A 44,627-nucleotide genomic window follows, 5' to 3' on the forward strand; every position below is an offset into this window, starting at 1 on the left:
CCACGGCGTGCCCTGCTCGCCCTACCGGACGGTGGCCGAGGCGCTGGCCGACCCGCAGATCGCGCATCGCGAGGCGATGGCCGAGGTGCGTGATGCCGGCGGCAGCTTCAAGGTGCTGAACCCGCCATTTCGCCTGTCGGCGGCCGACACCCGCGCCGGGGCCCACTCGCCGGCCCTGGGCGAGCACACCGCGCAGGTGTTGCGCGAGGCCGGGCTGGACGAGGCCAGCCTCGCAGCGCTCAAGGCAAGGAGCTGAGCGACCTCATGCCGCCCGGGCCGCCCGGGCGACCTGTCAGCGTTTCGTCAAGCGCAATCGGCATGATCCGCCCCGGGGCCGTCCGACCCTGTCCCTTTTTCGCACCTCGCCTCGCGCCGCATGGCCCGTCCCCGCCCTCGCCCGTCCCTGTCCGCCCTGCTGCTCGGTTCGGTCATCGCGGCGCTGCCCTTCCCCGGCCACGGGGCCACCGACAGGCCGCTGCTCATCGCGGCTGACGGCGGGCTGAGCCTGCATGCGGCACTCGATGCGCTCGAATCGGCCAACCCCGCGGTGCGGGCGGCGCGGCTGGCGCAGCAGGCGGCGCGGGCCGAACTCGCGCGGGTGAATGTGCGCCCCAATCCCACCGTGCAGGCCCAGGTCTCCAACACCGAGGCCCGCCGGTATCCCTATGCGGGCACCGACCGGCTGTTGCGCGTGGAGCAGCTGATCGAGCGCGGCAGCAAGCGCGAGCTGCGCACCGCCACTGCCGAGGCTGTCGAGCAGGCCACTGGCCTGGACCTCGCCGATGCGCTGCGCCGACAGCGGGTCGAACTCGTCATCGCCTATCTCGAGCTCGCGGCCGCGCAGCGCCTGGCCGATCTGGCCACCGGGAATCTCGCCGATTACCGCCGGCTGCTCGAGGCCACCGAGCGTCGGGTCGCGGCAGGCGATCTCGCGCCGGTGGATGCCACCCGCCTGAGGGTCGAGGCCGAACGCGCCGCCAACGAGGAGCGCGCGGCACAGAACGCCCGTGCCCAGGCCCGGCTCGGCGTGGCGGTGCTGCTCGGCGCCGAGGCCCAGGCGGCACGCTTGCGGGCGATCGACCCCCTGGACGGGCGCGAGCCCATGGCGCGTCTTGCCGACGAGGCCCGCGTCACGCTCGAGCGCGGGCTCGACGCGGCGATCGGCCGCCGGCCCGACCTGCGCGCGGCAGAGCGTCGCCTGAGCGCCGCCCGCCAGGCATGGGCGCTGGCCGCCAGCCTGCGCACCCGCGATGTCATGCTCGGCGTGCAGGCAGACCGGGCGCCGGGCTTCGGCGGCACGGTATTCGGGATTTCGGCCACGGTCCCCCTGTTCGTCAACAACGACTTCAGCGGTGAGATCGCACGCGCGCAGGCCGATGTCGACGCCGCGCAGGCCGCGCTCGAGCGCACCCGTGCAGCAGCCCTCGCCGAGGCACTGCGGGCCCATGAACAGCTGCAGTCGGCAGTCCAGCGCAGCCTGCGGCTGCTCGATCAGACCCTGCCAGCGGCCCAGCGGGTGGCCGATGCGCTCGAGATCGCCTACCAGCAGGGCGCGGCCAGCCTCACCGATCTCTTCGACGCGCGCCGCCAGCGCAGCGCGGTGCAGGCCGAGAGCATCCGCGCCCAGGCCGATGTCGGCCAGGCGCATGCCGCCTGGCGGGCCGCGATCGACGGCGAGGCTGACGCCGCGCCCCCGGGGAAGCCATGAAGAAGAAGACGCCCGTGATGCTGCTCACCGCGGCCGCGCTGGTGGCGCTGGGCTACGGTCTGGCGCAGTTCACCCGCCTGCCGGCAAGCCAGCCCGGGCCCGAGGCGGCGCGCCCGTCGACGGCCAAGGCAGACCCGGGCGGCAAGACACTGCCGCGCCCCGGCACCGTGGCCGCGGGTGGCGCCGACCCGATCTCCCCCGACACCGTGCACTTCGACACCGGGGCCGCGCAGCTCGCCTCGATCCGGGTCGAGGAGGCCCGGCTCGCCACCGTCCCGCTGGCCGAGCCGCTCAATGCCCGGCTCGCCTACGACGAGAACCGCACCGCCCGGCTCTCGGTCCCGATCAGCGGACGGGTGCTCGCCATCCGCCGCCAGGCGGGCGACGCCGTACGTGCCGGCGAGGAACTGCTCAGTGTCGACTCCCCGGAACTCGCTGCGGCGTTGGCCGATGTCCGCAAGGCCCGCAGCGACGACCAGCGCCGGCGGCTGGCCTTCGAGCGCTCACAGCGCCTGGCCGAGGCCGGGGTGCTCGCCCGTCGCGAGCTCGAGAATGCGCAGGCCGAATTCGAGGCTGCCCGCGCCGAGACCGAGCGCGCCGAGCGGCGCCTGCGCAACCTGGCGCCGGCTGGCGCCGACAACCCCGCCTACTCGCTGCGCGCGCCGCTGTCGGGGGTGGTCGCCGAACGGCGGGTCAACCCCGGTCAGGAAGTCCGGCCCGACCAGGCCGAGCCGCTCTTCGTGGTCAGCGATCTGGCCCACCTCTGGGTGCTGATCGACCTGCCCGAGCGCGACCTGCGGCTGGTGAAGCCCGGGCAGCGTGCACTGGTCAAGGTCGATGCCTGGCCCGACGAGCGTTTCGCGGCCACGATCGAGCGCGTGGGTGCGGTGGTCGATCCGGCCACGCGGCGGGTGCAGGTGCGGGCCACCCTCGAGAACCCCGATCACCGCCTGCGGCCCGAGATGTACTCGCAGGTGATCCTGGCTTCGGCCGATGCCGGTCAGGCGGTGCGCCTGCCCAACAACGCGCTGGTCACCCAGGGCCTCTACAGCTATGTGTTCATCGAGAATCCCCCGGGCTTCTTCACCCGCCGCAAGGTGAAGCTCGGCGTGCAGGACCGCACCCACGCCTTCATCATCGACGGGGTGGAGGCGGGCGAGATGGTGGTCACCACCGGCGCGCTGCTGCTCAACTCCGAGCTGACCACCCTGGTGAAGTGACCCGGTCGCCGGCATGCTCGATCGCCTGATCACCTTCGCGCTGCAGCAGCGGGTCTTCGTGCTGGTGCTCACCGGCGTGCTGGTGGCCGCCGGCTGGGTGGCCATGAACAACCTGCCCATCGAGGCCTTCCCCGATGTGCAGGATGTGCAGGTGCAGGTGGTCACGCAGCTGCCGGGCCTCGCGCCCGAGGAGGTCGAGCGCAGCGTGACCCTGCCCATCGAGCGCGAGATGAGCGGCGTGCCCCGCCAGACGCAGCTGCGCTCGGTCTCGATCACCGGCCTGTCCATCGTCACCCTCACCTTCGCCGAGGGCACCGACGACTATTTCGCCCGCCAGCAGGTGCTCGAGAAGCTTGGCAACCTGACCCTGCCGCCCGGCGTGCAGCCGCAGCTCGCGCCCCTGTCCACCGCCGTGGGCGAGGTGTATCGCTACGTGCTCGAAGCGCCGGCCGGCATGCCGCTGAACGAGATCCGTGCCATCCAGGACTGGGTGGTCAAGCCGGCGCTGCGGATCGTGCCCGGCATCGCCGATGTCATCAGCTTCGGCGGCACGGTCAAGGAATACCAGGTGCGGGTCGACCCCTATGCGCTCAAGCGCTACGGGGTCACCCTGAAGCAGGTGTCCGAGGCGCTGGCGCGCAACAGCGCCAATGCCGGCGGCGGGCTCATGCGGCGCGGCGACGAGTCGCTGGTGATCCGCGGCATCGGCCTGTACCGCAGCGTCGACGACATCGCCCGCACCATCGTCGACTCGCCCGGCGGCAGGCCGATCTTCGTGAGTGATGTCGGCACCGTGGCCGCCGGCGATCGCACCCGCTCGGGCATCGTCGCCTTCAACGAGCGCGACGATGTCGTGCAGGGCATCGCGGTCATGATCAAGGGCCAGAACGCCTCCAAGGTGGTGGCCCGGCTGCGCGAGCGCGTCGACGAGGTCAACGCCAAGCTGCCGCCCGGGGTGCGCATCCTGCCCACCTACCAGCGCACCGACCTGATCGAGCACACCGTGCTCACCGTCATCGAGAACCTGGCGGTGGGGGCGGCGCTGGTGATCGCCATCCTGATGGTCTTTCTGCGCAGCTGGCAGGCGGCGCTGATCGTGGCCACGGTGATCCCGCTGTCGCTGCTGTTCGCGTTCATCCTGATGGACCTGCGCGGCGTGTCGGCCAACCTGATCTCGCTGGGCGCGGTCGACTTCGGAATCATCATCGACAGCGCGGTGGTGCTGGTCGAGGCGCTCATGGTGCGCCTGGCGCTCGCGCGCAAGGACCTGAATCCCTCGCACGACGGGTACGGCTGGCGCATCCACGAGCTCAAGAGCACCGCGGTGGCGCTCGCCCACCCCATCCTGTTCTCGAAGGCGATCATCATCACCGCCTTCCTGCCGATCTTCACCTTCCAGCGGGTCGAAGGAAAGATCTTCACGCCGGTCACCTACACCCTCACCTTCGCGCTGCTCGGCGCGATCCTGCTGACGCTCACGCTGGTGCCGGCGCTGCTGGCCATGGTGCTGCGCCATCATGACCTCGCCGAGCGCCACAGTCCCTGGATCGAGGCCATGCAGAACGGTTACCGGCGGGCCCTGCTGGCGGCCGGACGCGCGCGGGTGGCCGTGCTGGGCGGCTCGCTCGCCGTGCTGGCGGTGGCACTGGCCTCGGCGCCGATGCTCGGCAGCGAATTCCTGCCCAAGCTCGATGAAGGCAACATCTGGCTCACCATCACCATGCCGCCGGCCACCTCGCTCACCAAGACCAAGGAGGTCGAGCGCGAGGTGCGGCGCATCCTGCGCGAGTACCCCGAGGTGCGCATGGTGGTCACCCAGGTGGGCCGACCCGACGACGGCACCGATCCCAAGGGGCCGAACAACCTCGAGATCCTGGCCGACCTCAAGCCCCGGGGCGAATGGCGCTTCCCCACCAAGGATGCGCTGGTGGTCGACATGTCGCGCAAGATCCAGACCATTCCCGGCGTGCCCACCAACTTCTCGCAGGTCATCCAGGACAATGTCGAGGAGGCGCTCTCGGGGGCCAAGGGCGAGATCGTGGTCAAGGTCTTCGGACCCGACCTCGAGATCCTGCAGGGGCGCGCCGACAAGATCGTGTCGGTGCTCGAGAAGATCCGTGGCGCCACCGATGTCGCAGCCTTCCGCATCAGCGGTCAGACCGAGCTCACCATCACCATCGACCGGCAGCGGCTTTCCCGGCTGGGGCTCGATGTCGCCGATGTCAACCAGATGATCGAGACAGCGCTGGCCGGGCAGGCGGTCAATGTCTTCTATGAGGGCGATCGGCGCTTCGATGTCACGCTGCGCCTGCAACGCTCCTTCCGCGACGCCTTCGACGACATCGCGCATCTTCAGATCCCGCTGCCGGCAACGACCGGCACCGCCGGCGGGCTCACGCCCACGGTCGCGCTTGGCGATGTCGCCCTGATCGAGGTCCGCCAGGGCGCCAACCGGATCGCCCGCGAGGCCGGCGGGCGCAGCGTGGCCGTCAAGGTCAACCTGATCGGCCGCGACCAGGGCAGCTTCGTCACCGAAGCCCAGAAGGCGGTCGCCGAGCAGGTGCCGCTGCCGGCGGGCTACCGCCTCACCTGGGGCGGCCAGTTCGAGAACCAGCAGCGGGCCATGGCGCGGCTGAAGGTGGTGGTGCCGCTGTCGGTGCTCATGATCTTCTCGCTGCTGTTCTGGGCCTTCCGGTCGATGACCCACTCGCTGCTGGTGCTGGCCATGGTGCCGTTCACCCTGGTGGGCGGCATCGCGGGGCTGGCGATCGCAGGGCTGCACCTGTCGGTGTCGGCCGCGGTGGGCTTCATCGCGGTGGCCGGCATCTCGGTGCAGAACGGAGTGATCATGGTCGAGCAGATCATGGAATACCTGCGCCGCGGCATGAGCAGTGCCGAGGCGATCACCGAGGGGGCGGTGATGCGCTTGCGCCCCATCGTCATGACCGCGCTGATGGCCGGCCTGGGGCTGCTGCCGGCGGCGCTGTCGCACGGCATCGGCTCCGAAACGCAGCGCCCGTTCGCGGTGGTGATCGTGGGCGGCATGGTGAGCGGCACGCTGTTCACCCTGGTGCTGCTGCCGCTGCTCTACCGCTTCATCAGCCGCGACCCCGACTGAACGCGGCAGGCCGCGACCCCGACCGAGCGCGGCAGGCCGCGCGGGGCGAGCCTGCTGCGACGCTCGCCCCGGCCACGCGCCCGCAGACAGGCGCTGCAGCGCCACCGGTCTCAGAGGCCGGCGAGCACCCTGCGCAGCTTGCCGGCGATCTCGTCGATATGATGACGCTCGGCCACGAAGGGCGGCGCAATGATCAGCGCATCGCCGGTGCTCTTCAGGTTCAGGCCGGCGTCATACAGGCGCTTCTGCGCCTCGTGCCCCCGGGCGCCTGGCGCGGCATCGGGCGCGACATCGATCGCGGCCATCATGCCCACGCCGCGGATGTCGGTGATCACCGGCAGATCGCGCAGCGAGAAGATCGCATCGAGGAAGTACGGTGTCATTGCCGCCGCACGCTCGATCAGCTGCTCGTCGCGGAAGATGTCCATCATGGCCAGACCCGCAGCGCAGGCAGCCGGATGCGCCGAATAGGTGTAGCCATGGAAGAACTCCACACCGGTGGCCGGGCCGGCCTCGGTGATCGCGTCATAGACCGACTGGCGAGCGGCCACCGCGCCCATGGGCTGCGCGCCGTTGGTGATCGCCTTGGCCATGGTCATGATGTCGGGCGTCACACCGAAGGCCTGGGCGCCGAAGTTCGCGCCCATGCGGCCCCAGCCGGTGATCACCTCGTCGAAGACCAGCAGGATGCCGTGCGCGTCGCAGATCGCGCGCAGGCGATCGAGATAGCCGCGCGGCGGCGGCAGGCAGCCGAAGGAGCCGGCCGTGGGCTCGACGAAGACCGCGGCGATGTTCTCGCCGCCGTAGAGCTGGCAGAAGCGCTGAAGGTCGTCGGCGAGGTCGGCGCCGTGCTCGGGCTGGCCTTTCACGAACCGGTTCTCGGGCAGCGCGGTGTGCCGCATGTGGTAGACCCCGGCCAGTCCGGTGCCGAAGGCGCGCCGGTTGTTGGCCATGCCGGCCAGCGACACCCCGCCCATGTTGACCCCGTGGTAGGCGCGCTCGCGGCTGATGAAGAGCTGGCGCTGGGGCTGACCGCGCACGCGGTGGACCATCAGGGCCATCTTCATGGCGGTGTCCACCGCCTCGGAGCCCGAGTTCACGAAGAACACCCGATTGAGACCCGGCGGGGTGTACTGGGTGACCCGCTCGGCGAGCTCGAAGGACTTGGGGTGGGCGCGCAGGAAGGGCGCAACGAAATCGAGGGTGCTCATCTGCTCGAAGACCGCACGGGCGATCTCCGGCCGGCAATGGCCGGCGGCCACGCAGAACAGGCCCGACGAGGCATCGATCACCTCCCGGCCCTCCGGCGTGTAGCAGTACATGCCCTGGGCCCGAACGAACATGCGCGGTTCGCGCTTGAACTCCTTGTTGGGCGAGAAGGGCATCCAGAAGTGCTCGCGGCTGTCCGGCAGCAGGGCGTGATCGGCCGCGGCGATCAGGGGGTCGGTGTGTCCCATGGAGGTTCCGATCGAGAGTTGGATGGGGCGCGAACGGGCCGCCGCGCACGACGGCATGAGCATAGCGCGATCGAGGATGTCCGGATCCGCCCGGTCGCGGCTTGCCCGATCGGACCCGCAGCCACCACACTGGCGCGCCACGCCCTGCAACCCCCTTCCTGTGACGACCCGCCCTTGCGCCCCCGCCGGTGACGACCGGTACTGCCAACCCTCCCCGTGACGACAGTTCCTGCCACCCCCTCCCCGTGACGCCTGCTCCCTGGACCGCGCTGTGGGTCACCCTTGCCGTGCAGACCCTGGCCGCGGTCGCGCTCACCACGCCCTCGGTGATGGCCCCCGCGGTCGGCCCGCAGATCGGGGTGGGCGCCCAGCATGTCGGCTGGCTGATCAGCCTTGCCTACCTCGCGGCCATGGTCACCGGCCTGGGTGGAGGCTCGCTGTCGCAGCGCCACGGACCGGTGCGCATCAGCCAGGTTGCACTCACCGCCTCGGCGCTGGGCCTCGCGCTGATGGCCATCGGCCACCCCGCCGCCCTGCTGATCGGCGCGGCCGTGCTCGGCGTGGGCTATGGTCTGCCCAATCCCACCGCGGCCGAGATCCTGAGCCGGCACGCACCGGCGGCGCGGCGCGGCCTGTTCTTCTCGATCAAGCAGACCGGCGTGCCGCTGGGCGTGGCCTTCACCGGCATGGTCGTTCCGGTGCTGCTCGGAGCCGGATCCTGGATGCAGACGCTGCTGGTGCTCGCGGCCGGGCTGGCAGTCGTGATGATGCTGATCGGGCGCGTGCGCTGTGTGCTGGAGCCGGGTGCCGCGCTCCTCGGAATGGCGGTGACCTCGCCCGCAACGGCCGCGGCCCCGCCGACCCACACCACCGCCAGCGGGACCGACCCGACGCCACCCGCGGGTCTGCGGCAGCGGCTGCTCGAACCGCTGCGCGAGGTCCTCGGCTTTGCGCCCACCCGACGGCTGGCGATCGCCTCGCTGGTGTTCGCGTTCACCCAGGTGAGCTTCCTGACCTTCCTGGTGTCGCTGCTCAAGCTCGAGCACGGCTACAGCCTGTCGCTGGCGGCCAGTCTGCTGGCCGCCTCGCAGGCTGCCAGCGTGGCCGGGCGCATCGGCTGGGGACATGTGGCTGACCGCTGGGTCGACCCCGCACGGCTGCTCGGGGCCCTGGGCGTGGCCATGGGGGTGGCCGTGACCCTGGTGGGTCTGGCGCCAGCCGACGCTCCACCGGCCGCCATGCTCGCGCTGACGCTGGCCTGTGCAGTCACGGCGGTGGCCTGGAACGGGGTGTTCTTTGCCGATCTGGTACGACTGGTACCCCCGGAGCGGGTGGCGCGCAGCACGGGAGCCACCCAGTTCCTGACCTTCATGGGGGGCGTTGGCGGCTCGGCCGCGTTTGCCGCTCTGGTCAGCCTGACCGGCAGCTATGCCGTGGTGTTCACCGCGCTGGGGGTGCTGCCGGCGCTGACCGGCGTGGTGCTGCTGGTCAGCGCGCGGCGCCCCGGCCCGGCGCAGGAGCCGCGCCGGGACTGAGGGTGCTCAGCGGGTGTTGAGCGCCCGCCAGACCCGCTCGGCGGTGAGCGGCATCTGCACCGGGTGGGCGCGGGTATCGACGCCGGCTCGCGCGAGGGCATCAACCACCGCGTTGACCACGGCCGGCGTGGCGCCGATGGTGCCGAGTTCGCCCACGCCCTTCACGCCCAGCGGGTTGTTCTTGCAGGGCGTGGACTCGTCCATCTCGGTGAGGAAGGGAACCCGCAGATCGGCTCGCGGCAGGGTGTAGTCGAGGAAGCTGCCGCTGAGCATCTGGCCGCTCTCGGGGTCGTAGACCAGGTGCTCGCACAGTGCCTGCCCGATGCCCTGGAGGGCGCCGCCGTCGAGCTGACCACGGACGATGGTGGGATTGACCACCCGCCCGACATCGTTCACCGAGGCATAGGCAGCCACCTCGGTCTCGCCCGTGTCGGGGTCGATCTCGACCTCGCAGATGTGGCAGCCGTTGGGCCAGGTGGGACCGGACACGGCCACCGAGCTGTCGATGACGATCTTCTGCTCCGGCTGGCGCGCGGCCAGCTCGAACAGCCCGATCTGGCGGTCGGTGCCCACCACGCGGAAGGCGGCCTGCTGGTATTCCAGGTCGGGCTCGCCCACCTCGAGCGCCTCGGCGGCCAGCGACCGGGCGCGCTCGATGGTGCGCTCCGAGGCGACGGTGACCGCGGTGCCGCCGGTGAACAGCGAGCGCGAACCCGCACTGCCGAAGCCATTGGCGAGATCGGTGTCACCCTGGATGACGCGGATGCGATCGAGCGGCACGCCGAAGATGTCGACCGCGAGCTGCGAATAGGTGGTGGCCAGGCCCTGGCCCATGGCCTGGGTGGCGGAGATCAGCTCGATGATGCCGTCGGGGCGCACATTGACCGTGACCCGCTCCTCGAGGGCGTTGCCGCCGGTCCACTCCAGGAAGGTGGCGATGCCGCGGCCCCGCACCCGACCGCGGGCACGGGACTGCGCGGCGCGGGCCTCGAAGCCCGCCCAGTCGGCGAGCGCCAGCCCCTGGTCGAGCACCTTCTCGAACTGACCGGTGTCGTAGGTCTGGCCCATGGGGTTGGTGTAGGGCATCTGCTCGGGCCGGATCATGTTGCGCCGACGCAGCTCGGCGCCATCGATGCCGAGCTGGCGGGCCGCAGCGTCCATCAGGCGCTCGATGATGTAGATGGACTCCGGCCGGCCGGCACCGCGGTAGGCGCCGGTGGGTGCCGTGTTGGTGAGCACCGCCTTGAAATGGAAATCGATGGTCTGGATGTCGTAGATGCTGCTCAGCACCCAGGGGCCGATCAGCAGCTGGATGGCCACGCCGGTGGGGGTGGCGAAAGCGCCGACATTGGCGAGGTTGTGCACCCGGAAGGCCTGCACGCGGCCGTTGGCATCGAGGGCGAGCTGGGCGCGGGTGTGGATGTCACGACCGTGGATGGCCGAGAGGAACTCCTCGGAACGGTCGGCCGTCCAGAGCACCGGGCAGGCCAGCTGACGCGCGCAGAAGGCCACGACCGCGTCTTCGGGATACAGGCCGGTCTTCATGCCGAAGCCGCCGCCGACATCGCCGACCACCACGCGGATCTTGTCCTGCGGCATGCCCAGCACGGTGTCGGCAAGCAGGTTGCGCACGCCCGTGGGCATCTGGCTGCTCATGCGGATGGTGAGCCGGCCGCTGGCGGGGTCGTGGCTGGCGAGCACGGTGCGCGGCTCGATGGAGGCCGGCGCAAGCCGCTGGTTGACCAGCGGATCGAGCGTGACCACGTGGGCCGCCGCGGCAAAGGCCGCCTCGGTGGCTGCCGCGTTGCCGTAGCGGGCCTCGGCAGCAATGTTGCCGACCGCTTCGTGCCAGAGCTGGGGGGCGCCCTCGGCGACCGCGTCGGTGAGGGCGGTGACCGCAGGCAGTTCCTCGACCTCGAACTGGATGGCCTCGAGCGCGTCGCGGGCCTGCTCGCGGGTATCGGCGACCACCGCGGCGACGGCCTCGCCGGCGAAGCGGATGACCTCGAGCGCCAGCGGAAAGCGCGGTGGCGACACCGCCGCCGAGCCGTCGGCGCGCTTGAAGGCGGCGGCATGCGGCAGCGGCTTGACGCCGGCGGCGAGCAGTTCGGTCGCGGTGATCACCGCCGAGACGCCGGGCATGGCCCGGGCCGCGGAGGTGTCCATCGACAGGATGCGGGCGTGCGCGTAGGGCGAGCGCAGAAAGGCGAGCACCCGCGTGCCGGCCGGCGCCATGTCATCGGTGAACTGGCCGCGACCGGTGAGCAGGGCGGCGTCTTCCACCCGGCTGACCGCCTTTCCGCTGCCGAAGCGCAGAACCCCATTGGCTGCTGAATCATTCATCGAGGCAACTTCCTGTCGAAGGGTGTCGTCAGCCGATCACCAGTCGATGGTCTGGGCGATGGCGTCAGCCGCCTGGCGCAGGTGAGGCAGGAACTCGATGGCCTCCTCCAGACGCAGACGGCTGACCGGCGCCTGGACCGCCACGGCGGCCACCACACGCTGGTCGGCGTCGCGCACCGGCACCGCCAGGCAGTTGATGCCGGCGAGATATTCCTCGTCATCGGTGGCGTAGCCGTTGGCGCGGATGGCCTCGAACTCGCGACCGAGCCGGGCGGGATCGGTGAACGTCTTCTGAGTATGCCGGATCAGCGGGGTGACGCGCAGGAAACGCTCACGGCTGCGCTTGGGAAGGTAGGACAGGAACAGCTTGCCGCTGTCCGAGGCATACAGCGGCACCTTGGAGCCCGCGGTGAAGCGCACACGCAGCGGCCAGGAGGCCTCGACCCGGTCGAGATAGAGCACCGAGTTGTTGTTGGGGATGGTCAGGTTGCAGGTCTCGCCGATCTGCTCGACCAGTTCCTCGAGCACGGCGCGCCGGGCACCCCGGGCGGGCGAGCGCAGCAGGGTCTCGACCGCCAGGCCGTTCATGCGCTCGGAGCAGGCATACCGCTTGCTGCCCGGCTCGCGCCCGACCAGGCCGGCGTGCTCGAGCGTGGTGAGGATGCGGTAGACGGTGGGCTTGGGCAGCTCGACCTCGCGGCAGATCTCGGAGAGCTGCGGCGGCGTGTCGTGACGGGCGATGGCCTCGAGGATGCGCACGGCCCTCAGGATGGCCGATCCGGCCGGTACCGCCTCGGGCGGATCTTCGAGAACGGTGGCGTGAAACTCGGTGTCGAACTCGGAATCGTCGGTCATCGCTGTCTCCGTCTTGAGGGATTCTGATCGTTGTTGGAACAGCATTATGGGGAAAGCGAAACGCCAACGCGAGGTTTCCTTTTTTCAATGATTTACCAGATGAAACGATTTTCAGGGGTTTTCGCCGGGCCAGCGGGAATTCTCCTCTGAGAACAACGCATCCGATCGGCTTGCGGTTTCCAGAGGAGAAGCCGTGGAAAAGCCGAAATTTCCATCGTCTGTCCAAGACGAATCCGGGACAAGCCCGGCGTCTTGTCCAGGCCGATCCGCAATCCGGAGTTGCAGCAGACGAACCGGCACTGGAGAGCCCGGGGTTCAGCCCGTGGAACCGTAGCGGGCCGCCAGCGACGCGATCACCGCCTCGCACTCGGCGATGGTCTGCTCGATGATCTCGCGCACCGGCCGAACCGCGTCGATGCGACCGCAGACCTGCCCGGTCAGGGGCACCGCGGCCTCCAGGTCGCCGCCGAAATAGAGGTCGAGCACATTGGCGAACTCGTCGCGCATGTTCGGGGGGTTGGCGAACTCCAGCCGGGTGGTGCGCGCGGTGCGCAGCGCCCGCAGCGCCGGACCGTTGCCGCCACGGTTCAGGAACACCGTGTCGGTCTCTTCGGCGCGCACGATCGCGTCCTTCCAGTTGCCGTGGGCCGGCGACTCGGCGGCGGTCAGCATGCGGGTGCCCATCTGCACGCCCTCGGCGCCGAGCGCGAGCGCCGCGGCCATCGACACGCCGTCGCTGAATCCGCCGGCGGCGATCACCGGCACCTTCACCTGCGAGCAGACCAGCGGCAGCAGCACCATCGAGGCGACATCGCGCTGGTTCTTGAAGCCGCCCCCCTCGGCGCCCTCCACGATCAGACCGTCCACCCCTGCGGCCACCGCCTTGAGCGCGCCCTTGAGGGTGGGCACCACATGGAAGACCGTCAGTCCGTGCGACTTCAGGTCGGCGCAGTAGCGCGAGGGATCGCCGGCCGAGGTGGTGACGAAGCGCACCCCCTGGTCGACCACGAACTTCACGATGTCGGGGTCGCGCACATAGGTGAGCGCGATGTTCACGCCGAAGGGCCGGTCGGTGAGCTCGCGCATCCGGCGGATTTCGTCGCGGACCTCGTCGAGCTTGCCCGAGGAGGTCTCGATGATGCCCATGCCGCCGGCATTGGACACCGCCGAGGCGAGCTGGGCGCGGGCGATCCAGCCCATCGGGGCCTGCACGATCGGGTGGGTGATGCCGAGCATCTCGGTGACGCGGTTGCGAAGGGCCATGGCGTTGACTCCGGAAAGCGGGGCAAGGGGATCAGCCGGCCACGAGGACCAGCAGCTGGCCGTTGGCGTGCGCGGCCGGCACCACCAGCGCGCCGGCCGACTCGGCCACCGGCGTAGCGCCGAGCGCGCGCCGCGCCTGGGCGAGGTCGGTCACCCGCAGCACCAGCGCGGCCACGCCCTCGTCGGCCAGGCCGCCGAGATCGGCTCCCGGGTGGCGGGCGGCCAGCTGGGCGCGCGACAGGTACTCGAAGGGCGCTCGACCGGCACCGGAGACCACCCGCCAGGCGCCATCGGGCAGGCGCTCGGGCGTGCGGTCGACCAGCCGGCCGAGGTGAGCGGCGGCGGCCTGCGGATCGGGCGCAAGCAGCTCCAGGCAGGCGATGCCGATGGCGCCGTTGGCATGTCGGCACAGCTCGGGAATCCAGACCGCCTCACGGGTGAAGTGCCGGCACGCGAACAGGCGCATGTCGCCCGGCCGCTCGTGCACCGGCCACATGAAGGTCTCGAAGCGCGCCTCGGTGAGCGATCCGTCAGGCAGGGTGACGGGGCGACCGAAGGCATTGGGCCCGGTGGCGGCGATGCCGCGGGCGTGCAGTTCGGCCACGCCGGCGGCGGCATCGCGCGCGGTGAAGGCGGCCCGCTCGATGCCCTCGCGGCGGGCGAGGAAGGCGCGGGTGGGCTGGTTGTGGTCGGTGTCGGCGAGCACCCCGAGCAGCTCAAGGTAGTCGTCGCCGAACATGATGGTGTGGTTGCCGGTGCCCATGTGGGCGCTGTGGGTGCCGCGCGGCGACAGCGTGAAGCCCAGCGCGCGCCAGCCCGCGGCGGCGGCGTCGAGGTCGCGCACGGTGATCACCGCGTGGTCCAGTCCGATGACCTGGTCGAGCATGCAAGCCTCCATTCCGATTGGCTGCCCCGCGGGCGGCCGACGGCCGATGCTATCGCCCGGCCGACTGGAAGCCGACCGCTTTTGATGACACAGTGGCGCACGCACCGCCCCCGGATTCCGTTTCCCATGAGCGCATCACCCGCCTGGCCGCCCTCCCTGTGGGCCGCAGCCACCCCGCCCGGCCCGACCTGGTCTGCACTGCCCGGCCCGCTGAGCACCGATGTCGCCGTCATCGGCGCCGGCTTCACCGGCCTGTCCACCGCGCTGCACCTCGCCCGCCAGGGCGCCCAGGTGACCGTGATCGAGGCAGCCGAACCCGGCTGGGGCGCCTCGGGCCGCAACAACGGCCAGGTGATCCCCACGCTCACCCGGCCGGAGCCGGAACAGATCGTGGCCCGCCATGGCGCGGCCGGCGAGCGCTTCGTCGGCCTCATCCGCGACTGCGCCGCGAATCTTTTCGACCTGATCCGCGCCGAGGGCATCGACGCCGAGGCCGAGCAGACCGGCTGGGTGCAGCCGGTGCACACGCCCGGTCGCATGGCGATCGCCGAACGGCGCGTGCGGCAGTGGTCGGCGGTGGGTGCGCCGGTGGAGCTGCTCTCGGCCCAGGCCGTGCGCGAGCGCACCGGCTCGAGCGCCTGGCACGGCGGCTGGTGGAATCCCACCGGCGGCCATGTGAACCCGCTCGCCCTCACCCGCGGCCTGGCCATGGCCGCGCAGCGGGCCGGCGCGCAGATCCATGTCCGCACGCCGGTGCGCAGCCTGCGGCGCACCCAGGATGGCTGGCTGCTCGGCACCGATGCCGGCGAGGTGCGTGCCCGCGCGGTGGTGCTGGCCACCGGCAGCTACACCGGCGAGTTCGCGCCCGGGCTGGCGCCGGCCGTCGCGCGCGAAGTGGTGCCGGTGCTCTCCTGGCAGATGGCCACCGCGCCGGTGCCCGAGGCGGCGCGCCGGGTGGTGATCCCCGGCCGGCACGCGGTCTCCGACACCCACGGCGACCTCTACTTCATGCGCTATGACGCCCGCCACCGCCTGATCACCGGCGGCGCGCTGGTCAACCCGCGCAACGGCGCGCAGCGCCTGCGGGCGCGGATCGGCGCGCGGCTGCAGGGCCTGTTCCCCGCCCTGGGCGACGTGCGCTTCGACCATGTCTGGAACGGCTACATCGGCATGACCGACGACTACCTGCCACGGGTGCACCGCATCGGCCCCGATGGCTATGCCTGGGTGGGCTGCAACGGCCGTGCCGTGGGCCTGTCGGTGGCGCTCGGCCGCGAGCTCGCCCGCGCGGTGCAGGGCGCACCCGACCAGGATCTCGCCCTGCCCTTCACCGAACCCAGGCCGCTCGCGCTGCACGGCCTCGCCCGTCGCACCGCGCCCTTCATGCTGTTGCTCTATCGCTATCGCGACCAGCGCGAGATCCGCGCCTGACCCTGCTTCCGGAGTTTCCCGCCCATGAAAGCCGTAGGACACACCCGCTGCCTGCCGGTGACCGACCCCGACTGCCTGATCGACCTCGACCTGCCCGAGCCCGTGGCCACCGGCCGCGACCTGCTGGTGCGGGTGATGGCGGTGTCGGTCAATCCGGTGGACACCAAGCTGCGCCGCAACGCCCCACCGCCCGCCGGGGAAGCCCGCGTGCTGGGCTATGACGCGGCCGGCGTGGTCGAGGCGGTGGGACCGCAGGTCACCGGCTTCAAGCCCGGCGACGAGGTCTGGTATGCCGGTTCTCGGGTTCGACCCGGCACCAACGCCGAACGGCACCTGGTCGATGAGCGCATCGTCGGCATGAAGCCGCACAGCCTGTCCTTCGAGCAGGCCGCCGCCATGCCGCTCACCACCATCACCGCCTGGGAGGCGCTCTTCGACCGCCTGCAGCTGCGCGCCGGCAAGCCAGCCGATGCCGGCACCCTGCTGATCACCGGCGCGGCCGGCGGCGTGGGCTCGATCGCGGTGCAGCTCGCCCGGCGCCTGACCGGCGCGCAGGTGGTCGCCACCGCCTCGCGCCCCGAGAGCCGCGCGCAGGCGCTCGCGCTCGGCGCGCATCGGGTCATCGATCACGGCCGGCCGCTCAGCGAGGAGCTGCGCCGCGAGGGCATCCGCTGGGTCGAGAACATCTTCAGCATCACCCATACCCACCTGCACTTCGCCGAGCTCGCGAAATCGGTCGCGCCGCAGGGCCGCATCTGCGTGATCGACACGCCCGAGAAGCCGCTCGACTTCATGCTGCTGCGCGAGCGCTGCGCCTCGCTGCACTGGGAGGGCATGTTCACGCGCTCGGGTTTCCAGACCGCCGACATGGCCGAGCAGGGCCGCCTGCTCAGCGAGACGGCGCGTCTGGTCGATGACGGTCTGATCCGCTGCACCCACACCCGCACCGCCGGGCGGATCTGCGCCGCCGACCTGCGAGCCGCGCATGCCGAGATCGAGTCGAACCGCACGATCGGCAAGATCGTGCTGGCGGGCTTCTGAGGTGCCGCAGGGCGCGCGGCTGCGGGCCGCGGGGGCCGGATGGCCGAGCCGCCGCCGCCCGCGCCCTCAGGGCAGGAGGCGCAGGAGCTGGCCGCCAGACCCGTCGGTGAGCAGGTAGATCCAGCCGTCGGGGCCCTGGCGCACATCGCGGATGCGCGCGCCCGGATCGACCAGCAGGCGCTCCTCGCCGGTCACCCGCCGGCCCTCGATGCTCAGCCGGTGCAGTGCCTGGCCGCGCAAGGCGCCCACCAGCAGGCTGCCCTGCCAGCCCGGGTAGCGGTTGCCGGTGACGAAGGCCATGCCGCTGGGCCCGATCGAGGTCGGCAGCCAGACCTTCAGCGGCTGCTCGAAGCCGGCGCGCGGCCCTTCCTCGCCGATGCGCGTGCCCAGGACATACTCGCGCCCGAAGGTGACCAGCGGCCAGCCATAGTTGCGGCCGCGCTCGATCAGGTTGATCTCGTCGCCGCCCTGCGGACCGTGCTCGCTCTGCCACAGATCGCCGGTGACCGGGTGCACCGCCATGCCCTGGATGTTGCGGTGACCCAGGCTCCAGAGCTCGGGCCGTGCGCCGGCGCGCCCGACATGAGGGTTGTCGGCGGGCACCCGGCCGTCGGACTCGATGCGCACGGTCTTGCCAAGATGGTTGGCCGGATCCTGGGCGTCGGCGCGGCGGCCGAACCGGTCGCCCAGGCCGACATGCAGGCGGCCGTCACGGGCGAAGGCCAGCCGCGAGCCGCAGTGCAGCCGGCTGGCCACCCTGGGCTGCTGCCGGAAGATCACCTGCACATCGACCAGCGCGTCGCCCTCGAGCCGGCCACGGGCCACGGCCACGGTGTTACCGCCCTCGCCCGCCTCGGCGTAGGTCCAGTAGAGCAGCCGGTTGGTGGCGTGGGCCGGGTCGGTCACCAGATCGAGCAGGCCGCACTGGCCGGTCGCATCGACCGGCGGCAGACCCCGCAGCGGCGCGCCCACCGTGCCATCCTCGGCCACCGGGCGGATGCGGCCGGGGCGTTCGGTCACCAGCATCCGGCCGTCGGGCAGGAAGGCCAGCGCCCAGGGCTGATCAAGCCCGCGCGCCACCACCACCGCCTGCACCGCGGCGGCCGGCCGTGGCGCGAGCAGCGCGCCAGGCAGCAGGACCAGGACGAAGAGCCGCAGCGCGAGCAGGGCGGCGGGACCGCGGCGCGGGACGGGGGGCAGGATGGCACTCATCCCGGTATCGTGCCGTGGACCGCCGCCGCAGGCCAGCCCGGGCGCGCCAGACTTACACTGCGCACGGCGCGAGCCCGCGCCGCTTTCCTCCACGCAAGATCCCGATCACCCCGATGGAACACTACGATCATCTCGTCGTCGGCGCCGGCTCGGCCGGTTGCGTGCTGGCCAACCGGCTGAGCGCCGACCCCGGCCGCCGCGTGCTGCTGCTCGAGGCCGGGCCGCGCGACACCCATCCCTGGATCCACATCCCGCTGGGCTACGGCAAGCTCTTTGCCGACAACCGCGTCAACTGGGCCTACGAGTCCGAACCCGAGCCCACGCTCGGTGGCCGGCGGGTGTTCACCCCGCGCGGCAAGGTGCTGGGCGGTTCCTCCTCGATCAACGGCCTGGTGTACATCCGCGGCCAGCGCGAAGACTTCGACGACTGGGCCGTGCCGGGCTGGGGCTTCGATGACCTGCTGCCCTGTTTCCTGCGCAGCGAAGACCAGCAGCGCGGCGCGAGCGCCTGGCACGGCGCGGGCGGCCCGATCGCGGTCTCCGACCTGCCCGACCGGCACGAGCTGTGCGACGCCTTCATCGCCTCGGCGCAGGCCAACGGCATCCCGCGCAACGACGACTTCAACGGCCCCACCCAGGAGGGCGCGGGCTACTACCAGGCCACCCTGCGCAATGGCCGGCGGGTGAGCACCGCGGTGGGCTACCTGCGTCCGGCGCAGGGCCGCGCCAATCTGCGCATCGAGGTCGAGGCGCTGGTCACGCGCGTGATCATCGAGCAGGGCCGCGCCGTGGGTGTCGAGTACCGCCAGCACGGGCGCAGCCATGTCGCGCGCGCCGGCGAGGTCATCCTGTGCGGCGGCGCCTTCAACTCGCCGCAGCTGCTGCAGCTCTCGGGCATCGGTCCCGGCGAGCGGCTGCGCGAGCTCGGCCTGCCGGTGCTGGTCGATTCGCCGCAGGTGGGCGAGGGCCTGCAGGACCACTTCTATGTCCGCACCTACTGGCGCTGCAACCGGCCCATCACCTTCAATGATCGGCTCTCGACCTGGCACGGCAAGCTCGGTGCGGGCCTGCAGTGGCTGCTCACGCGCCGCGGCCCACTCACGGTGAGCGCCGGCTATGCCGCCGCCTTCGTGCGCACGCGGCCCGAACTCACCCGGCCCGATGCGCAGTTCTACTTCATCAACTTCTCCATCGCCCGCCGCGGCGGGGTGCTCGACGACTTTCCCGGCTTCACCTGCTCGGTGTCGCAGCTGCGCGCGCAGTCGCGCGGCTGGGTGCGGCTGCGCAGCCCCGACCCCACCGAGGCGCCGGCCATCCGCTACAACTACCTCGACGCCGAGGAAGACCGGCGCATGATGGTCGACGGGCTCAAGCAGCTGCGCCGGCTGGTCAACACCCCGCCCTTCAGCGGCTATGTCGAGGCCGAGCGCACGCCCGGCCCGGCCGTGCAGACCGACGAACAGTGGCTGCAGTTCTGCCGCGACACCGGCGAGACGGTCTACCACCCCACCTCCACCTGCCGCATGGGCACCGACCCGGCCTCGGTGGTCGATCCGCGACTGCGGGTGCGCGGGGTCGATGGCCTGCGGGTCGTCGATGCCTCGGTGATGCCGGCGGTGGTGTCGGGCAACACCAACGCGGCGGTGATCGCGATCGCCGAGCGCGCGGCCGAGCTCATCGCCCAGGACGCGAAGCGCTGAGCGCCGTGATCACGGGCATGGCCGCACGGCTGCGCACCAGGGTGACTCCGGGCGTGGTGCCCGCCCCCGGCAGGCGGGCGCGCGCCGCCGCGGCCCTGATGGCTGCGCTGGCCACCCTCATGCTCCTGACCGCGCCGACCACCGCGCCCGCGCAGAATCGACCGCTGGGCGTGGCCACCTGGAACCTCGCCTGGCTCATGAGCCCCGAGACCCACGCCCGCTGGGCAGCCACCTGCGCGCGGCATGGCTGGCCCACCGACCCGGCCACCCTGGCGCCACCCGCCCGCCGCGAGCTCGAGGGTCTGCCCTACTGCAATGTCCACAACGGCATGCGCTTTCCGCCCCAGGCCTGCCCGGGCGAGGACGAGGGCTGGCCGCAGCGCGCCCGCTACCGTCCCGGGCATCCCTGCCGCGACACTGCCGACCTCGCCGATCCGATGGCCCATCAGGACAAGCTCGATCAGCTGCGCCGCTGGTTCGCGCGGCTCGCCGATGAAGGCGTGTCGATGGTGGCGCTGCAGGAGGTCTTCGATGACGCGGCGGTGCGGCCGCTGCTGCCGCCGGGCTGGTCGGTGCGCACCAGCCGCGGCATGCCCGGCAGCCCCGACATCGCGCAGCAGCTCGGCGTGGCCTGGGCGCCAGGGCTTGCACCGGGCGGCTTCCGGGTGGAGCCGGCGCTGGCCGACAGCGGGCCGGGGCTGCGGCCACTGCGCCCGGGGTTCTCCTTCACGCTGCCGGTGGACGGCCGGCCGGTGGAGTTCCTGGTGGTGCATCTGAAGGCCGGCTGCCGCAGCCGCGTGATCGACGATCCGCTGCGCCCGGATGACCCGCCCGCACGCCGTGACGCCATCGTCAGCGACTGCGCGATGCTGCGCCGCCAGCTGCCGGCACTGGAAGACTGGATCGATGCCCGCGTCGGACGCGACTTCGTGGTGCTGGGCGACTTCAACCGCAGCCTGTTCCTGGAGCCGGTGAAAGACCGGCCCGACCGCCCGGTCCGCCTCGATGGCAGCTCGCCCGCCAGCCCGAGCGGCCCCTGCGACCTGGTGTCGGTGGAGGGCAGGCTGCAGGCCCGCTGCCCGGCGCACACCAGCGCGCTCTTCCCGGAGCTCAATGACGACGACCCGCCCGGCTCGGTGCTGTGGCGGACCCGACCGGCCGAGCTGTCCGGCGGACGCATCCGCCCCGGCGGGCCGGCCGACTGCAACCTGCGCGGCGGACAGCCGCCGCGCCGCGGCGCCGGCGATCTCGCCCACGACGGCATCGACCATGTGCTGCTCAGCGACGCGCTCAAGCGCCGGCTCTCGCCGCAGGCACTGGTGCTGCGCATGCTCGGCCACCTCGACGAGGCGGGCCGGCCCTTCGCGGCATCACCCGCGAGAGCCCTGCCCAGCGATCACTGCCCGCACTGGGTGGTGCTCGACTGAGCCGCGCTCAGGCCAGCCGCGCCCGGGCCACGGCAGCCATCGCCGGCTCGGTGGCGGCCAGCACCGCGTCGATCGCGGCGTCATCATGGGCCACCGACAGGAACATGTTGTGCTTGTGGTGCAGGTAGGCGCCGCGGGCCAGGGCCTCGCGGCAGAAGAGCGCGCCCAACGACTGGTCGGCATCGCCCTCGAAGAGCACCAGCGGCATCTGCGGCGGCCCCGACTGGCGCAGCCCGATGCCGTGGCGCTGCGCCTGCCGGGCGAGCCCCTCGCGCAGACGCATGCCGGCGCGGGCCATGCGCGCCGGGCCGTCCACCCGCTGCAGTTCGTCGAGCGTGGCCAGCGCCGCGGCCATCGACACCGCCGAGCACCAGAAGGAACCGGTGACGAACACGCGCGTGGCCGCCTCGCGCAGCCAGTCGCGGCCGGTGACTGCGGCGAGTGCATGGCCGTTGGTGATCGCCTTGCTGAAGGCCGAGAGGTCGGGCTCGATGCCCAGCGGCGCCCAGCTGCCGGCCAGGTCCAGCCGGAAGCCCGCCCGCACATCGTCGACGATGAGCGCCGCGCCGTGGCGGGCACTCAGCTCGCGCGCGGCCAGCGCGAACGCGGGCTGGGCCAGCGCCTGGTCGCGGGCGAGGTCATGGCGCAGCGCAGTGACCAGAATGGCGGCAAGATCGTCGCCGGCCTGCGTCACGGCCTGCGCAAGGCTGTCGGGATCGTTGTACTCGAAGTGGATGAGATGGCTTCGATCGGCCTCGGTGACGCCAGCCATCGAGGGTGTGCACCAGGGCGCCGAGCCGTGATACGAGCCGCGCGCCACCAGCACCTTGCGCCGGCCGGTGGCGGCACGCGCCAGCATCACGCAGGCGGTGGTGGCGTCGGTGCCGTTCTTCTGGAACATCACCCAGTCGGCATGGGCCACCAGGCCCACCACACGCTCGGCCAGCCGCACCAGCACCTCGCCGGGGCCGTCCAGGCAGTCGCCGAGCTCTCGCTGGGCCTGCGCCGCGCGCTCGACCGCCGGGTGGCCGTGGCCGAGCACGATCGGCCCCCAGCTGCACATCAGGTCGACATAGACCTTGCCGTCCACATCCTCGATGCGACAGCCCTCGCCGCGCCGGAAGAACTGCGGATAGCCCTCGGGCAGCGAGGCCGCCCGCAGGTGGCCCCACAGCCCGCCGGGAATCACGCGACCGGCACGCTCGCGCAGCGACCGGTCGACCGGGCCGCTGCCCGTCATGGCACCGGCCTCAGGCGGCGGCGCTGGGCCGCGCCTTCATGCGCTCACAGAGCGCGACGATGTTGGCGTTGGCCGGGTCGATCGGCTGGCCGACCATCTTGCCGAAGTCGAGAAACACGAAGAGCAGGATGTCGGCCAGGGTGAGGCGGCTGCCGCAGACGAACTCGCGGCCGGCGATCAGCCCGTCGAGCCAGCGCAGCTTCTCCTGGGCAAGCAGCTTGAGGTCGGGCGCGGCCTGCGGGATGACCCGGATGCGCGACTCGAACAGCTTCAGGCCCTCGGCGAAGCGAAAGCCGTTGGCCAGCGGCTCGAGGATGTTCAGGTCGATGCGGCGCACCCACATGCGGGTCTCGGCGCGCTCGGCCGGGTTGCTGCCGATCAGGGTCTTGCCGGCGGGGCCGATCTCGTCGAGGTACTCGCAGATCGCGGTGATCTCGGCCAGCACCATGCCGTTGTCGAGCTCCAGCGCCGGCAGCTGGCCGGAGGGGTTCTTGGCCAGGTAGGGCGCCTGGCGGTTCTCGCCGCCGCGCAGATCGACCTTGGTGCTGGGCAGCTCGACGCCGCGCTCGGCGGCGAACATGCGCACCACGCGCGGATTGGGGCCGACGGAATCGAAAAGAAGCATGGCGCTCTCGCTGGGTATGGCTGGAAGCCGGTTGAGGGTTTCGCGAGCTTAACCGCGGCCCCCGGGCCTGACCATCACGAGGCCGAAGCGGCCGTCTCGCCGCGATCGAAAAACGGTCCGCCGCTTCCGCTACCATGACCGACCGGGCTCGCACCGGCACGAGGCCGCCCCGCCGCGCGCGCCCGGTCGCCGCCCCTGCGAACCCCCGGTCGCCGCCCACGGCAAGCCCCCTTGGACACCACCCGCCATCCCACCCTCGCCCTCTGGTCGCTGTGCCTGGCCTACTTCGCGATGGGCACCTCGGCGATCGCGCTGGTCGGCCTGATCCAGGAGATCTCCAGCGCCTTCGGCGTGTCCAAGCCGGCGATCGCCGGCGTGGTCACCCTGTTCGCGCTCACCTTCGCGGTGCTCGCGCCGCTGCTGCAGGTTGCGGCCGGGCGTCTGCCGCGGCGCACGCTGCTGCTGGCCGGGCTGTGCACCATGGGCGCGGCCAGCCTCTGGACCGCCCTGGCCACCAGCCTGCCCAGCCTCGCCGCGGCCCGGGTGCTGCTCGCCCTGGGCTCGGCCGCGGTGGGCCCGGTGGCCTCGTCGCTGGGCGCAGGCCTGGTGCCGCCGGCACGCCAGGGCCAGGCGCTGGCCATCGTCTTCGCCGGCATGACCTTCGCCACGGTGCTGGGCCTGCCCCTGGCCACCTGGGCGGGCGGCCTGCTCGGCTGGCGCTGGGCCTTCGGTGGCCTGGCCGCGGCCAGCCTGCTGATCGCCGTGCTGGTCGCGGTGGTGGTCGGCGACCGGCGGCCGGCACCGCCGGTGTCGCTGGCCAGCTTCGGTCAGGTGCTGCGCCACCGCGCGGCGGCCTGGGCGATCGCGATGGCCGGCTGCCAGATGGCGGCGGTGTTCTCGCTCTACGCCCTGGTGGCGCCCTTCCTGCAGGAGCGCTTCGGCGTCGCCCAGTCCACGCTGCCCCTGGCCTTCCTGCTGGCCGGCAGCCTCAGCGTGCTCGGCAATGTGGCCGCCGGCCGGGTCGGCGACCGCATCGGCGCGGCGCGCACGCTGTGGCTGTCCACCGGCAGCCTGTGCCTGGCCTTCTGCGTGGTGCTGGCGCTGCCAGCCGACCCGCGGGTGGGCATGGCCGCCTTCGCGGTCTGGTCGATGCTGGGCATGACCTTCTACGCGCCGCAGCAGAAGCGGCTGATCGAGCTCGCGCCCGAACTGCGCAACCTGCTGCTGGCGATGAACGCCTCGGCCCTCTATGTGGGCATGTCGGCCGGCGCGGCGGCGGCGGCGCAGGCCTGGCTGCGGCTGGGCCCCTGGTCGCTGCCCCTGGTGGCGGCCGGTTTCGTGCTGCTGGGCATGCTGGCCTACCGGCGCTCCCGGCAGGCCGAGGCGGACATGGCCCGCCGCCTATAATGACCGGTTATCCGGAACGACGGCAGGCCCCCATGTCCCTACAAGAAAGATACACGCCCGGCGAGGTCGAGCGCGCCGCGCACGCCCACTGGAATGCCATCGACGCCTACCGGGCGATCGAGCACGACCCGCGTTTCCCCAAGGGCAAGTTCTACGCCTGCTCGATGCTGCCCTACCCCAGCGGCAAGCTGCACATGGGCCATGTGCGCAACTACACCATCAACGATGTGATGTACCGGCACCTGCGCATGCAGGGCTACAACGTGCTGATGCCCATGGGCTGGGACGCCTTCGGCCTGCCCGCCGAGAACGCCGCCATGAAGAACGGCGTGGCGCCGGCGCGCTGGACCTACGACAACATCGCCTACATGAAGAAGCAGATGCAGGCGATGGGGCTGGCCATCGACTGGAGCCGCGAGATCGCGGCCTGCGACCCCGCCTACTACCGCTGGAACCAGTGGCTTTTCCTGCAGATGCTCGAGCGCGGCATCGCCTACCGCAAGACCCAGGTCGTCAACTGGGATCCGGTCGACCAGACCGTGCTCGCCAACGAGCAGGTGATCGACGGCCGAGGCTGGCGCACCGGCGCACCGGTCGAGAAGCGCGAGATCCCGGGCTACTACCTCAAGATCACCGACTACGCGCACGAGCTCCTCGAGCAGGTCGAGAACCACCTCGACGGCTGGCCCGATCGCGTGCGCACCATGCAGTCGAACTGGATCGGCCGCTCCACCGGCGTGCGCTTCGCCTTCCCGCATGCCATCACCGACGCGCAAGGCGCGCTCGCCGGCGAAGGCCGGCTGCATGTCTTCACCACCCGCGCCGACACCATCATGGGCGTGACCTTCGTGGCGGTCGCCCCCGAGCATCCGCTGGCCGACATCGCCGCCGCCCGTGATCCGGCGGTGGCCGCCTTCGTGGCCGAGGCCCGCCAGGGCTCGGTCATGGAGGCCGACATGGCCACCATGGAGAAGAAGGGCGTGCCCACCGGCCTGACCGTGCGCCACCCCCTCACCGACGAGCCGGTGCCGGTGTGGGTGGGCAACTATGTGCTCATGGGCTACGGCGACGGCGCCGTGATGGGCGTGCCCGCGCACGACGAGCGCGACTTCGCCTTCGCGCGCCGCTACGGGCTGCCGATCCGCCAGGTGATCGATGTCGCCGGCCAGGTCTTCTCCGATACCGAATGGGCGCCCTGGTACGAAGACAAGGTCGCCGGCCGCTGCATCCGCTCCGGCTCCTATGACGGCCTCGGCCACCAGGCCGCGGTCGAGGCCATCGCCGCCGACCTCGCCGCACGCGGCCTCGGCCAGAAGAAGACCCAGTGGCGGCTGCGCGACTGGGGCATCTCGCGCCAGCGCTACTGGGGCACGCCGATTCCGATCATCCACTGCGATGACTGCGGCGCGGTGCCCGTGCCGTACCAGGACCTGCCGGTGCGCCTGCCCGAAGATCTCGTGCCCGACGGCACCGGCAACCCGCTCGCGCGCAGCCAGGCCTTCCTCGCCTGCCGCTGCCCGCGCTGCGACAAGCCGGCGCGCCGCGAGACCGACACCATGGACACCTTCATCGACTCGTCCTGGTATTACATGCGGTACTGCTCGCCCGACAATCCCACCGCCATGGTCGATGCGCGCACCGACTACTGGATGCCGATGGACCAGTACATCGGCGGCATCGAGCACGCGGTGCTGCACCTGCTCTACGCGCGCTTCTGGACGAAGGTGATGCGCGACATCACCGGCCAGGTGCCCGGCGATCCGGCCCGCGGCCTGGTCACCTTCGACGAGCCCTTCACCCGGCTGCTGTGCCAGGGCATGGTGCTCAACCACATCTACTCCCGCCGCACCGAGCGCGGCGCCATCGAATACTTCTGGCCCGAGGATGTCGAGAACCTCCATGACGAGACCGGGCGGGTCACCGGCGCACGGCTGAAGTCCGACGGCAGCCTGGTCGACTACGGCGGCGTGGGCACGATGTCCAAGAGCAAGAACAACGGCGTCGACCCCCAGGCCCTGATCGATCGCTACGGCGCCGACACCGCACGCCTGTTCGTGATGTTCGCCAGCCCGCCCGAGCAGACGCTCGAGTGGTCCGACACCGGTGTGGAGGGCGCCCACCGCTTCATTCGCCGGCTGTGGGCCTTCGCGCATGCGCAGCAGGCCGTGCTCGCGCAGGCCGGCACGCTCGATGCGGCCCGGCTCGAGCCCGCCCACAAGGCGCTGCGCCGCGAGATCCACACCGTGCTGCGCCAGGCCGACTACGACTACCAGCGCCTGCAGTACAACACCGTGGTGTCGGCGGCCATGAAGATGCTCAACGCGCTCGAGGGCGCGCGCCTGCCCGAGGGCCCGGTCTCGGCCGCGGTGCTGCGCGAATGCCTGTCGGTGCTCATCCGCGTGCTCTATCCGGTGGTGCCGCATGTCACGCACGGCCTGTGGCAGGCGCTGGGCTATGCCGCCGCCCACGGTGACCTGCTCGACACCGCCTGGCCGCAGGTCGACCCCGATGCGCTGCGGCAGGACACCCTCGAACTGGTGCTGCAGGTGAACGGCAAGGTGCGTGGCTCGGTGAGCGTGCCGGCCAGCGCCGACCAGGCCGCCATCGAGGCCGCCGCGCTCGCCAGCGAGCCGGTGCAGCGTCTGGGCGAGGGCCGGCCGGCGCGCAAGGTGATCGTGGTGCCGGGCCGGCTGGTCAATGTGGTCATCTGAGCCGCCACGCCGCCGCTGCCTGCGGGCGCTGCTGCTGCCCGTGGCCCTGGCGCCGGCGGCCTGCGGCTTCCGGCTGCGCGGCAGCGCCGAGCTGCCCTTCGAGACCCTGTTCGTCAGCTTCCCGCCGGCGTCGGCCACCGGCGCCGAGTTCGTCCGCCTGCTGCGGGTGCAGGGCGGCACCCGCCTGGTGGACAAGGCCACCGACGCGCAGGCCCGGCTCGAGGTGTACGCGGAGCGCCGCGAAAAGGAGATCGTCGGCTTCTCCAGCACTGGCCGCCCGCGCGAGTATCAGCTGCGCCTGATCACCGGCTTCCGGCTGGTCGATGTCGCCTCCGGGATCGAGATGATCCCGGCCAACGATCTGACCCTGCGCCGCGAAATCACCACCACCGACACCCAGCTCGTGGCCAAGCAGCAGGAAGAGGCGCTGCTCTACCGCGAAATGCAGACCGACACCGTGCAGCAGCTGCTGCGTCGGCTGGCCGCGGCGCGGCGCCCGGTGCCGCGGGCCGCGCCGGGCTGAGCCGCCGCCCTCGCCTGCATGAGCATCCGCCCCGAAGCCCTGCCCGGCGCGCTGCGTCGCGGTCTGCCGCCCGCGATCTGGATCCACGGCGACGAGGAGCTGCTGCAGATCGAAGCCGCCGACCTGGTCCGTGAGGCAGCCCGGACTGCGGGCTTCAGCCAGCGCGACGTCTTCGTGGCCGATCGCAGTCTGCGCCTGGAGGCCCTGGCCGCCGAGACCCGCACGCTGTCGCTGTTCGCCTCGCGCCGGCTGATCGAGCTGCGCCTGCCCGGCAAGCCCACGCGCGATCTTGGTCAGGCGCTGGCCGACATCATCGACGGGCTCGACGAGGACACCCGACTGCTGGTGAGCAGCCCGCGCCTGGACCGCGCGGTCACCGATACGGCCTGGTTCTCCGCGCTCGAGCCGCGGCTGCTGCTGGTGGCGGTGGCCAGCGTGGAGCACGCCCAGCTGCCGGCCTGGATCGGCGCGCGCCTGGCAGCCCAGCAGCAGCGGGCCGACCCCGCCACCCTGCAGCGGCTGGCCGAGCGGGTGGAGGGCAACCTGCTCGCTGCCCACCAGGAGGTGCGCAAGCTCGCGCTGCTGTTCCCGCCGGGCGAGCTGCCCGCCGACGACGCGCTGGCGGCGGTGCTCGATGTGGCCCGCTATGACGCCTTCGGCATGGCCCAGGCCATGCTGGCCGGCGACGCGGCACGCGCGCTGCGCGCGCTCGAGGGCCTGCGCGCCGAGGGCCAGGCCGCGCCGCTGGTGCTCTGGGCGCTGGCCGATGCGGCACGCAATCTCCTGCGGTTGTCGCAGGCGCGCGATGCCGGGCGCGCGCCGGCCAGCCTCACCCGCGAGCTGCGCCTGTTTCCGCCGCGCGACCGCCTCTATCTCGAGGCCCTGCGCAGGCTCGACACCAGCAGCCTGCGCGAGGCGGTGCAGGAAGCCGCCGGGGTCGATAGAATCATCAAGGGTCTGGTTGCCGCCGATCCCTGGCAGGCCATGGTTCCGCTGGTGGGCCGGCTGGCCGGGGCCCCCGTGCTGGCCGCGCCGCGCTGAACGCCACCGCCACCCGCCGTCCCGCCCATCTCCTCCAACCCTGCGGCTCGCGCCGACCGCCCACAGGCTCATCCATGCAACATCATTCGATCGACATCGCCGCCTATGTGGCCGATGTGGGGCGCCGGGCCCGCGCAGCCAGCCGCGAGATGGCGCGCGCGGCCACCGCGGCCCGCGACCGCGCGCTGCTGGCCACCGCGGCCGCCATTCGCGGCGCCCGGGAACCCCTTCAGGCGGCCAACGCCCGCGACCTCGCCGCAGCCCGCGAGGCCGGCCACGACGCTGCCTTCACCGACCGCCTTGCCCTCACCGACAAGGTCATCGAATCCATGGCGGCGGGCCTCGAGCAGATCGCCCTGCTGCCCGACCCGATCGGCGAGATCACCGACCTGCGCGCCCGGCCCTCGGGCATCCAGGTGGGCCGCATGCGGGTGCCGCTCGGGGTGATCGGCATCATCTACGAGAGCCGGCCCAACGTCACCGTCGATGCCGCCGGTCTGTGCATCAAGTCGGGCAACGCCACCATCCTGCGCGGCGGCTCCGAGGCCATCCACAGCAACCAGGCGCTGGCGGTGCTGGTGCGCCAGGGGCTGCGCGAGGCCGGCCTGCCCGACGATGCGGTGCAGGTGATCGAGACCACCGATCGCGAGGCGGTGGGTGAACTCATCAGCCGGCCGGAGTTCGTCGATGTGATCGTGCCGCGCGGCGGCAAGTCGCTGATCGAGCGCATCGCACGCGATGCCCGGGTGCCCACCATCAAGCATCTGGACGGCATCTGTCATGTCTACATCGACGACAGCGCCGACACCGACATGGCGATCGCCGTCGCCGACAACGCCAAGACCCAGCGCTACTCGCCATGCAACACCATGGAGACCCTGCTGGTATCGCGCGCCGCCGCGCCGCGGGTGTTGCCGCCGCTGGCGCGCATCTACCTCGACAAGGGCGTCGAGTTGCGTGGCTGCCCTGCCACCCGGGCACTGCTCGCACCAGCGGGCCTGGCCTGCGCCGAGGCCACCGAGGAAGACTGGCGCACCGAGTACCTGGCGCCCATCCTGTCCATCCGCGTGGTGACCGGGCTCGACGAAGCCATCGCCCACATCGGCCAGTACGGCTCGCAGCACACCGACGCGATCATCACCGACAGCCACGCCAACGCCATGCGCTTCCTGCGCGAGGTCGATTCCGCCTCGGTGATGGTCAACGCCTCCACCCGCTTCGCCGACGGCTTCGAGTACGGCCTGGGCGCCGAGATCGGCATCTCCACCGACAAGCTGCACGCCCGCGGCCCGGTCGGCCTGGAGGGCCTCACCTCGCAGAAGTATGTGGTGCTGGGCAGCGGGCAGGTGCGCCGGTGAGCAGCGGCTACCTCTGGCTGAAGGCGCTGCACATCGTCTTCGTCACCAGCTGGTTCGCCGGCCTGTTCTACCTCCCACGACTGTTCGTGAACCTCGCCATGGTCGACCCTGCCTCGCAGGCCGAGCGCGCGCGGCTGCTGCTGATGTCGCGCAAGCTCTGGCGATTCATGCAGCCGCTGATGTGGCTGGCGCTCGGGCTGGGCACCTGGCTGTGGCTGGGCTATGGCGTCACCGGCGGCTGGATGCACACCAAGCTCGCGGTGGTGGCCGTGCTGCTCGGCTACCACCAGACCTGCGGCCGGCTGCTGCGCCAGATCGAGGCCGGCACCGACACGCGCTCGCATGTCTGGTACCGCTGGTTCAACGAGATCCCCGTGCTCGCCCTGCTGGTCGCGGTGGTGCTGGTGGTCGTCAAGCCCTTCTGAAGTCCGCACCCGGAGAATCCGCATGACCCGCATCGTCGACTACTACATGCATCCCCAGTCGCCCTGGAGCTGCCTCGGCCACCAGGAACTGCGCCGCATCTGCGCCCTGCACAACGCCGACATCCGCATCAAGCCGATCGATCTCGGCGCCAAGGTGTTCCCGGTCTCGGGCGGCCTGCCGCTGGCCAAGCGCGCCCCGCAGCGCCAGAACTACCGGCTCGTCGAGCTCGCGCGCTGGCGCGATCGTCGCGAGGTGCCCATCCAGCTGCATCCCGCCTTCTTTCCAGCCAATGCCGACACGGCCTGCCGGCTGATCATTGCCGCTGACCGGCTGCACGGTACCGACGCCGCGCTCGATGTCGCCGGGCGGTTCATGCGCGCCACCTGGTGCGAGGAGCGCAATGTCGCCGACGACGCCACGCTGCGCGCGGTGCTGCACGAGGCCGGGCTGCCCGTCGACCCGATGTTCCACGCCATCCCCGACACCCACGCGGTCTTCGACAGCTACACCCAGGAGGCGATCGACCACGGCGTGTTCGGCGTGCCCTGGTATGTCTTCGAGGGCATCCCCTACTGGGGACAGGACCGGCTCGAGTTCCTCGAGCGCGCGCTCGCGGGCTGACCCGGGCATGCTGCTCTTCGCCCCCTGCCCGCGCGGCCTGGAAGCGCTGCTCGCCGACGAGATCACCGCGCTGGGCGCCAGCGCGGTGCGCATCAGCCCGGGCGGCGTGGCCTTCGAGGGCGATGCCGCGATGGTGTGCCAGGTCAACCTCAGATCTCGCCTCGCCAGCCGCGTGCTGCGCCAGGTGGGCGCCGGCCGCTGCCGCGACGAGGACGAGCTCGGCCGGGTGGCGGCCAGCGTGCCCTGGGAGCAGTTCATGACCACCCGCCAGACGCTGCGGGTGGACACCACCGCGGTGCGTTCGCCGCTGCGCAGCCTGAACTTCGCGAACCTGCGCGTGAAGGATGCCGTGGTCGACCGATTGCGTCAGACCCGCGGCGATCGGCCCTCGATCGACACCCGACGGCCCGATGTGCGGGTGTTCGCCTTCCTGCAGGAGCAGCAGGTCACGCTCTACCTCGACACCTCGGGCGAGTCGCTGTTCAAGCGCGGCTGGCGGCGCGAGCGCGAGGACAAGGGCCTCGCACCGCTCAAGGAGAATCTCGCCGCCGGCCTGCTCATGCTGGCCGGCTGGACGCCGGAGCGGCCGCTGCTCGATCCCTACTGCGGCTCGGGCACGCTGCTGATCGAGGCCGCCCAGATGGCGCTGGGCATCGCGCCCGGGCTCTCGCGCGCCTTCGGCTTCGAGCGCCTGCGCGACCACGATCCGGCGCAGTGGGCGCAGATCCGTGGCGAGGCCATCCGCCAGGCCCAGCAGGCCGGACCCACGCTGGCCGCGCGGCTGAGCATCACCGGCATCGACATCGACCCGACCGCCATCGAGCAGGCCCGCCGCAACATCGAGCGCGCCGGCGTGGGCGGCGCCGGCATCCGGCTGGTCATGGGCGATGCCGCCCGCATCTCGCCGGCCCAGCCCGGGCCGGGCGTGATCGTCACCAATCCGCCCTACGGCGAGCGCATCGCGGCCCACCAGGATGGCCAGCCGGCCCCCGAGGAGCGCAACGACGCCAGCGACGAGACCCACCGGCAGGCGATGGCCGCCTTCGGCCGCGGCCTCAAGGAGCGCTTCGGCGGCTGGCAGGTCCATGTGCTGTCATCCGATCGCGAACTGCCACGCCAGCTCGGCATCCGCGAGAGCCGCAAGACGCTGCTCTACAACGGCGCGCTGGAATGCCGGCTGTTCCGCTTCGATGTCTTCGACCGCGCCACCCGCGAGACCCACGACCGCGAGCACCAGGCCCGACACGACCGCATGCGCCAGGCGGCCGCCACCGGCTCGGACCCAGCCCCTGCCGCCTGCGGCAACCCGTCGGCAGCGGCGGCTTCAGACGCCGCGCAGGCGCCGCTCAGACCACCCCGAGGTGCTCCGTCCCCCGGTTGAGGTCCTTGTCGGAGTGACGGCTGTTCAGCTTGATGTTCAGCCGCAGGTCATTGACCGAATCGGCATTGCGCAAGGCGTCCTCGTAGGCGATCAGACCTTCCTCGTACAGGATGAACAGGTGCTGATCGAAGGTCTGCATGCCGCTCTCGCGGCTCTTCTTCATCACATCCTTGATAGTGCCGACCTCGCCCTTGAAGATCATGTCGGAGATCAGCGGCGAGTTGATCATCACCTCCACCGCGGGCACGCGACCTGTGCCGCCCACCATCGGGATCAGCCGCTGGGAGACGATCGCGCGCAGGTTCAGGGAGAGATCCATCAGCAGCTGCTGGCGCCGGTCTTCCGGGAAGAAGTTGATGATCCGGTCGAGCGCCTGGGTGGCGCTGTTGGAGTGCAGTGTGGCCAGGCACAGATGGCCGGTCTCGGCGAAGGCCACCGCGTGCTCCATGGTCTCGCGGTCGCGGATCTCGCCGATCATGATCACATCAGGCGCCTGACGCAGGGTGTTGCGCAGCGCCACCTCCCAGCTCTCGGTGTCGACCCCGATCTCGCGGTGGGTGACGATGCAGTTGCGGTGCGGGTGCACGAACTCCACCGGGTCCTCGATGGTCACGATGTGGCCCGCGGTGTTCTCGTTGCGGTGATTGAGCAGCGCCGCCAGCGTGTTGCTCTTGCCCGAGCCGGTGGCGCCGACCACGATCAGCAGACCGCGCTTGGTGAGCGAAAGCTCGCCGAGCATGGGCGGCAGGCGCAGCTGCTCGATCGTGGGAATCTGGCTCTTGATCGTCCGCAGCACGATGCCCACCCGGCCAAGCTGCATGAAGGCGTTCACCCGGAACCGGCCGATGCCCGTGGGGCTGATCGCGAAGTTGACCTCCTTGTGCGCCTCGAACTCGGCGGCCTGGCGGTCGTTCATGAGCGCGCGGGCGAGCTCGACGGTGTGCTGGCCGCTGAGCGGCACCGACGACACCGGCGTGACCTTGCCGTCGATCTTGAAGGCGGGCGGGAACTCGGCGGTCAGGAACAGGTCGGACCCGTTCTTGCCCACCATCAGCCGCAGCAGGTCATTGAGGAATTTTGAAGCCTGTTCTCGTTCCATCGGGGGCGCTCTCGCAGGTGCCGCGTCGGCCTCAGCCGGGGAAGTTTTCCTTGATGGCCGCATGCACGCGCGCCTCGGCCATCGAGATGATGTTGCGCCTGACCAGGTCGGTGAGGCACTGGTCGAGGGTCTGCATGCCCACCGCGGCACCGGTCTGGATGGCGGCATTCATCTGGGCTACCTTGGCCTCGCGGATGAGGTTGCGCACGGCGGGGGTGCCCAGCATGATCTCGTGCGCCGCGATGCGGCCGCTGCCGTCCTTGGTGCGCACCAGCGACTGCGAGATCACCGCCCGCAATGACTCCGAGAGCATGGCGCGCACCATCTCCTTCTCGGCCGCCGGGAACACATCGACGATCCGGTCGATGGTCTTGGCCGCCGACGACGTGTGCAGCGTGCCGAACACCAGGTGCCCGGTCTCGGACGCGGTGAGCGCGAGGCGAATCGTCTCGAGATCGCGCAGCTCGCCCACCAGGATCACATCCGGATCCTCGCGCAGCGCCGAGCGCAGGGCGTTGTTGAACGACAGGGTCTGCGGCCCCACCTCACGCTGCGAGATCAGGCAGCGCTTGGACTCATGCACGAACTCGATCGGGTCTTCCACCGTGAGGATGTGCCCGTACAGGTTCTCGTTGATGTGGTTGATCATCGCCGCCAGGGTGGTCGACTTGCCCGACCCGGTGGGCCCGGTGACCAGCACCATGCCGCGGCTCTGCATGGTGATCTCGGAGATGATCCGCGGCGCCTTGAGATCCTCCAGCGAAAGGATCTTGGAGGGGATCGCGCGCAGCACGGCGCCCGCGCCACGCTGCTGCAGGAAGGCGTTGACCCGGAAACGCGCGAGCCCCGGAATGGCGAACGAGAAGTCGCACTCGAGGTTCTCCTCGTAGTCCTTGCGCTGCGCGTCGTTCATGATGTCGTAGATCATGCCGTGCACGTCGCTGTGGGCCATCGGCGGCAGGTTGATCCGGCGGACATCGCCGTGCACCCGGATCATCGGCGGCATGCCGGCTGACAGGTGCAGGTCCGATGCCTTGTTCTTCACCGCAAAGGCGAGCAGTTCGGCGATATCCATGGTTCAGCCAACCCTTGTTGCGTCCGGGCCCGGGATCGCCACGGGGCGACGGTAGAATCGGGCCATGGACGCGGACAGACTCATGTCGGAACGGCTGCGCGCCGTGCAGGCGCGCATCGACGCTGCCTGTGCGGCATCGGCCCGGCCTCGGGGGCAGGTCACCCTGCTGGCGGTCAGCAAGACTTTTTCGGCCGATCGGGTGATCGCCATGGCAGATCTCGGGCAGCGTCGCTTCGGAGAGAACTATCTACAGGAAGCGCTGGGCAAGATCAGCGAATGCGCCACCCAGCGGCCGGATTTGCCTATCGAGTGGCACTTCATCGGGCCGATCCAGTCGAACAAGACCCGGCCCATCGCCGAGCACTTCCAGTGGGTGCACGGCATCGACCGCGAGCGGGTCGCGCGCCGGCTCTCCGAGCAACGGCCGGCGCAACTGCCTGCGCTGCAGGTCTGCCTGCAGGTGAACATCGCGGCCGAAGACAGCAAGAGCGGCTGCACTCCGGAGCAGGCGCCCGCACTGGCCGCGCTGATCGCCACGCTGCCCGGGCTGCGCCTGCGCGGCCTGATGGCCATTCCCAGGCCGCAGGCCGACCCTGACGCGCAGCGCGCGCAGTTCGCGCAGGTGAGACTGCTCCAGGAGCGGCTTCAGGCGCAGGGCCTGGCGCTGGACACGCTCTCGATGGGCATGTCCGATGATCTGGAGGCGGCTATTGCCGAGGGTGCCACCCTGGTGCGGGTGGGCAGTGCCCTGTTCGGGCCGAGAGGTGCGGCTCCGGCGGCCAGCGCCTGAGAGACACGCGGCCCGGCCAGCGCGCAAGGCGCCGGCCCGGGGAAACCGTCAGGCCATCGCCTTCAGGGCGGCGGCCAGGCGGCTCTTGTACCGGGAGGCAGCGTTCTTGTGGATGATCTTCTTGTCGGCGATGGTGTCGATCACGCCCTGCGAGGCGCGAAACACGGCGGTGGCGGCTGTCTTGTCGCCCGCTGCGATGGCCTTGCGCACCGACTTGATCGCCGTGCGAAGCCGCGAGCGCAGCGTGGAGTTATGGGCGTTCTGCTTGACCGCCTGGCGGGCACGCTTGCGGGCGGAGGCGATGTTTGCCATGCGAAGATCCTGGTGAAGGCCGCGACGTCATCGGCCTAGAAGCGGACACCGCCCGCTGACCCATGACATTCGCTGATTGGCGAAAAGCCTTGGATAATAGCCGATCCGCGCGCCGCGGCGCAAGCCAGCGCGGCAACTCCCAACTGCCGGCCCGCCCCATTCCATGAATCTGCTTCGCGCGCTCGCCACGGTCAGCGGACTCACCCTGCTGTCGCGGATCACCGGCCTGGTGCGCGAGAACCTGACCGCCACGCTGTTCGGGGCGTCTGCCTTCACCGACGCCTTCTTCATCGCCTTCCGTCTGCCCAACCTGCTGCGCCGGATGTTCGCCGAAGGCGCGTTCTCGCAGGCCTTCGTGCCCATGCTCGCCCGCGCCCGCGAGCAGGGCGACGAGACCGCCTTCCGTGGCTTCATCGACCGCGTGGCCACGCTGCTCTTCTGGTCGCTGGTGCTGGTATCGCTCGCAGGCGTGGCCGCTGCGCCGGCGCTGGTGCTGCTCACCGGCTCGGGGCTGCTGCAGCAGGCCCCGGCCTTCGACGCAGCGGTGGTCATGACCCGCTGGATGTTCCCCTACATCCTGTTCATCTCGCTGGTGGCGCTGGCCGCCGGCATCCTCAACACCTGGCGGCGCTTCGCGGTGCCGGCCTTTTCGCCGGTGATGCTCAACCTGAGCTTCATCGGCGCGGCACTGCTGCTGCATGATCGCTTCGATCCGCCGGTCTACGCACTGGCGGCGGGCGTGGTGATCGGCGGCGTGCTGCAGCTGGCCATCCAGTTGCCCGCACTGCACCGCATCGGCCTGCTGCCGCGCATCGGCCTGAATCCGCTCGCCTGCCTGAAAGACCCCGACACCCGGGCGCTGCTTGCCCGGATGGCGCCAGCGGTGCTGGCGGTCTCGGCCGCCCAGATCAGCCTCATGATCAACACCCACATCGCCTCACGGCTGAGCGCCGGCAGCGTGTCCTGGATCAGCTATGCCGACCGGCTGATGGAGTTCCCCACCGCACTGCTGGGGGTGGCCCTGGGCACCGTGCTGCTGCCCAGCCTGACCAGCGCCAGCACGCGCCGGGACGAGACCGCCTACCGCGAGCTGCTCGACTGGGGCCTGCGCCTGGCGCTGCTGCTCGCCCTGCCCTGCAGCCTGGGCATGGCCCTCATGGCCGAGCCGCTCACCGCCCTGCTCTTCCACTACGGCCGATTCCGGGCAAGCGATGTCGGCATGACCGCGATGGCCATTCAGGCCTACGCGGTGGGCCTGCCCGGACTGATCGCGGTCAAGGTCCTCGCACCGGGGTTCTTCGCGCGCCAGAATGTCCGCACGCCGGTGCGCATCGCGCTGCTGGTGCTGGTGCTCACCCAGTGCCTGAATCTCGCCCTGGTGCCGCTGCTGGCCCACGCCGGGCTCGCGCTGTCCACCTCACTGGCGGCCACGCTCAACGCCTTGCTGCTGCTCATCGGGCTGCACCGCGCCGGCGCCTGGCGTGCCGAGCCGGGCTGGTGGGCGCTGCTCGCGAAAGCCGGGCTGGCCGGCGCCGCCCTGGCCGCGGTGCTGCTGGTGGCGGTGCCGCGCGTCGACTGGCTCGCACTGGGCCAGCAACCCTGGCTGCGCGCCGGTCTGACGCTCGGCCTGGTGGCCGCGGCCGCCCTGGCCTACCTGATCACCCTGCTCGCCTGCGGCCTGCGGCCGCGGCAATTCCTGCGGAGAGACGCATGAACATCACCTTCCTCGGCGGCGGCAACATGGCCACCGCGCTCATCGGCGGCCTGCTCAAGCAGGCCGAGCCCCGGCCGCTCATCACCGTGGTCGATCCCTCCGAGGGACAGCGCGAACGGCTGGCGCGAGAGTTCGGCGTCCAGACCCTGGCGGCACCCGCGCCACAGGCGCAGGCCTGCGACCTGCTGGTGCTGGCGGTCAAGCCGCAGCAGATGCGCGAGGCGCTGCTGCCGCTCGCGGCGCAGGCACGCTCGGCGCTGGTGGTCAGTGTGGCCGCCGGGATCCGCTGCGCTGATCTCTCCCGCTGGCTGGGTGGCCACACCCGCATCGTGCGCTCCATGCCCAACACGCCGGCGCTGATCGGAGCCGGCATCACCGGCCTGTGGGCTGCGCCTGCGGTCGGCGAGGCCGACCGGGCGCTCGCCGAGCAGGTGGTGCGCGCGGTCGGCGAGGCGGTCTGGGTGGCCGAAGAGCCGCTGCTCGACGCGGTCACTGCACTGAGCGGCAGCGGCCCGGCCTATGTCTTCTACTTCATCGAGGCCATGCAGGCCGCCGGCGCGCGTCTCGGCCTCGACCCCGAGGCTGCCGCTCGCCTGACCCTGGCCACCTTCCGGGGCGCGGCGGCGCTGGCCGGCGCCGCCACGGTGCCGGTGGCAACCCTGCGCGAGCAGGTCACCTCCAGAGGCGGGACCACCGCGGCTGCCCTGGCCAGCATGCAGTCACACGGGCTGGCCGGCCGCATCGACGAGGCCATGACCGCCGCCTGCCGGCGGGCGGCCGAGCTGGCCGACGAGTTCGGCCGCGACCCTCAGGCCTGAGCCTGGCGCTTGCGCCACTGCATGTAGAGCACCCCGGCCATCACGATCACCCCGCCGAGCAGCTGCTCGGCCGTGGGCATGATGCCGAACAGCATGGCGATCAGCACACCGAAGGCGGGCACGGTGTTCTGCCAGAGCAGACCAAGCTGAAGCCCGGCGCGGGCCACACCGATGTTCCAGGCCACGCCCGAGAGCGCGGTGGAAAAGAGCGCCGTGACGCCCAGCCACAGCAGCGACTGGGGCGTCACCACGAGGAGCGGCGGGCCGGTGAGGCCGGTGAGCCAGATCAGCAGCCAGCAGCCGAACATCCAGGGCAGCGCCCCGCTCAGGCCCGCCAGGGTGCGGCGCAGCTGCGACACCCCGGGCGAGAAGAAGCGTTGCGCGTAGATGGAGTAGAGCGTCCAGCTGACCAGCGCCAGCACCAGCAGCGGTTCGCCGCCTTCCAGGTGCAGACCCTGGCCCGAGGCATTGGCCCGGCCCCAGATGGCGATGCCGGCGCCCAGCAGCGTGAGCGCCGCCGCGCCAGCGAAGCCCGGCTCGAGCCGCGCCCCGGTGACCACCCGCATGGTGGCAGCCGCCACCACCGGCGAGCCGGCGATGATCGCGGCTGCGGTGATGGGGTGGGTGTACTTCAGGCCCAGGTTGTAGAGGACGAAGAATGCAGCCGCCGAGCCCGACATGAGGGCATGTCGGCGAAAGCCAAGACCCAGCGGCGGCGCGGCCGGGTCTCGGCGCGCCTGGCTGATCAGCCAGAGCACACCCACCGCAAGCGCCACCCGGATCGCGGTCATGAAGAACGGATCGAAAGCGGAGAAGAGCAGCGCGGTGAGCGGCAGGTTCGCCCCCCACGAGATCGCGGCGAAGGCGTAGCACAGCGCACCCAGGTTCACGGTATCCAGTACTCCAGCACCACTCCGGCGAATATCGCCGCCCCGAACCAGGTGTTGTGGTTGAAGGCCCGGAAGCAGCCCTCGCGGCTGCGCCCACGGATCAGCGTCCCATGGTAGGCCGCAATCGCGGCAGCCACCCCCAGGCCGAGCCCGTACCAGAGACCGAAATCCTGCCAATGACCGACCAGCGCCAGCAAGACCAGGGTCAGCGCGTAGCAGAGCATCACGGCTGTCACATCCCAGCGCCCGAAGGTGATGGCGGCGGTGCGGATGCCGATGCGCAGGTCATCATCGCGATCGACCATCGCGTACTCGGTGTCGTAGGCAACCGCCCAGCAGATGTTGGCCGCGAGCAGCAACCAGGCGGTGAGCGGAACGCTGTCGGTCACCGCCGCAAAGGCCATGGGAATGCCGAAGCCGAACGCGATGCCCAGGTAGGCCTGCGGGATGGCGAGGAAGCGCTTGGTGAAGGGATAGCTCGCCGCCAGGAAACCGGCCACCCCGGTGAGCAGCCAGGTCAGCGGGTTGAAGGGCAGGACCAGCAGCAGTGCCGGCAACGACAGCGCGGCAGCCACCGCCAGCGCCTCCCAGGGGCGGATCAGGCCGGCAGTGAGCGGCCGGTCCCTGGTACGAGCCACATGGCGATCGAAGTCGCGGTCGGCCCAGTCGTTGATGGCGCAGCCGGCCGAACGCATCAGGACCGTGCCCAGCAGGAAGGCCAGGAGCGGGTAGGGGTCGGGCTCGCCGCGCGAGGCGATGAACAGGCCCCACAGCGTGGGCCAGAGCAGCAGCAGGATGCCGATCGGCCGGTGCAGCCGAACCAGCCGCCAGTAGAGGGCGATACGCCGCGGCGCCGCGGCGCTCATGGCCGGCTGCCCTGGTTGGGGGTGGCACTGCCGGCAGCGACGGCACCCGGCGGCGCAGACGATTCCCGGATCACGCCCTTGCCAAGCGGCGTGACGAGGGTAGTCGGGCCGGGCGGCGACGAGGGGCTGAGGGCGGCATGCGCGGCCGGCGCGCCAGCCGACAGGCCACCGGCCGTGACCCGGGCGGCGCCCGACGCCGGCGCGCCCACCACGAGGCCGGCCTGCGCGAAGCGCTGGATGTTGGCCGGGCCCACGCCCCTGACCCGCGCCTCGAGGGCAGCGAGGTCGTGGAAGGGCCCGTCGCGCCGCGCCTCGAGGATACGGGCCGCGATCGCCGGGCCGATCCCCTTGACGGTCTGCAACTGCGCCTCGGTGGCGCGGTTGGCATCGATCCGCGGCACGGCGGGGCTGCTGCGGGCGGGCTGGGCGGGCTGAGTTGGCGAGACCGCAGGCCCGGCCACGCCAGGGACTGCGGATACCGCCCCCACCAGCACCAGCACCAGCACCAGCGGAGCGCTGCGCGCGCCGGCCTGCCGCGCCAGCAGGCGCAGCGCGCGGATCATGACTGCCCGACCAGCCACTCGACGTAGCTGGCCACGCCCTGTTCGACGGTCAGGAAGCGGTGCTCGCACCCGGCCTGACGCAACAGGGCGTGATCTGCCTGCGTGAAGCTCTGGTACTTGCCCTTGAGGGCATCGGGGAAGGACACATAGCGCAGCAGGCCGGCCTCGACCAGTTGCGGCAGCGTCAGTGCCGGCTTGCCCTCGAGGCGGCGCAGCGTGTTGAGCACCGTAACCGCCACATCGTTGAAGGGCTGGGCGCGGCCGGTGCCGGCGTTGAAGATGCCCTGCGAGCCCGGCCGATCGAGAAAATGCAGGTTCAGGGCCACCACATCATCGACATGGACGAAGTCGCGGGTCTGCTCACCCGGACCCCAGCCGCCCCAGCCCTCGAAGAGCCGTACATGGCCCTCGGCCCGATACTGGTTCACGCAGTGGAAGGCCACCGAGGCCATGCGCGCCTTGTGGGTCTCGCGCGGACCGTAGACATTGAAGTAGCGCAGACCGACCAGGGTGGCCTCGGGCGCGCCCGCCGAGAGACGCTGCCGGACGATCTGGTCGAACAGGAACTTGGAGTAACCGTAGACGTTGAGCGGCGACTCACAACGGCGCTCCTCGACGAACTCGCTGCCGCCGCCGTAGACCGCCGCGGAGGAGGCGTAGATGTACGCGATGCGGTGGCGCGCGGTGAACTCCAGCAGGCGCATGGAGTACCGGTAGTTGTTCTCCATCATGTAGCGGCCATCGGACTCCATGGTGTCGGAGCACGCGCCCTGATGCAGGATGGCTTCGGCGCCGGCGAAGGCATCGAGGCGTTCGAGGAACTCGCGCTTGTCGAGGTAGTCGGCGATGTCGGCGCCCACGAGGTTGCGGAATTTCTCGGCACGGGCGAGGTTGTCCACGGCGATGATGTCGCGCCTGCCCCGGGCATTGAGGGCATGGACCAGATTGCTGCCGATGAATCCGGCCGCGCCGGTGACGATGATCATGCCTGCTCTCCAAAGAGTTCGGCCGGGGTCACCGAGGCAGTGCCCAGCTTGCCGACCACGATGCCGCCGGCGCGGTTGGCCAGCCGCATGGCCTCGTCCATCGGCCGGCCCAACGCGGTCATGGCCGCGAGCACCGCCACCACCGTGTCGCCCGCGCCAGAGACATCGAACACCTCGCGGGCCTGCGCCGGCACATGCGCGGCGCCACCGGCCGAGAACAGGGTCATGCCCTCCTCGGAGCGGGTGAGCAGCAGATAGGCAATGTCGAGCGACTCGCGCAGCGCCTGCGCCCGCCGGTGCAGGTCGGCCTCGTCGGACCAGGCGCCGACCACCTCACGCAGCTCGGCACGGTTGGGGGTGAGCAGCGTCACGCCGCGGTAACGGGCGTAGTCATCGCCCTTGGGGTCAGCGATGGTCGGCAGCCCGCGATCACGGGCCATGGCGATCAGGCGGCCGATCTGGGCGAGACCGCCCTTGCCGTAGTCGGAGAGCACGAGCACGCGCGCCTGCGCGATCGCGGCGGCCACCCCGTCGAGCTTGCGCTCGAGCGCGACCGGCCCCGGAGGCTCCTCGAAATCGATGCGCAGCAGCTGCTGCTGCCGGCCGATCACCCGCAGCTTGATGATGGTGGGCATGGCGGGATCGCGGGTGAGCCGGCAATCGATGCCTGCGGCGCGCGCCATGGCCTCCACGGTGGCGCCGGGCTCGTCGTTGCCCACGACGCCCACCAGGCTCACCGGCGCGCCGAGCGAGGCCAGGTTGTGGGCCACATTGGCTGCACCGCCCAGGCGTTCGTCGCGGCGGGTGACCCGCACCACCGGTACCGGCGCCTCGGGCGAGATGCGGGCGACCTCACCGAACCAGTAGCGGTCGAGCATGACATCGCCCACCACCAGCACCCGGGCCGACGCGAAGCTGATCATCGCGCGCCCTCCGCGGCCTGACCGCGGCGCGGCGGATAGGTGTCCCAGCGGCTGCAGCCGGGGCACTGCCAATAGAACTGCCTGGCCTTGAAACCGCAGTGGCTGCAGACATGGCGCAGTGCCTGACCGGCCTGCGGCGCGAGCAGGCGCTGGATGAGGTCGGTGTCGCTGTCGGCGGCGCCGGCACCGAGCGCCTTGCGCAGCACCAGCAGCTTCTCGAGCCCTGGCAACGAAGGGCGCACGCGCAGCTCGGCCTCGACCCAGGCGAGCGCGGCGGCGGCACCCTGCTCCTGCTGGATGGCATCGGCCAGTGCGGTGAGCGTATCGGCACCGGGCTGCTCCTGGTGGGCCACGCTGAGCGCCGGCAGCGCCTCGGCAGGCCGGCCGAGCTCGAGGTGCGCCTGCAGCCAGCCACGCGCGACCAGCGCGGCATGGGCAGGATGGCGGCGCAGCAACAGCGCCCAGTGCGTGATCGCCCCGGCAGCATCGCCCTCGGCCAGGGCCAGCTCGCCACGCAGCAACAGGGGGCGGGGATGGTCGGGATCGGCCAGCAGCGCGGCGGCAATCTCGCGCCCGGCCACCGCCAGCCGGTCGGGAGACTGACCGGCCAGCGTCTGCGTGGCCAGCTCGCAGTGGAACTGCGCGATCTCGCGGGACAGCCCGCCCCCGGCGTCACCGGCATCCTGGCGCAGGCGCTGCGCGAGCTCGATCGCCTGACGCCAGTCGCGCACCATCTGGGCGATGGACAGGCGATGGCGCAGCGCTGCCGCGGCATAGCCGGACCCGGCCAGGCGATTGAAGGCGTCTTCGGCACGATCGAGCAGCCCGGCGCGCAGAAAGTCCTGACCAAGCTCGAAGAGCGCATGCTCGCGCTGCGCCTCGCCCAGTCCTGGCCGCTCGGCCAGATTCTGGTGCACCCGGATCGCCCGGTCGGTCTCACCGCGGCGCCTGAACAGGCTGCCCAGCGCGAAATGCAGCTCGATGGTCTCGGGATCGAGGCGCACACCATCGAGGAAGGCGTCGATCGCCTTGTCGGGTTGCTCGTTGAGCAGGAAGTTCAGGCCGCGAAAATAGGCGTCGGGCAAGCCGCCGGCAGGCCTGGCCGCCTGCCGGGCATCAAGCCGGGCCGCGAACCAGCCCAGGCCGAAGAACAGCGGGACGGCGAGCAGCCACCAGGTCTGGAATTCCATCGGGCTCAGGCCGCGCCGTCGGCGGCATCGGGCCCGAGGCTGGGCGCGGCAGCGGCCGCCGGCGCCCGGGCGGCGGCTGCCAGCTCGCGACGCAGCCGTCCGATCTCGCGGCGCTGGCGAAACAGGGTGGGCACCACACCGGCAATGCCCAGGGCCGTTCCGGCGGCGAAGAAACCGAGCAGAAAGATGACCAGCGGGGCTCGCCATTCGGCATCGATGCCGAAGAAGCGCAACTCGACCACGCCGGTGTTCGACAACGCGAAGCCGAGCGCCACGAGAAAGAGCAGCACGCGGGCAGTCCAGGCGATCAGCTTCATGGCAGCCGGGAGCGTCTCATGGATGGAGGGCGCGGCGCATCAGGCGAGAGCCTCATCCGGCTGGCCGATGGCGGCATGGCTCAGTCTGCGCGCGGGGCGGCGTCGACCCGCTCGCGCAGCTCCTTGCCCGGCTTGAAATGAGGCACCCGTTTCTCGGGCACCAGCACGCGCTCTCCCGACTTGGGGTTGCGGCCGATGCGCGGCGGGCGATGCGACAGGGAGAAGCTGCCGAATCCGCGGATCTCGATGCGCCGCCCCTCGGCGAGGGTACGGGCCATGGCATCGAGGATGGTGCGGACCGCGAACTCGGCATCCTTGGCAACCAGTTGCGGGTAGCGCTCTGCCAGCCGACCGATGAGCTCGGACTTGGTCATCGTGGGGACCTCGTCCCCGCGATCCTCGATCAAGTCATCACGCATGGCCGCTGGCGCAGGTGCGATCGCTCAGGCTGCCGCGGCGATCACTGATCCTTCTGGCTGTCGAGCTTGGCGCGCAGCAGGGCACCGAGATTGGTGGTGCCCGACACCGCCGAGCTCTCCGCGGCGATGCGCTGCA

Annotated in this window: 39 protein-coding genes; 20 read left to right on the plus strand and 19 right to left on the minus strand. The window is 71.2% G+C overall.

Features of this window, described 5'->3' with window-relative positions; all coding sequences use genetic code 11:
* The 4 genes from AC2H6A_RS01855 to AC2H6A_RS01870 all read left to right on the plus strand — a co-directional run.
* Nucleotides 1-256: CoA transferase (locus AC2H6A_RS01855; protein ID WP_484271426.1), on the plus strand; the 256-nt coding region annotated here is incomplete at its 5' end.
* Between the two features lie 120 nt (nt 257-376).
* Nucleotides 377-1,708 carry a TolC family protein gene (locus AC2H6A_RS01860; protein ID WP_484271427.1) on the plus strand — a complete coding sequence of 444 codons (1,332 nt, stop codon included), beginning with the start codon at nt 377-379 and terminating at the stop codon, nt 1,706-1,708.
* The gene (locus AC2H6A_RS01865; RefSeq protein WP_484271428.1) at nt 1,705-2,928 is read left to right on the plus strand and encodes an efflux RND transporter periplasmic adaptor subunit; all 1,224 of its coding nucleotides are present in this window, start codon (nt 1,705-1,707) and stop codon (nt 2,926-2,928) included. The genes AC2H6A_RS01860 and AC2H6A_RS01865 overlap by 4 nt, the downstream gene beginning before the upstream one ends.
* A 13-nt stretch (nt 2,929-2,941) precedes the next feature.
* Complete coding sequence (locus AC2H6A_RS01870) at nt 2,942-6,046, plus strand: efflux RND transporter permease subunit (RefSeq protein ID WP_484271429.1); 3,105 nt, start codon at nt 2,942-2,944, stop codon at nt 6,044-6,046.
* A 110-nt stretch (nt 6,047-6,156) separates the two neighbouring features.
* Here AC2H6A_RS01870 and aptA read toward each other — a convergent pair whose 3' ends face one another.
* Nucleotides 6,157-7,503: an omega-aminotransferase AptA gene (gene aptA / locus AC2H6A_RS01875; protein ID WP_484271430.1), complete on the minus strand. Its 1,347-nt coding sequence runs from the start codon at nt 7,501-7,503 to the stop codon at nt 6,157-6,159.
* A gap of 245 nt (nt 7,504-7,748) precedes the next feature.
* On the opposite strand from aptA, the gene AC2H6A_RS01880 reads away from it, so the two are divergent.
* Entirely contained in the window at nt 7,749-9,038 is a 1,290-nt protein-coding gene (locus AC2H6A_RS01880) for an MFS transporter (RefSeq protein WP_484271431.1), read from the plus strand.
* A 6-nt stretch (nt 9,039-9,044) separates the two neighbouring features.
* Here AC2H6A_RS01880 and AC2H6A_RS01885 read toward each other — a convergent pair whose 3' ends face one another.
* From AC2H6A_RS01885 to AC2H6A_RS01900, 4 genes are all read right to left on the minus strand, one after another.
* Nucleotides 9,045-11,381 carry a xanthine dehydrogenase family protein molybdopterin-binding subunit gene (locus AC2H6A_RS01885; protein WP_484271432.1) on the minus strand — a complete coding sequence of 779 codons (2,337 nt, stop codon included), beginning with the start codon at nt 11,379-11,381 and terminating at the stop codon, nt 9,045-9,047.
* A gap of 36 nt (nt 11,382-11,417) precedes the next feature.
* Entirely contained in the window at nt 11,418-12,236 is an 819-nt protein-coding gene (locus tag AC2H6A_RS01890) for an IclR family transcriptional regulator (RefSeq protein WP_484271433.1), read from the minus strand.
* Nucleotides 12,237-12,551: 315 nt separating this feature from the next.
* Entirely contained in the window at nt 12,552-13,499 is a 948-nt protein-coding gene (locus AC2H6A_RS01895) for an NAD(P)H-dependent flavin oxidoreductase (RefSeq protein ID WP_484271434.1), read from the minus strand.
* A gap of 31 nt (nt 13,500-13,530) precedes the next feature.
* Nucleotides 13,531-14,385 carry a VOC family protein gene (locus AC2H6A_RS01900; RefSeq protein WP_484271435.1) on the minus strand — a complete coding sequence of 285 codons (855 nt, stop codon included), beginning with the start codon at nt 14,383-14,385 and terminating at the stop codon, nt 13,531-13,533.
* A gap of 126 nt (nt 14,386-14,511) precedes the next feature.
* On the opposite strand from AC2H6A_RS01900, the gene AC2H6A_RS01905 reads away from it, so the two are divergent.
* Together AC2H6A_RS01905 and AC2H6A_RS01910 are read left to right on the plus strand one after the other, a co-directional pair.
* Nucleotides 14,512-15,816, plus strand: coding sequence for an NAD(P)/FAD-dependent oxidoreductase (locus AC2H6A_RS01905; RefSeq protein ID WP_484271436.1), 1,305 nt, complete (start codon nt 14,512-14,514; stop codon nt 15,814-15,816).
* Between the two features lie 24 nt (nt 15,817-15,840).
* Nucleotides 15,841-16,857, plus strand: a complete 1,017-nt coding sequence (locus AC2H6A_RS01910; RefSeq protein ID WP_484271437.1) for a zinc-binding alcohol dehydrogenase family protein — start codon at nt 15,841-15,843, stop codon at nt 16,855-16,857.
* Between the two features lie 66 nt (nt 16,858-16,923).
* On the opposite strand, the gene AC2H6A_RS01915 is transcribed toward AC2H6A_RS01910, so the two are convergent.
* Nucleotides 16,924-18,069, minus strand: coding sequence for a PQQ-dependent sugar dehydrogenase (locus tag AC2H6A_RS01915; protein WP_484271438.1), 1,146 nt, complete (start codon nt 18,067-18,069; stop codon nt 16,924-16,926).
* 113 nt (nt 18,070-18,182) lie between these two features.
* Between AC2H6A_RS01915 and AC2H6A_RS01920 the strand changes: the two genes are divergently transcribed.
* On the plus strand, nt 18,183-19,769 hold the full coding sequence (locus AC2H6A_RS01920) for a GMC family oxidoreductase (protein ID WP_484271439.1): 1,587 nt from the start codon (nt 18,183-18,185) through the stop codon (nt 19,767-19,769).
* A gap of 5 nt (nt 19,770-19,774) precedes the next feature.
* On the plus strand, nt 19,775-21,196 hold the full coding sequence (locus AC2H6A_RS01925) for an endonuclease/exonuclease/phosphatase family protein (protein ID WP_484271440.1): 1,422 nt from the start codon (nt 19,775-19,777) through the stop codon (nt 21,194-21,196).
* A gap of 7 nt (nt 21,197-21,203) precedes the next feature.
* Here AC2H6A_RS01925 and AC2H6A_RS01930 read toward each other — a convergent pair whose 3' ends face one another.
* Together AC2H6A_RS01930 and AC2H6A_RS01935 are read right to left on the minus strand one after the other, a co-directional pair.
* Nucleotides 21,204-22,436 (minus strand): aminotransferase class III-fold pyridoxal phosphate-dependent enzyme, encoded by a 1,233-nt coding sequence (locus tag AC2H6A_RS01930; protein WP_484271441.1) that lies wholly within the window; start codon nt 22,434-22,436, stop codon nt 21,204-21,206.
* A 10-nt stretch (nt 22,437-22,446) separates the two neighbouring features.
* Nucleotides 22,447-23,061: a glutathione S-transferase family protein gene (locus AC2H6A_RS01935; protein ID WP_484271442.1), complete on the minus strand. Its 615-nt coding sequence runs from the start codon at nt 23,059-23,061 to the stop codon at nt 22,447-22,449.
* Between the two features lie 231 nt (nt 23,062-23,292).
* Here AC2H6A_RS01935 and AC2H6A_RS01940 point away from each other — a divergent pair, with 231 nt between their 5' ends.
* The 8 genes from AC2H6A_RS01940 to AC2H6A_RS01975 are packed head-to-tail and all read left to right on the plus strand — an operon-like array spanning nt 23,293 to nt 32,529.
* On the plus strand, nt 23,293-24,468 hold the full coding sequence (locus AC2H6A_RS01940) for an MFS transporter (RefSeq protein WP_484271443.1): 1,176 nt from the start codon (nt 23,293-23,295) through the stop codon (nt 24,466-24,468).
* Nucleotides 24,469-24,500: 32 nt separating this feature from the next.
* The gene (gene leuS / locus AC2H6A_RS01945; protein ID WP_484271444.1) at nt 24,501-27,179 is read left to right on the plus strand and encodes a leucine--tRNA ligase; all 2,679 of its coding nucleotides are present in this window, start codon (nt 24,501-24,503) and stop codon (nt 27,177-27,179) included.
* Nucleotides 27,166-27,702, plus strand: coding sequence for an LPS-assembly lipoprotein LptE (locus tag AC2H6A_RS01950; protein WP_484271445.1), 537 nt, complete (start codon nt 27,166-27,168; stop codon nt 27,700-27,702). The genes leuS and AC2H6A_RS01950 overlap by 14 nt, the downstream gene beginning before the upstream one ends.
* Nucleotides 27,703-27,720: 18 nt before the next feature.
* Entirely contained in the window at nt 27,721-28,743 is a 1,023-nt protein-coding gene (gene holA, locus AC2H6A_RS01955) for a DNA polymerase III subunit delta (protein WP_484271446.1), read from the plus strand.
* Nucleotides 28,740-30,101 (plus strand): glutamate-5-semialdehyde dehydrogenase, encoded by a 1,362-nt coding sequence (locus tag AC2H6A_RS01960; protein WP_484271464.1) that lies wholly within the window; start codon nt 28,740-28,742, stop codon nt 30,099-30,101. The genes holA and AC2H6A_RS01960 overlap by 4 nt, the downstream gene beginning before the upstream one ends.
* Nucleotides 30,098-30,526, plus strand: coding sequence for a CopD family protein (locus tag AC2H6A_RS01965; protein WP_484271447.1), 429 nt, complete (start codon nt 30,098-30,100; stop codon nt 30,524-30,526). Before AC2H6A_RS01960 ends, AC2H6A_RS01965 begins: the two co-directional genes overlap by 4 nt.
* A 22-nt stretch (nt 30,527-30,548) precedes the next feature.
* A complete protein-coding gene (locus AC2H6A_RS01970; RefSeq protein WP_484271448.1) occupies nt 30,549-31,148 on the plus strand; it encodes a DsbA family protein in 600 nt (199 codons plus the stop codon).
* A gap of 7 nt (nt 31,149-31,155) precedes the next feature.
* The gene (locus AC2H6A_RS01975) at nt 31,156-32,529 is read left to right on the plus strand and encodes a THUMP domain-containing class I SAM-dependent RNA methyltransferase (RefSeq protein WP_484271449.1); all 1,374 of its coding nucleotides are present in this window, start codon (nt 31,156-31,158) and stop codon (nt 32,527-32,529) included.
* On the opposite strand, the gene AC2H6A_RS01980 is transcribed toward AC2H6A_RS01975, so the two are convergent.
* Entirely contained in the window at nt 32,495-33,628 is a 1,134-nt protein-coding gene (locus AC2H6A_RS01980; protein ID WP_484271450.1) for a PilT/PilU family type 4a pilus ATPase, read from the minus strand. The two genes, AC2H6A_RS01975 and AC2H6A_RS01980, sit on opposite strands and share 35 nt — an antisense overlap.
* 31 nt (nt 33,629-33,659) lie before the next feature.
* Nucleotides 33,660-34,703: a type IV pilus twitching motility protein PilT gene (locus AC2H6A_RS01985; protein ID WP_484271451.1), complete on the minus strand. Its 1,044-nt coding sequence runs from the start codon at nt 34,701-34,703 to the stop codon at nt 33,660-33,662.
* Nucleotides 34,704-34,767: 64 nt separating this feature from the next.
* Here AC2H6A_RS01985 and AC2H6A_RS01990 point away from each other — a divergent pair, with 64 nt between their 5' ends.
* Entirely contained in the window at nt 34,768-35,493 is a 726-nt protein-coding gene (locus AC2H6A_RS01990) for a YggS family pyridoxal phosphate-dependent enzyme (protein WP_484271452.1), read from the plus strand.
* A gap of 48 nt (nt 35,494-35,541) precedes the next feature.
* On the opposite strand, the gene rpsT is transcribed toward AC2H6A_RS01990, so the two are convergent.
* Nucleotides 35,542-35,805 (minus strand): 30S ribosomal protein S20, encoded by a 264-nt coding sequence (rpsT, locus tag AC2H6A_RS01995; protein WP_484271453.1) that lies wholly within the window; start codon nt 35,803-35,805, stop codon nt 35,542-35,544.
* 163 nt (nt 35,806-35,968) lie between these two features.
* Here rpsT and murJ point away from each other — a divergent pair, with 163 nt between their 5' ends.
* Entirely contained in the window at nt 35,969-37,519 is a 1,551-nt protein-coding gene (gene murJ, locus AC2H6A_RS02000) for a murein biosynthesis integral membrane protein MurJ (protein WP_484271454.1), read from the plus strand.
* Complete coding sequence (gene proC / locus AC2H6A_RS02005; RefSeq protein ID WP_484271455.1) at nt 37,516-38,337, plus strand: pyrroline-5-carboxylate reductase; 822 nt, start codon at nt 37,516-37,518, stop codon at nt 38,335-38,337. The genes murJ and proC overlap by 4 nt, the downstream gene beginning before the upstream one ends.
* On the opposite strand, the gene AC2H6A_RS02010 is transcribed toward proC, so the two are convergent.
* From AC2H6A_RS02010 to AC2H6A_RS02045, 8 genes are all read right to left on the minus strand, one after another.
* Complete coding sequence (locus tag AC2H6A_RS02010; protein ID WP_484271456.1) at nt 38,328-39,227, minus strand: DMT family transporter; 900 nt, start codon at nt 39,225-39,227, stop codon at nt 38,328-38,330. The genes proC and AC2H6A_RS02010 overlap by 10 nt on opposite strands.
* Nucleotides 39,224-40,093: a 4-hydroxybenzoate octaprenyltransferase gene (gene ubiA / locus AC2H6A_RS02015; protein ID WP_484271457.1), complete on the minus strand. Its 870-nt coding sequence runs from the start codon at nt 40,091-40,093 to the stop codon at nt 39,224-39,226. Before ubiA ends, AC2H6A_RS02010 begins: the two co-directional genes overlap by 4 nt.
* Complete coding sequence (locus AC2H6A_RS02020; protein ID WP_484271458.1) at nt 40,090-40,656, minus strand: ComEA family DNA-binding protein; 567 nt, start codon at nt 40,654-40,656, stop codon at nt 40,090-40,092. The genes ubiA and AC2H6A_RS02020 overlap by 4 nt, the downstream gene beginning before the upstream one ends.
* Nucleotides 40,653-41,642, minus strand: coding sequence for an ADP-glyceromanno-heptose 6-epimerase (gene rfaD / locus AC2H6A_RS02025; protein ID WP_484271459.1), 990 nt, complete (start codon nt 41,640-41,642; stop codon nt 40,653-40,655). The genes AC2H6A_RS02020 and rfaD overlap by 4 nt, the downstream gene beginning before the upstream one ends.
* Nucleotides 41,639-42,565, minus strand: a complete 927-nt coding sequence (rfaE1, locus tag AC2H6A_RS02030; RefSeq protein WP_484271460.1) for a D-glycero-beta-D-manno-heptose-7-phosphate kinase — start codon at nt 42,563-42,565, stop codon at nt 41,639-41,641. The genes rfaD and rfaE1 overlap by 4 nt, the downstream gene beginning before the upstream one ends.
* Nucleotides 42,562-43,755, minus strand: coding sequence for a lipopolysaccharide assembly protein LapB (lapB, locus tag AC2H6A_RS02035; RefSeq protein WP_484271461.1), 1,194 nt, complete (start codon nt 43,753-43,755; stop codon nt 42,562-42,564). The genes rfaE1 and lapB overlap by 4 nt, the downstream gene beginning before the upstream one ends.
* 5 nt (nt 43,756-43,760) lie before the next feature.
* On the minus strand, nt 43,761-44,072 hold the full coding sequence (locus tag AC2H6A_RS02040) for a LapA family protein (protein WP_484271462.1): 312 nt from the start codon (nt 44,070-44,072) through the stop codon (nt 43,761-43,763).
* Between the two features lie 80 nt (nt 44,073-44,152).
* Nucleotides 44,153-44,446, minus strand: coding sequence for an integration host factor subunit beta (locus AC2H6A_RS02045; RefSeq protein WP_484271463.1), 294 nt, complete (start codon nt 44,444-44,446; stop codon nt 44,153-44,155).
* Nucleotides 44,447-44,627: the final 181 nt, after the last annotated feature.

This window comes from Quisquiliibacterium sp., assembly GCF_982640115.1.

What these genes read in the sequence shown, in the direction of transcription:
- rfaD (WP_484271459.1), bottom strand. Translation starts at nt 41,642, where the DNA reads ATGATCATCGTCACCGGCGCGGCCGGATTCATCGGCAGCAATCTGGTC.
- holA (WP_484271446.1), top strand. Translation starts at nt 27,721, where the DNA reads ATGAGCATCCGCCCCGAAGCCCTGCCCGGCGCGCTGCGTCGCGGTCTG.
- AC2H6A_RS01885 (WP_484271432.1), bottom strand. Translation starts at nt 11,381, where the DNA reads ATGAATGATTCAGCAGCCAATGGGGTTCTGCGCTTCGGCAGCGGAAAG.
- AC2H6A_RS01970 (WP_484271448.1), top strand. Translation starts at nt 30,549, where the DNA reads ATGACCCGCATCGTCGACTACTACATGCATCCCCAGTCGCCCTGGAGC.
- AC2H6A_RS01920 (WP_484271439.1), top strand. Translation starts at nt 18,183, where the DNA reads ATGGAACACTACGATCATCTCGTCGTCGGCGCCGGCTCGGCCGGTTGC.
- rfaE1 (WP_484271460.1), bottom strand. Translation starts at nt 42,565, where the DNA reads ATGATCAGCTTCGCGTCGGCCCGGGTGCTGGTGGTGGGCGATGTCATG.
- AC2H6A_RS01915 (WP_484271438.1), bottom strand. Translation starts at nt 18,069, where the DNA reads ATGAGTGCCATCCTGCCCCCCGTCCCGCGCCGCGGTCCCGCCGCCCTG.
- AC2H6A_RS01890 (WP_484271433.1), bottom strand. Translation starts at nt 12,236, where the DNA reads ATGACCGACGATTCCGAGTTCGACACCGAGTTTCACGCCACCGTTCTC.
- AC2H6A_RS01910 (WP_484271437.1), top strand. Translation starts at nt 15,841, where the DNA reads ATGAAAGCCGTAGGACACACCCGCTGCCTGCCGGTGACCGACCCCGAC.
- proC (WP_484271455.1), top strand. Translation starts at nt 37,516, where the DNA reads ATGAACATCACCTTCCTCGGCGGCGGCAACATGGCCACCGCGCTCATC.
- murJ (WP_484271454.1), top strand. Translation starts at nt 35,969, where the DNA reads ATGAATCTGCTTCGCGCGCTCGCCACGGTCAGCGGACTCACCCTGCTG.
- aptA (WP_484271430.1), bottom strand. Translation starts at nt 7,503, where the DNA reads ATGGGACACACCGACCCCCTGATCGCCGCGGCCGATCACGCCCTGCTG.
- AC2H6A_RS02045 (WP_484271463.1), bottom strand. Translation starts at nt 44,446, where the DNA reads ATGACCAAGTCCGAGCTCATCGGTCGGCTGGCAGAGCGCTACCCGCAA.
- leuS (WP_484271444.1), top strand. Translation starts at nt 24,501, where the DNA reads ATGTCCCTACAAGAAAGATACACGCCCGGCGAGGTCGAGCGCGCCGCG.
- AC2H6A_RS02020 (WP_484271458.1), bottom strand. Translation starts at nt 40,656, where the DNA reads ATGATCCGCGCGCTGCGCCTGCTGGCGCGGCAGGCCGGCGCGCGCAGC.
- lapB (WP_484271461.1), bottom strand. Translation starts at nt 43,755, where the DNA reads ATGGAATTCCAGACCTGGTGGCTGCTCGCCGTCCCGCTGTTCTTCGGC.
- AC2H6A_RS01985 (WP_484271451.1), bottom strand. Translation starts at nt 34,703, where the DNA reads ATGGATATCGCCGAACTGCTCGCCTTTGCGGTGAAGAACAAGGCATCG.
- AC2H6A_RS01870 (WP_484271429.1), top strand. Translation starts at nt 2,942, where the DNA reads ATGCTCGATCGCCTGATCACCTTCGCGCTGCAGCAGCGGGTCTTCGTG.
- AC2H6A_RS01990 (WP_484271452.1), top strand. Translation starts at nt 34,768, where the DNA reads ATGGACGCGGACAGACTCATGTCGGAACGGCTGCGCGCCGTGCAGGCG.
- AC2H6A_RS01860 (WP_484271427.1), top strand. Translation starts at nt 377, where the DNA reads ATGGCCCGTCCCCGCCCTCGCCCGTCCCTGTCCGCCCTGCTGCTCGGT.
- AC2H6A_RS01935 (WP_484271442.1), bottom strand. Translation starts at nt 23,061, where the DNA reads ATGCTTCTTTTCGATTCCGTCGGCCCCAATCCGCGCGTGGTGCGCATG.
- AC2H6A_RS01980 (WP_484271450.1), bottom strand. Translation starts at nt 33,628, where the DNA reads ATGGAACGAGAACAGGCTTCAAAATTCCTCAATGACCTGCTGCGGCTG.
- AC2H6A_RS01865 (WP_484271428.1), top strand. Translation starts at nt 1,705, where the DNA reads ATGAAGAAGAAGACGCCCGTGATGCTGCTCACCGCGGCCGCGCTGGTG.
- rpsT (WP_484271453.1), bottom strand. Translation starts at nt 35,805, where the DNA reads ATGGCAAACATCGCCTCCGCCCGCAAGCGTGCCCGCCAGGCGGTCAAG.
- AC2H6A_RS02040 (WP_484271462.1), bottom strand. Translation starts at nt 44,072, where the DNA reads ATGAAGCTGATCGCCTGGACTGCCCGCGTGCTGCTCTTTCTCGTGGCG.
- AC2H6A_RS01895 (WP_484271434.1), bottom strand. Translation starts at nt 13,499, where the DNA reads ATGGCCCTTCGCAACCGCGTCACCGAGATGCTCGGCATCACCCACCCG.
- ubiA (WP_484271457.1), bottom strand. Translation starts at nt 40,093, where the DNA reads ATGAGCGCCGCGGCGCCGCGGCGTATCGCCCTCTACTGGCGGCTGGTT.
- AC2H6A_RS01905 (WP_484271436.1), top strand. Translation starts at nt 14,512, where the DNA reads ATGAGCGCATCACCCGCCTGGCCGCCCTCCCTGTGGGCCGCAGCCACC.
- AC2H6A_RS01930 (WP_484271441.1), bottom strand. Translation starts at nt 22,436, where the DNA reads ATGACGGGCAGCGGCCCGGTCGACCGGTCGCTGCGCGAGCGTGCCGGT.
- AC2H6A_RS01900 (WP_484271435.1), bottom strand. Translation starts at nt 14,385, where the DNA reads ATGCTCGACCAGGTCATCGGACTGGACCACGCGGTGATCACCGTGCGC.
- AC2H6A_RS01975 (WP_484271449.1), top strand. Translation starts at nt 31,156, where the DNA reads ATGCTGCTCTTCGCCCCCTGCCCGCGCGGCCTGGAAGCGCTGCTCGCC.
- AC2H6A_RS01950 (WP_484271445.1), top strand. Translation starts at nt 27,166, where the DNA reads ATGTGGTCATCTGAGCCGCCACGCCGCCGCTGCCTGCGGGCGCTGCTG.